Consider the following 48,950-nt stretch of genomic DNA (forward strand, 5'->3'; position numbering starts at 1 on the left):
CCATACATCGTCTCATTCGGACAATGTATTACCTCATTACGCATAATAAGCTTTACAACTATAACTCAACCAAAAGTCAATAAAGCTGTCTCTATGCCATATCATTGTATCACCTTATGACAAAAATCGCTAGATAAGGTGTTTCTTTCGTACACACTTTTTCAGATAAAAAGCACTCAACACAAGAGTACCGCTTGATGAAAACGATATTTTTGAAAATAAAAACTTCAAAAAGGCTTGATATACTTGACAAATGGTAGAAAAAACACAGTTTTGATTTGGTCTTGTTATAGAACTTTGTTATAATAAATGTCTAGATTTATGAAAAATAGATTGTGAGACAAGTATGACATCCATTTTTCGATTGCTAATAGCGATTCCTATGGCGCTTTGCCGCTTTATCTGGCAAGTGTTTTGGGGATTATTTAAGATAGTGTTGGTGATTGCGATTTTAGCTTTTGGTTTAAATTACTATGCTGAGCATAGCCAATCAGCTTTTGCGCAGTCCATTTTCCAAGTGAAAGAAAGACTGATCAATGTTTTTGATCAAACCTCAGCTCAGTCTCTCAAAGAGACCTTATCACATCTCTCCACAGATGATTTTGTAGCTTATGAGGGAGCCAGATGGACCTATCCTAAAGCAACTGTTTACATGGACTCTAGTGATGCGACTATTGTAGCAGCTTACCAAGAGGCGCTAGCTAATTGGAATGCGACTGGCGTCTTTACCTTTACGCTAGTCGCAGATAAAGCTCAAGCTCAGATTGTGCTGACAGACCATGCAGATAGTAGCACACAAGCGGCTGGTTTAGCAGAGTTAAAAACCAATAGTCTAACAAACCATATTAGCCATGTCGATGTGACGCTTAATACCTATTATCTACTTAACGGACGGTTTGGTTATAGTTATGAGCGTATTGTAAATACCGCAGAGCATGAGTTAGGGCATGCTATTGGTTTAGCTCATGATGACAGCGAGGATTCTGTGATGCAATCCTCAGGTTCTTACTACGGTATTCAAGCGGTTGATATAGAGGCGGTGAGACGTCTATATGCGTAAGTTGAGATACTTGATAAGACGCTATCCTAGAGAAGCTGCCCTTTTGCTCTTTAACACAGGCATTTTCACCTATTTGCGAGCTATTATCTGGTCTGTTTTAGATAGACTAGGTATAGATAGTACTGCCTATACCTTACCCTCTTGGCTCAGTGGTATAGAGGGTGACTTTTGGCTAAGGTTGCCGTGGCTATGGGCAATAGCCTCTGTTATCCTTAGCGTATGGAGTCGCTTTTGGCGTCGCCGTTTACGACTGATAATGACGTGTTTGATGATTGCTCTTGGCATTTATATGCTCATCAGCTATTCTTATATGTTCATACAGTGATTTTTTAAAGAGAAACGATTAGCTTGTCTAATCGTTTTTTTCTGGCCTAAAAATAGCAAATGACGCAGCGCATAAGCCTAAAACATGGTATAATAATAGTATAGTTATCTTTGGGTGAGCTCAGATAGAGCTTACAGACAATCTCACAAGCATCACAAGATAGGAGAAAGTATGGAAGAACTCAAAAAAATAGCAGGTGTAACAGCAGCCCAATACGTCACTGATGGCATGACGGTCGGTCTTGGAACTGGTTCGACAGCTTACTATTTTGTCGAAGAAATCGGACGCCGTATCAAAGAAGAGGGCTTAGATATTGTCGGTGTGACGACTTCGCATCGTACTAGTGAGCAAGCCAAACGTTTAGGTATTCCATTGAAATCAGTCGATGATGTGGATGTTATTGATGTGACGGTGGATGGTGCTGATGAGGTTGACCCTGCCTTTAATGGTATTAAGGGTGGTGGCGGTGCACTGTTGATGGAAAAAATTGTCGCAGCACCAACTAAAGAGTATATCTGGGTTGTTGATGAGAGCAAGTGTGTGGACACTTTGGGTGCTTTTAAGCTACCTGTTGAGGTGGTTACCTATGGTGCACAGCGCTTGTTGCGTGTTTTTGAGCTAGCGGGCTATCGTCCGAGTTTCCGTCAGCTTGATGGCAAGCCTTATGTCACTGATATGGGCAATTACATCATTGACCTAGATTTAAAAGCTATCTCTGATCCTGTGGTTTTTGGGCATATGCTAGATACTACCGTTGGTGTAGTAGAGCATGGCTTGTTTAATGGCATGGTTGACAGAGTCATTGTCGCAGGGAAAGAGGGCGTTACTATTTTAGAAGCAAATAAGGAGAAAAACTAATGTCAACATTTGACCGTATTCATTTGGTGGTTCTAGATTCTGTGGGGATTGGAGCGGCACCAGATGCCAATAACTTTTCAAATGCAGGGGTCCCAGATGGTGCTTCAGATACCTTAGGGCATATCTCAAAAACTGTCGGCTTAAGCTTGCCTCATATGGCAAAGATTGGTCTTGGTAATATTCCTCGAGATGAGGCGCTTAAGACAGTCCCTAGTGAAGCTAATCCGACTGGCTATGTCACAAAATTAGAAGAAGTGTCTTTGGGAAAAGATACCATGACAGGTCATTGGGAGATTATGGGGCTTAATATCACAGAGCCATTTGATACCTTTTGGGATGGTTTTCCAGAGGACATTATCACGAAAATTGAAGACTTTTCTGGTCGTAAAGTCATCCGTGAAGCCAACAAACCTTACTCAGGAACAGCTGTTATCGATGATTTTGGACCACGTCAGATGGAGACAGGGGAGCTGATTATCTACACGTCTGCGGATCCTGTCCTTCAGATCGCAGCGCATGAGGAGGTTATTCCTCTAGATGAGCTTTATCGTATTTGTGAGTACGCGAGATCAATCACTCTTGAGCGTCCTGCCTTGTTAGGACGTATCATTGCGCGTCCTTATGTTGGAGAGCCAGGGAACTTCACACGTACTGCCAACCGCCGTGATTTAGCGGTGTCACCATTTGCGCCTACGGTTTTGAACAAACTTGATGACGCAGGTATTGACACCTATGCTATCGGAAAAATCAGTGATATTTTTAATGCGTCTGGTATCAATCATGATATGGGGCACAACAAATCAAATATGCACGGTGTTGATACACTTTTGACGACGTTGAAGTTAGAAGAATTTACAAAAGGGTTTTCATTTACGAATTTAGTGGATTTTGACGCGCTTTATGGTCATCGTCGTGATGTTTATGGCTATCGTGATTGCCTACATGATTTTGATGAACGTCTGCCTGAAATTATGGCTCATATGCGTGATAGAGACTTGCTCTTAATCACAGCAGACCACGGTAATGACCCGACTTATGCGGGTACTGACCATACACGTGAATACGTGCCACTCCTAGCTTATAGCCCTTCATTTGAAGGTTCTGGTGTGATTCCTGTTGGGCATTTTGCTGATATTTCAGCCACTATCGCAGAGAATTTTGGTGTGGATAAAGCCATGATTGGCGAGAGCTTCCTATCAGCACTAAAATAAGCAGCAAATGTAAATCTTAGCACTTGAAAAAGAAAGATGAGACAAATGACATTACTTGATAACATTTATGAAACGCGTGATTTTTTACGTGAGAAAGGCATGACAGCTCCAGAATTTGGTTTGATTTTGGGGTCAGGATTGGGCGAGCTAGCTGAAGAAGTAGAGAATGCTGTCGTTGTTGACTATGCAGATATTCCAAACTGGGGACGCTCAACAGTGGCAGGGCATGCTGGAAAATTGGTTTATGGTGACTTAGCGGGGCGTAAAGTCTTGGCACTTCAAGGACGCTTTCATTTTTATGAGGGAAATAAAATGGAAGTGACGACATTTCCAGTGCGTGTGATGAAAGCTTTAGGGTGTGAAGGAGTCCTTGTGACCAATGCTGCTGGTGGTATTGGATATGGACCAGGTACTTTGATGGCAATTAGTGACCATATCAATATGACTGGTCAAAACCCATTAATTGGGGAAAACTTAGATGATTTTGGACCACGTTTTCCTGATATGTCAGACGCTTATACCAAAGATTATCGAACAGTGGCGCATCAAGTCGCCAAGCAAAAAGGAATCACCCTTCAAGAAGGGGTGTATATCGGCGTGACAGGTCCTTGCTATGAAACCCCAGCTGAGATACGTGCGTTTAAGACTCTTGGAGCAGATGCGGTTGGGATGTCCACGGTACCAGAAGTTATTGTTGCGGCGCACTCAGGTCTAAAAGTATTGGGGATTTCAGCTATTACCAATCACGCAGCAGGTTTTCAAGAGACGCTTAACCATGAAGAAGTAGTGGCAGTAACGAATCAAATCAAACAGGATTTCAAAACCTTAATCACCTCTATTCTTAGGGAATTATAAGGCGCTAGCTGATGGGCTTCCATCGCATGAGTACCTTAAATTAGAAAGAAGATGATAGCAGATGCTTAAACTTCCCTATAAGGTGAGGTTAGGGTTTGGGATTGCTTTGACAAGTCTTGCGGCAGGGCTTGGTGGTATATTGATGCATGAGTTGATTAAAGGCATAGAATGGCTGGCTTATGGTAGGGCTAGTGAGGATTTTCTAAGCCTAATCACACAGACGCCTGCCAAGCGCTATGTGCCAACTTTGGTTGTCATGTCGGTATTGGTCGCTCTGATTTGGTATCTCCTTCAGCAAAAACATGCTATTGTCTCAGTCAATCTGCAAGCTAAAAGTGATAAAGAAGAGCATTTGTTGCCACATTTTTGGCAACATCTCTTTCACACGTTTGTCCAGATTGCTTTTGTTGGTTCAGGAGGTCCCGTAGGAAAAGAAGGGGCACCACGTGAGTTTGGTGCCTTGTGTGCGGGTCGGATTGGTCATGTTTTGCACTTGTCTGTTAAAGACAGGCATTTATTGATTATCTGTGGTGCCTCAGCAGGACTTGCAGCTATTTATCATATTCCGTTATCGGCTTTCTTTTTCGCTTTTGAGACCTTTTCGCTAGCTTATTCGCTAAAGGCTATCAGCATTGTCCTTATAACGACTTATGGAGCGGCTTGGTTAGCGACTCCTATCGTAGGAAATGGCCCTATCTATGAAATGCAAGTGCCTAGTTTATCATTAGTTCATTTAGGGTTACTACTTATCTTACCCTTTATGGTAGCGCCTTTGGCAGCTTGCTTTCGCTTTTTGACGCAAAAAGCAAGTCAGTACCGTCGAGTCGATAGGTCTATTTTGCTATGTTTACCTCTTGCAGGACTTTTGACGGCTTTATTGGCTGTGGCACATCCTATTATCTTAGGAAATGGGAGTGCTTTGGTGCAAGCAACTTTAGATGGCTTATCCTTTACGGAGGGCTTATATTTACTCTTAGTTAAGGGAGGGGTAGTCCTTTTGTGCCTTTGGGCAGGTGCTTATGGTGGTACGCTGACGCCGTCATTTGCCATGGGTGGTCTTATAGGTCTATTGCTCTTTTGGCTGGCTAGTGCTTTTGTGTCCGTGTCAAATCCAGGTCTGTTGATTTTAGCAGGAGCTGCGAGCTTTTTAGCTATTACGATGAAAGCCCCCATGACGTCTGCAGGAATGGCTGTGGCTTTTACTGGGCAATCGCCTATCGTTGTATTGCCCATTTTGATGTGCGTTTTTATAAGCACTCGATTTTATCATTACGTTATCAAATAGAAAAAGGAGATTTTATGTCTATTCATATCGAAGCCCCTAAGGGTGCTATTGCTGAGAAAATCTTGTTGCCAGGAGATCCTTTGCGTGCTAAATTTATCGCAGAGAACTTTTTGGACAACCCTGTTTTATTTAACAATGTTCGTGGTATGCTAGGTTATACAGGTACCTATAAGGGAGAGCGTGTTAGTGTTATGGGGACAGGTATGGGGATGCCTTCTATGTCGATTTATGCGACAGAGCTGATTAGAGACTATGGGGTTAAGACCTTGATTCGTGTGGGGACAGCAGGCTCTCTCAATAAAGATGTCCATGTGCGTGAGCTTGTTTTAGCGCAAGCAGCTGCGACAACGTCAAGCATGATTAAGCAGGAATGGCCCAAATATGATTTTCCTCAGATTGCAACCTTTGAGTTGTTGGATAAAGCTTATCACATCGCTCATGATTTAGGTATCAAAACCCACACAGGTAGTGTCTTATCAGTAGATGCTTTTTACTCTGATTTTGCTGATAGCAATATCAAGTTAGGAACGATGGGGGTTAAAGCTGTTGAGATGGAAGCGGCAGCTCTTTACTATCTAGCAGCTAAGCATGGTGTTGATGCATTGGCTATTATGACGATTTCAGATAGTTTGGTTAATCCTGATGAGGATACTAGTGCTAGTGAGCGTGAGCGTACTTTTACAGATATGATGACAGTTGGTTTAGAGACCTTGATAGCTTAATAAAGGAGATGGAGATTTATGGCAAAGTCATTGCTTAAGACAGTGTTATCACTCATTGGTCTTCTCATTGTGTCATCTTTTTTGTGGATTATAATCTTTTCGATTACAACCCCTGAAGAGTCTGATACTATGGTTGAGCCTTTTCGTGGGGCAGTGCTAGTAGGGGCGGTTGTGACTACTAGCTTAGTGTATTTGATTGTTAATACGAGACAAGCTGTTCGTTTAAATGAAGCCACAGAGGCAGCCTTTAGTAATATCAGTATTACAAAAGAGAGAAACGCTAAGTTGCTTGACAAGGCCAATCGTTTTTTGGATAAACATTTATCTCTGGAAAAAGAGCGCCTAGAAAGCTTTAAAGACGGTGTTCTGGTCAGTGAAAAAGAGACGATAATTGAAAATAGCGACTCACATGACCATCATCTCTTAGAAAAATACGCTAAAAAGAAAGAGAAACGCAAACAAGCTGACCAAGCTTCTAAGCTTAATAAGCGTGTTGAGACCTCAAAAGACTTTGCACAGTTGCTAAAAGATGTTCCCAAATCAGCTATGAATCAGCATGTTAACCGCTTGTTTGAGGAAATACTGAAGACGGAAAAAGAATTGTCAGACTATCAGCAGTATTATAATACCCTCGTTGAGCACTATAATGCTAAATTGAAGGAATTTCCAGTCAATATTTTAAAAAAATCACTGAAGTTACAGGTGAAGTCGTATTACATCTTAGCAGATGAGGATGACTTTTCTGACGAGTTATTAGGGATTTAAAAAAATGATAAGCTTTGGCTTATCATTTTTTTATGAGGTGTGAGGGACTTCTTGTAGAAGATAATCAATAAATTTTTCCCCCATATTGGAGAGATTGGCTTTTTCGTGGCGGATATAGATGATGTCAATCATATCTTCTACATCCAGAGGAATAGAGACGATATTATCGCCATTGAGATTGCTATTTAAGATCCCTGTGGCAACAGTGTAGCCATCAAGCCCGATAAGGAGATTAAAGAGGGTGGCACGGTCACTGACGACGATGGATTTTTTATGAGGGACTTGAGACATGATTTCTTCTGAAAAGTAGAAAGAATTATGAATACCTTGGTCATAGCTGAGATAAGGAAAGTCCTCTAGCTCGTCCAGCCGGACTTGCTCTTTTTTAGCGAGAGGATTGTCCTTACTCACAAAAATGTGAGGGCGTGTCTTAAAAAGGCTGGTGTAGGTGAGGTGATTATCATCAAACATCTTGGTGAGGACATCACGATTATAATTATTGAGAAAGAGGACGCCGATTTCTGAGCGGAAGTTTTTGACGTCATCAATGATTTCCCAAGTGCGTGTCTCACGTAAAAAGAGCTCATACTGGGTCATATCAGCTTGACCAAGCAGTGAGACAAACGCATTGACAACAAAGGCATAGTGCTGAGAAGAGACACTGAATAATTCACGGTGTGTTGTTTTAGATTTGTAGCGCTCTTCTAAGAGGGCAGTCTGCTCGACGACTTGTCTCGCGTAAGATAAAAATTCGACACCGTCTTTGGTCAGCGTGATGCCTTTTGGATTGCGATTAAAGATATCAATCCCCATCTCCCGCTCTAAATCACGGACAGCATTTGAGAGACTAGGCTGTGTGATAAAGAGCTGTTTGGCAGCCTCATTCATACTACCTGTCTCGACAATCTTGATAATGTAGTGTAATTGTTGAATTCGCATGCTTTTAGTTTAGCTTAAAATGAGGGCAATTTCAAGCCTTTAGACTGTTTAGCCCTTTTTTGTGCTTATTAGTTGCTCGCTGTGGCTATATGTTAGACTTTTAAGCGCTAAAAAGATGATATTTCAAGAGCAATCTCAGCTATTTTATGGTATAATCATCTTGGAAAAGCCGATTTAGTCTTAGGGTTCTTAACGAAAGGTATGTTGTCTTTTCTTGTTTTATATGATAGATCACCCCTTATTTATGTCGAGAATAGGCTTGACGTTTCTACAAGACACCGTAATGTCTAACAATGAGGCTATTAACCAATCACCAATGGTCGAAAAATGAGGGTAGAGTGTCGTCTCTATCCTCATTTTCATGTGTACAACGGAGGAAATATGAAATTACTAGAAGACCGTATCCTATCAGACGGTAGTGTTTTGAGTGACAATGTCTTAAAAGTGGATAGTTTTTTGACACATCAGGTCGATGTTGGTTTGATGAAAGAAATCGGTCAAGCATTTGCCAAAGCTTACCACGATGAAGGTATCACAAAGATTGTAACCATCGAAGCTTCAGGAATCGCTCCAGCGCTTTATACATCTGAAGCGATGGGAGTTCCTATGATTTTTGCCAAAAAAGCGAAAAATATCACCATGACGGAAGGTATTTTGAGTGCCGACGTGTTTTCATTTACCAAGCAGACGACCTCACAAGTCTCTATTGCTAGTAAGTTTTTGTCAGCTGATGATAAGGTGCTTATCATTGATGATATCCTCGCTAATGGTCAAGCTGCTAAAGGTTTGATCAATATCATCACACAAGCTGAGGCTGAGGTAGCTGGCTTAGGCATCGTTATTGAAAAATCGTTTCAAGATGGGCGCAAGCTACTAGAAGATGAAGGGGTACGTGTGACCTCGCTAGCACGTCTCAAGACGCTAGCAAATGGTCAGGTGACCTTTATGGAGGCAGATATCTAATATGGAATTTAATGAGCAAAAACATCCGCAAGCTGCCGTTTTGGGGCTTCAGCACTTGCTAGCCATGTATTCAGGGTCTATTTTAGTTCCTATTATGATTGCAGCGGCACTTAATTATTCCTCAGAGCAGCTGACTTACTTGATTTCGACGGATATTTTCATGTGTGGGATTGCGACTTTTTTGCAGTTGCAATTAAACAAGCATTTTGGAGTTGGCTTGCCTGTGGTGCTTGGGGTCGCCTTTCAGTCTGTCGCTCCCTTATCTATCATAGGGGCTAAGCATGGAAGTGAGACCATGTTTGGGGCGCTGATTGCCTCAGGTATCTTTGTTATCTTGATTGCAGGCGTTTTTTCCAAAATCGCACGCTTTTTCCCACCGATTGTGACAGGCTCTGTCATCACAACCATCGGTTTGACCTTGATTTCAGTTGCCATTGGCAATATGGGAGATAATGTAGAGAGTCCAACTGCGACAAGTCTTATCTTATCGCTACTTACCATTGTCATTATTTTACTGGTCAATCGCTTGACGACTGGTTTTATCAAGTCTATATCTATTTTGATTGGCTTGATTGCAGGGACTATTGTTGCCGCTTTTTTAGGCTTAGTTGACTTTTCCGTGGTGGCCAAAGCGCCGCTCATTCATGTGCCGACACCTTTTTACTTTGGCATGCCTCAGTTTGAGCTATCGTCTATCGTGATGATGTGTATCATCGCTGTGGTCTCTTTGGTAGAGTCAACAGGTGTCTATCTGGCTTTAGCCGATATCACTGGTGAGCGATTGGATAGCAGACGTCTGCGTAATGGCTATCGCGCTGAAGGTTTTGCTGTTTTACTAGGTGGTGTTTTCAACACGTTTCCTTATACAGGCTTTTCACAAAATGTGGGGCTGGTGCAACTATCAGGCATTCGCACACGCCGCCCTATCTACTATACTGCTGTATTCTTAGTGATTTTGGGGCTTCTGCCTAAGTTTGGTTCTTTGGCACAGATGATTCCAAGCCCTGTCCTAGGAGGTGGGATGTTGGTGATGTTTGGAATGGTATCACTACAAGGCATGCAGATTTTAAATACGGTTGACTTTAAGCATAATGAACACAACTTTATTATCGCAGCAGTGTCCATTGCAGCGGGAGTAGGCTTTAATGGGACTAATTTATTTGCCAGTCTGCCAACCAATGCACAGATGTTTTTAACCAATGGTATCGTGATTGCCACGGTGACGTCCATTATCTTGAATCTCTTATTTAATGGCTATCAAAAAGAGGACTAATCAAAAAGCTCATCTGTATAGATGAGCTTTTTTAGCTAGGCTTCTAATAGCCTTGATATAGAAAGTTTTAAGTTTTTTATGGTATACTAGAATGACGGCAATAGGTGCCTTGATGTGAGTGGTACCTAAGTTAAAAAGCGTGTTAAGGAAGGCAACATGAGAGTATATCTGACAAATATCAATGGCATGGCAGGTGCAGCGCAAATCGGTCAAAATATGGTGACAGACTTAGCAGTGTCTATGGGTTATCGTGAATTGGGCATTTACGCGTATAACATGCACGCAGATAGTGAAGGTGAGCTAAACAAGCGCTTAGATGGTATTTTAGCCAGTCTAAGGCAAGGTGATGTCGTGATATTACAGTTACCGACGTGGAATAGCACCGCCTTTGATGAACGCCTCCTTCATCGTATCAAGCTCTTTGGTGTCAAGGTGGTGATTTTCATTCACGATGTGGTGCCTTTGATGTTTGCTTCCAATTTTTATCTGATGGATAGGGTGATAGCCATGTATAATCAAGCAGACGTCTTGATTGCACCTAGTCAAGCCATGATTGATAGATTAAAAGAGCTGGGGTTAGAGACGTCTAAAGTCGTCTTACAACGTCTGTGGGACAATCCGACTCCCCTTCCTATGCAGGAGGCACGATTTAAAGCTTGCTTGCACTTTCCTGGAAACCCTGATCGCTTTCCCTTTATGCGTGATTGGCAGTATGATGTGCCTTTGTATAGCTATGGTCACTATGCCGATCTGCCTGATACAGTCGTTCAAAACCCTTGGCAATCCAATGACGAGTTGATTAGAAGCTTATCAGCAGGTGGTTTTGGCTTAGTGTGGATGGCTGAGCATGACAAGGCGTATATGAAGCTATATTGCCCTTATAAGTTGGGTACTTTTTTGGCGGCAGGCATTCCTGTCATTGTCGAGCGAGGTATTGCCAATCAAGACCTCATCGAACAAAATGGTCTTGGTCTGGTCGTAGATAGCCTAGAGGAGGCGGTTGGTCGTATCAAGGCTATGTCCGAGGAGACTTATCAGACGCTAGTAGCCAATGTGCGTGCCTTCAATCCTTTAGTACGTGAAGGGTATTTTACGCGCCGTTTGCTGACGGAGGCGATTTTTAAAGTATATGACAATAGTTGATGTGAGAGGATAGGATGACATTATCACAGATTAAGGTAAAATCAATCGAAGACTCACTTGCCTACATCAAAGCGCATCAAGCCTCAGTGGCACGTTTTGGTGACGGTGAGATTGATATTATCATGGGAAGAAGTATTCCTTATCAGCGTTATGACAGTGATTTAGCTAGAGAGTTACTAGCTATTTTAGAGACACCAAGCACAAAAGAGCTGATGGTTTGCTTGCCAGATGTCTTTGATAAGCTGGAGCGCTATAATAGCAATGCTCAGCAATTTTGGCGAAGTCATTTTGAACAGTTTTCAGAATTTTATGAGAGGCATTGTCACTCAGATTGGTATGGCTCGACCTTTTTATCACGTCCTTATATAGACTGGGTGGACAAAAGAAAGGCAGCGACCTATATTGAGCAGTTACGTGCACTATGGAGTGCTAAAGACCTCTTGATTGTTGAGGGTAAGACGTCTCGCTCAGGCGTTGGCAATGATTTGTTTGCCAATAGCCGTTCGATAAAGCGCATTATCTGCCCTTCTAAAAATGCTTATGACAAGCTAGATGATATTTATGAGCTAGTCAAAAAAGAGGCTCAAGGTCGTCTAGTCCTAGTCATGTTGGGGCCGACAGCCAAAGTCTTGGTCAAGCGTTTGAGCTTAGATGGCATACAGGCTTTAGACATTGGGCATATCGACTCAGAGTACGAATGGTACCAGATGGGTGCGACACACAAGGTCAAGCTCGCCCATAAGCATACGGCTGAATTTAACTATGACGAGCATATTGACCTAGCAGAAGATGAGACTTATCAATCCGAGATTATCGCAGAGATTGGTGAGGATACAACTGGTAAAAAGGAGGCAGAGCCTTTAGTGGAAGGTAAAATTTCAATCATTGTTCCCGTTTATAATGCACAAGCTTATTTGCAACGGTGTATCGATTCTATTTTAAAGCAAACTTATACTCATTTTGAGCTTTTGTTAATCAATGATGGCTCAACAGACGCTAGCGCTAAGATTTTAGAGGACAATAGAGCTCGAGATGAGCGGATACGTATCGTCCACAAAGCCAATGAAGGCGTATCAGCCACTCGTAACCTCGGCTTAGCTATGGCGACTGGCGATTATATTACTTTCATTGACTCGGACGATTTTGTCTATGAGGAGTACCTAGATATTTTATACACTAGCTTAGTGAGCAATGACGCTGACATCTCATCTGGTAATTTTGCCTCTTTTAATGAAGAGCGTCAGTCCTTCTTATTTTTCACCTCAGAAGAGACGTATTTTGAGAAAGTTTATAGCCCACAAGAATGGCTAGATAATGAAAATAATCCTCGTCACAATCTCTTTTTAACCGTGATTTTCACGCCATTCAAACTCTATAAGCGCTCGCTCTGGCAGGATGTTTTGTTTCCTGTTGGGAAAGTCAGAGAAGATGATGCGACTATCCACAAGGTCTATCTACGTGCTCAGAAGATTAGCTTTGTCAATAGTGCTATCTACTACTATTCACAGCATGAGGATAGCCTCTCTAAGACAGTCATGCAAGAGGATATTTCCAGTATGATTGCCAATGCTGAAGAGCGCATTGCGCTTTTGGCTAGTCTTGGCTATGATATTAGCGAGCATATCACCTCTTATACTAAGCGTCTTGAAAAGTGCTTTTCTGATGCGCTTTCGCTTGGTCAAGTAGGGCTTGCTAAGGACATCAAGGTCAAGCTTGATTTGATTTTAAATCATCAAAAAGGAGGGCAAGATGGAGACAGTTAGTGTCATCGTCCCTGTGTATAATGCTGAGGATTACCTAGAGCAGTGTCTTGAGAGTATCATTCATCAAACGTATGCCAATCTTGAGATTATCCTGATAAATGACGGCTCAACTGACACGTCAGGGGCGATATGTGAGGCTTATCGTGAAAAAGACAGTCGTATCCGTCTGTATCATAAAAAACTCGGTGGCAGTGGCGTTGGTGCTACGCGAAATACCGCCTTATCCTTTGTGACAGGAGATTATGTGCTCTTTGTGGACAATGATGATTGGCTGGAGCCTAATCACATCGAACTCTTGTATCAGTCGCTAAAAGCAAATGATGCCGATATTGCTATTGCCAACTTTACCTCGTTTTTTGACGAACGGCAGACGTTTGGTTTTCATGTGACAGAAAAAGACTTTTACGAGGCAGTCTATACGCCACAAGAATGGTTTTCTTATCAATACGATGGGCATTTTTGCCTTAGCCAGTGCTTTACAGTGCCTTGGTCAAAGCTCTATAAAAGACATCTGTTTGACAGTGTTGTCTATCCTGAGGATGAAAAGGTCGAAGATGACTACACGACTTGGAAACTGTACTTGGCAGCTCACAAGATTGTTTTTAGCAATCGTGCTATTTATTATCACCGAAAGCGTGAGACAAGTGTGACAAAGACAGTGGATCGTGTCGCAGTATTTCCTATTAAAAGTATCGAAGAGCGTATCAGTGTACTGGCAAGTCTGGGTATGGATATCTCACAAGAGCTGAGAGCTTATCGTTATCGTCTTGAGATGCATCGCGACAGCTACTTGGAGTTGGGGGATATGTATCACTATCACCAGTGCCTGCTAAAGCTGCGTTTGCTCTCTTAGAAAGGACGATTGATGTTAGCATTTCTTAGAAGAACAATAGGGCATTCGCTCTTAGTGCAAAAGCTAGCTTGGACCTTGCTTATCGTCTTTGTCTATATGCTTGGTCAGCGTATAGTTGTCCCAACGGTCCCTATGGATACGAGCATTTTCCAAGATAAAAATGTCCAATCTTTGATGGAGAGTCTATCAGCCTTATCTGGGGCGCAACTCTCTAGCATGACCTTGTTTTCACTGGGGTTGAGTCCTTGGATGACCTCACAGATTTTACTGAGGACCTTGACAGTCTTTGATGTTTCTTTTGTCAAGCATCTGACAAAGACAGGCAGGGAGCGCTTTTTGATGACCTTGATGTTGGTTATTGCCCTTATTCAAGCCTTTGGATTGACCGTATCGACTCCATATATTGGCATTTCTGCCACTGGTTTTTATAGTGAGGGGCTAGCTAGAGGAGCGACCATCTTATTATTAGTGACAGGGTCTATGGTTTTGACTTGGCTTGCCAATATGAATACCGTTAAGGGCTTAGGCGGCGCTATTGTCATCATTTTGACCAATATGACGATGAATCTAATCGCCAATACCCTAACCTACTTTTCACAACAAACGTGGACGACAGCGCAGCTCTTTTGGCAACTGGGGATTTTTGCTTTAGCCGTTTTTGTCCTTGTGATGATTGCGATTATCACTTACCGTGCCGAATATCGTATTGCGATTAAGCGTGTCAATGCACCGCTTAGAAGTCGCTTGGCATCAGCTTATATCCCCATTCGCATCAACCCAGCAGGAGCCATGCCCTTTATGTATGGGATGACCTTGATGACGCTACCGCCTCTTATTTTTTCGGGGCTGTCTAATCTCTTTCCAAACGTCTCTGTGTTTGAGACCTTGATAGTAGCCACCTCGATACAGACTGTGACAGGTGTTTTGTGCTATGTGCTTATCCTTTATGTCCTTGCTGTTGGTTTTGCTTATTACAACTATGAAGCAGACGATATCGCTGACAATATGCGCAACAACGGCGATTATATTGAGCACATTCGTCCAGGAGAGATGACACGTCGTTATCTGCAAAGTCGCATTTCCTTTTTTGCTCAAGTGGGGGCAGTTATTGTCTGTGTCATGGGAGGAGGCCCCATGTTGATTAGTGTCTTATCTGCTGGGCAGATCAGTCTAGCTTTGTTGATTACCAATGTCTATATCATCGCAAGCTTTATGCTAGGCTTGATTGAGCAAGTCTCGAATTTACGCCTCTGGAAAAAATATAAACCACTACTATAAGGAGCTTTTATGTTTTACTTTATTCCCTCTTGGTATAATCAAGAACGTCAATGGTATGACACAACAACCATTTGGTCTCGTGTTTATGACAAGATGGAGTTTGATGATACCATCAACCAGCTAAAGATGTTTCAAGAAGCTAAGGAGAAAAATGCGCTTTTGGTGCTGGCTTATCGTCCTCAATTGCGTTATTTTTTGCATAAGCAAGACTTACAGGCGACACCTTACTGGTCTTTCTTTGATGATATTCAAAATATCACGCGCAAGAACACCCAAAAGTTAGATTTTAAAGCTCTTAATTGGCCAGAGCAGACGACTTTTCTGTATTCTCCTTTTATCGTTTTAGCACGCCGTAAAGAGCAGACATTGGCTAGAATTTATTTTGCGGAAAATGGGAACCTCTTATCGATTGATACTGAGGAAAATGGTCAAATCACACAGACCTTTGTCTTTGATGATCGTGGTTTTCTCTCTAGCTCTTTATTTTACAAATCAGGAAAACCTCACCATCAAGATTATTATAATGAGCAGGGTGTGTGGCAGGTACGTGAATCTCTAGTTGGTGATGGTGCTATTCAGATCAATGAAGAGGCGGATAAGAGCTTTGCTAAGCAGCGCTATACCTCGTGGGAGGAACTCTTACGTGAGCGTTTGGCGGTCTTTTCACAAAAAATCCTTACTAAAGAAGACACTTTTGTCATAGCCAGTGATGAGAGACACAACGCGTTGTTAGTAGAGACTTTCAAGCCTTACGCCAAAATCTTTTCTTTTTTTGGTGGGCGCTTTGATATGTCCCATAAAAAGGAGTTGGCTAGTGTGTTAAGTCATACACAGCTAGTGATTACAGAAAAAGAAGAGACAAAGAGCTTGATTGAAGCAAGCATTAGAGAGTTGTCTAAAAAGAAGGGGCGTGGCAAAAAAGCACAAAAGAAAAAACAGGTCTTTCAGGCTCCATCGGTCTTGGTGTCAACGCCTTTTGACTCACGACTGCGCCTAGGGCATAGCCAATCGCAAAAAGAGTTAGAGATTTATCTCTTTATCGATACGATTAGCCCCAAAGAGCGTCAAGAGTTATTGGAGAAGATTATCAGCCTGATGGAGACCAATCAAGATATCCACTTGACCCTAGGAACTTATGATCGCTCTATTGATGCTAAAGCCTATAAGGCTGATATTGATAATCTTATCTATGACCGTTATGACCCTAGTCTTTTTTTCACAAGTCTCTCTGATAGCGGTGAAAATCAAATTGATGATTCTGAGGAGGAAGATAATAAGCGTATCAAGGTACAAGTCATCACAAGTGAGACACAGATTATTAGTCTTTTAGACCACACTCGTCTTGTGATTGATTTAGGTGTTGAGCCTGACCTCTATACTCAAATTGCTAGTATCAGCGCAGGCATTCCTCAAATCAATAGTGTCAAAACAGAGTATGTCACTCATCTTAAAAATGGCTGGATATTGACAGAGCCTAAAGACGTCACAAAAGCGATTCATTATTACTTTGATGGCTTGCGCAATTGGAATGATGCCTTGGTCTATGCGGTTGAGAAGATGGGTGACTACACTAGTGGAAAATTATTAGCCAGATGGAAGGAAGAATTAAAAACAATAGCGCATGAGTAAAACGATAACAGTGCTCCAGATTGGAGTGGATAATTGGGCAGATACAAAAGATGTCGTCATGCCAGATAATCTCAAGTGGCTTTTTTGTCAGCCAACTGGCATTGATGAGATGTTAGAAAAGCTAAAAAAAGAGCAAGTCGAGGAGATGCTAGCGGATGACCCAGATTTAGATAGGTCAACGCTCAATTTAGATAAGGTAACAGTGACTTTTTCAGCTATTTTGCTGACCAGCTATGTGTCTGAGGACGACTTAAATCCGTTAATGGACAGTATTGAGGCTTACGCCTTATTTTCAGATGAAAAAACGGAGCTAGATGAGCCTCAAAAACGTGGTTTTTTCAGACGGAAATGCTTGCGTGAGCTACGTGTTGCAGATGATTATCAAGCCTTATGTGATTATCTAGCCATGAATCTCTTTTCAGGGCAGTATGGCGCTAAATTAAAGGTGTCAAGTATTGACGTCGTGCCTGATTATCAAGGTAAAGTGATGTATTTTGGCAATAAAGAAGTTGTTTTTGAAGGCGAGTATGGAGAGGAATTTCAGCCGCTCTATACTTTTCGTTACGGCTTTCCTAGCTTTGAGATGGGCGTTGAGATTTGGCCTGAATATACCAAAGATGAGACAACGGAGATTTATTGGCTGATTGAAGGCTTAAGGGCAGGTGCTTTGGGTGAGGTTGATGAGATTTACCATGTCACTGAAGAGCAGCTGCAAAAGCCCTTTGTCATCGCTCCTAATAAGTCTATCGGTGCTTATAATGTGACCGTTTATGCTAAAGGAGCTGGGAAAATGGCTTTTGGCTCACTTCACTGGCGTTACTCACGCATGGGCTTAGGGCAGTTTGTTCTAGGAGGTAAGCGTTTCTCAGACCATAAACGCCAAGAGTTGGCTTATTATTTCAATCCAGGTGATATGAAGCCACCTTTAAATGTCTATTTCTCAGGATTTCGTGGGGCAGAAGGGTTTGAAGGATTTTTCATGATGAAACGTCTCGGAGCGCCTTTTTTGCTAGTGGCTGACCCTAGACTTGAGGGTGGTTGCTTTTATATGGGGACAAAAGAGCTTGAAAATCAAGTCGTAGAGGCTATTTCTGGGGCACTTGATTATCTTGACTTTGATCATTCAGAGTTGATTTTATCAGGCTTATCTATGGGGGCTTATGGTGGTGTTTATTATGCGCCTGAATTGCAGCCAGCCGCAGTGATTGTCGGAAAACCCTTTACTAACCTTGGTGATACGGTCAACCGCCTTAAAACCCTACGTCCTGAGGAGTTTGAGACAAGCGCAGACATGCTCTCTAACATTATGGGAGATAATAATTATGAGGATGCTGAAGCGCTCAATGAGCGATTTTGGCATAAGTTTAAGGCGGCGAGCTATCCTAATACAACCTTTGCTATTGCTTACATGCAAGAAGATGATTATGACGGTCACGCTTTTGCTAAGCTGGTGGATTACATGGCTGATAAGACGGTACATATCTATGGGAAAGGCTATACAGGACGACATAACGATGATAGTCGCTCTGTCAATCAATGGTTTATCAGCCAGTATCACCGTCTTTTAAAAGATAAATTTGGAAGGAATTTCTAATGACCTATCAAGAAATGGCTTGTATCACCTTTGATGAGGTGCATGCAGATAATATCTATACTTATGGTTCAAAGATTGAGTTAACAGGTGATAGTGTCAGGCTTAGAAATGCCCCTATGCCACCTAGTCGTCCGTTGTTTAAATGGTTCTCTAGTTATAATTACCAAGCCAGTCGTCGGAGTCCTGAGTTGCCTTTGTTGATTCCTGAGAGGCAGTATCGTTTGGATGTGGAGGCGACCTCCTCTCCTAAAGAGCGTTTTTACCTTAAGCTGAGTTTCTCTAATAGACAAGGCGAGGTGATTAAGAGTCTTATCCAGCGTAGCCTTAGTGAAGTCTTTACCTGCCCTAAAGATGCTTTTACTTATGAGATTATCTTATACGGAGCGGGCTGTAAGGAAGTGACATTTAAGTGTTTACGCTTGTATGAGGCTGAGCCTATCGCAGAGCTTGTGCTAGATGAATGTCCCCAAACGGCTTATAGAAGCGAAGATGTCCCCAAAGAGCTTAGTCTAGTGGCTCCCTTGTTAGAAAAAGAGATGAAGAAAGGATAAGTATGGCAACTGTTCAAAAGCAATCCCTGTTGAACCGCTATCGTCTCTATAAGCTTGGTCGTATCCTATCAAAGATAAACCGTTTAGAAGAGCATTATAAGCGTATGCCAGATGATACCCTTCAGGCAGAGACAGCGCGCTTTAGAGAGCGTTTAGCACAGGGAGAGAGTCTGGATACTATTTTACCTGAGGCTTTTGCTACCGTTCGTGAGGCAAGTCGTCGTGTGCTAGGGATGTTTCCATTTGACGTCCAAGTTATTGGGGCTATTGTACTACACCAAGGTAAGATTGCTGAGATGAAGACTGGTGAAGGAAAGACCTTGACAGCTACCATGCCCCTTTATCTCAACGCTCTGACACAAAAAGGAGCTATCTTGGTGACGGTCAATGACTACTTGGCAAAGCGTGATGCTTTAGAGATGAAACCTCTCTATGATTACTTAGGACTTAGCGTAGGCATTGGGGTTTTTGATGAGAGTGAAGAGCCAGATACTGATATGAAAAAGGCTGTCTATAATGCAGATATCATCTACTCGACAAGTACAGCTCTAGGGTTTGATTACTTATCGGATAATCTCGTGGCAGATAAAGAAGACAAATTTATGCGTCCTTTTCACTATGTCATCGTGGATGAGGCTGATGCTGTCTTATTAGATATGGCTCAGACGCCCTTGATTATTTCAGGTTCACCTCGTGTGCCGTCTAATTTTTATCAGGTGGCAGATATGTTTGTCCAAACCTTAAAAGAAGGTGAGGAGTACGTTTATCAAAAAGATGATCGTGTGGTTTATTTGACAGACCAAGGGGCAGATTATGCCCAGGATTTTTTTGAGATAGAAGACCTTTATGCCGAAAGCTCACGAGAGCTATACCGTCAGATTATCTTGGCGCTTCGTGCTCATAAATTATATAAAAAAGATTATGATTATGTGGTTATGGATGATGAGGTCAAGTTGCTGGATGCAAGGACTGGGCGTGTCTTAGAAGGGACGCGTATGCAGTCTGGGATTCATCAAGCCATTGAGACTAAAGAAGGTGTCAAAAATACCAAAGAAACACGAGCGACGGCGTCTGTAACCTATCAATCTTTGTTTAATATGTTTCCCAAAATTGCTGGCATGACAGGGACAGGAAAGACTGCAGAAGATGAGTTGATCGATACCTATCAGCTAGAAGTGGTGGCTATTCCGACGAATCGCCCCATTCAGCGCATTGATTATCCAGATAAGATTTATACGACCTTGCCTGAAAAACTATATGCCACTCTTTCTTATCTCAAAGCGATTCATGCTACAGGTCAGCCTATTCTAGTGATTTCAGGAACGGTGGAGATTGCAGAGATTTACTCTAATATGCTACTTCAAGAAGGCATTTCGCATAATCTCTTGACCGCTAAAAATGCTGCTAAAGAAGTTCAGATTATCAAAGAAGCAGGGCAAGTGGGGAGCGTCACGGTAGCGACTCCTATGGCAGCGCGTGGTACTGATATTAAGCTTGGCGAAAATGTCGATGAATTAGGTGGCTTGGCTGTGATTGGTACAGAGCGTCTGCAAAATCGTAGGCAGGATTTACAGGTTATGGGACGCTCAGGGCGTCAAGGTGCTAAAGGCCTCTCTCAGTTCTTTGTATCACTTGAAGACGACCTGATGTTGCAACATGGTTCTGCTTGGATTAAGGCTTATTTTGACAAATATAACCAGACGAGCAGACCAGATTATGGCAACTCACTTGATAAATGGCGTTTTAGACAGGCTGTCAAACACGCGCAGCTCATTAGTGAGGACAAAGAAGTCAGCGCTAGAAATAGCACAGTGCAGCTAGGAGAGAGCCTCAATGTCCAGCGCTCACTTATCTACAAGCTAAGAGATAAGCTGATGTATAATGATATTCCTATCAGAACACAGGTAGATACTATCTTTCAAGAGGAAATTGAGCGTGTTGCTAAAAGTTACCAAGGCAAAGACGTCAGTGACTTGCGTCGCTATATTTTAGAACATTATAGCTATCAGTCTATTGATCATCTAGAAGAGGTAGAGATGAGTGATGCTGAGAGTATTGGGCGATTGTTGTGGCAGCTCTATCAGCGCGAAAAAGCAAGTAAAGAAGCTTTTTTAGGTGCTGTTAAGCAGGTCTATGAGTTTTATTGTGTGGCTGTCTTAAAAGCGATTGATGAAGCTTGGGTCGATGAGGTGGATCATCTCCAACAACTCAAAGCTATCGTCAATACACGTCCTATCGGCCAGCGTAATAATGTCATTGAGTACAATATGGAATCTTATGCCATTTACCAATACATGAGTAGCGAAGTCAAAGAAAAGATAGTGAGAAATATCATGTTAAGTACCCTAAACCGCAACAAAAAAGGGGAATTGTCGATTTATTTCGTTTAGAAGAGGAGACCTAATGACAGTATATAATATCAATCTTGGCATTGGTTGGGCAAGTAGTGGGGTCGAATATGCTCAAGCTTATCGGGCTAATGTCTTGAGGGAATTGGGAATTGAGGCAAAGTTTATCTTTACCGATATGATCGTGACTGAAAATATCGAGCATTTCACTGCCAATCTAGGCTTTAGAGATGATGAGATTATATGGCTTTATTCTTTTTTCACTGATGTTAACATAGCTAAAACCAGCTATCGTCTAGCTGATTTTGAGGCGACGTTTGAGATGCCGCCTAGCCAAGTCGAGCGTCATGGAAAGGCTGTTGTCTATCGTTTTGCTGAGAAAGACGTCATGATGACAGCTTATACAAATGGCGATGATAGTGATATTGTGCAGCGCGTGGAGTATGTGTCTAAAGGGCTATTGATACGTAAGGATTACTTTACCTATACACGTCTCTTTAGTGAGTATTATGCGCCTAAGGACAATCGTGCCGAAGTCTATCAGCGTACGTTTTTCAATGAAGATGGCTCGATAGCTTATGTGGAAAATCGTGATGGTAAGGACAGTGTCTTTATCTTTGAAGATCGTATTTTACCATCTAAGGAAGCTTTAGTTGCTTATATGTTGGAGTGTCTTGAGTTGACAAGTCAGGATGTCATTCTTTTAGATCGGGCGACTGGTATTGGACAGAGTGTTTTTCAGCATCATGGCAAAGCAAAGCTTGCAGTAGTCATTCACGCAGAGCATTTTAATAGCAATAGCGTGACAGATGATACCATTTTGTGGAACAACTATTACGAATACCAATTTACAAATAGTGACAAAGTCGATGCTTTTATTGCCTCCACAGAGGTTCAAAAAGACCTATTAAGTCAGCAGTTTGCACATTATACGAAGAGACAGCCAACTATTTATGCTATTCCTGTCGGTAGCCTACAAACACTAAGAGGTCAGGATAAGGCTAGCTCACGTCAACCTTTTTCTCTAGTGACGGCCTCACGCTTAGCCGCTGAAAAGCATATTGATTGGTTGGTCAATGCTGTGATTTTAGCGCATCAAGACTTGCCACAGCTGACATTTGACATTTACGGATCTGGCGGTCAAGAAAAGCTGTTGAGAGAGATTATTGATAAGAATGGTGCGGCTGATTATATTCGCTTAAGAGGGCATCACGATTTGACACATGTTTATGAGCAGTATGAGGTTTACATTGCTGCCTCAACGAGTGAAGGATTTGGCTTGACCTTGATGGAAGCCGTAGGCTCTGGGTTGCCTATTATTGGTTTGGATGTGCGCTATGGCAATCAGACCTTTGTTGATGACGGAAAAAATGGTTACTTAATTAGTCGTACAGAGCCTGATGATGCTAGCCATATGGCAGATGCTTTTGCTAAAAAGATTATCAAACTCTATCAAGAAGCCGATTTAAAAGCCTTTCACAATCATAGTTACAACAAGGCCAAAGCCTTCTTAGATGACGAGATTAAAAGAAAGTGGCAAGCTTTTATTGAGGAGGTTTTACATGATTAGATTATATGACTATTTTACCAAGGAAAGTCAGGATTTAGAATTTTCCTTGGAGGCGGCAGGCTATAAGGGTGAGTGCATCGTCATCAATGAAGATGGCTTCTTACCTAAGCAGTTGACCTCACCGTATGCTTATTTTTGTGGGTTTGCTGACTCTCAAGAGGGGCGTCCTCTTTATTTCAATGAGTTAGTCGTACCTGATTTTTGGCAAATCGCAGGAAACAATAATCAAGCAGAAGTGTTTGATTACAATCAGCAAAAAGCTAGAATTTTTTACGCTGAACCTAAGCACCTTCGTCTCATTAAGACAGTGGATTGGCTAGAAGCAAACGGTAAGACACGCTTTAGTGACCACTACAATCAATATGGCTGGCGCTTTGCAAGGACACACTTTACAGCCCATCAAGAGCCGACTGTTAGGACTTATACAAACCAAGCAGGACAAGAGATTATTGTGGAGAATTTCAAGACTGGCGATATTATCCTCAACTGGCAAGGAAAGGTTCATTTTTTTAAGAATCGTGTCGCTTTTTTAGCCTTTTATTGTCAGTATCGTGGGCTGGATACGTCTGAGATTTGGTTTAATTCCTTATCGACTCCGTTCTTTTTCTCACGCTATCTCGGTGAGAAAGGTTCTGATATTCTCTTTTGGCAAGAAGATATCCGACAAGAGATTCCAGGTAATATGATGTCCATTTTTAATCACCCTAATGATCGTGTGAAGCGTATTATTGTCCAGAAAAAAGAGGCTTATCAGCGCTTACTGACCTTACTACCTGAGACCCTTCATAGTCGTGTTAGCTACTTAGGGTATCACTATGCTGATAAAGGTTTGCCTCAAAAGAGTCATGATATCCTCATCATGACCAATTCAGACCAGATTGAAGGGTTAGAGGAGCTTGTTTGTGGACTTAGGGGCTATCGTTTTCATATCGGTGCTTTGACTGAGATGTCAGAGCGCTTGACGAGCTTTGATGCTTATGACAATGTCACCCTGTACCCTAACATCTCTCAAAAAACAGCAGACAGACTGTTTGAGGAGTGTGCTATTTATCTAGACATCAATCATGGCAATACCATTTTAGATAGCATCAGACAAGCTTTTGAGCACAATCAACTTATATTGGCTTATGATACGACGGTTCATCAGCCTGAGTTTTTATTGGGTGAGCATGTCTTTAGACGTGACAGGACGGCTGATTTGATACAGACTATTAAAGCTAGTGTTGATAGAAAAGCCCTTATTCAAAAGCAACGTAGTGGTACCATAGATGAGTCTATCGAAGATTACCATCGTTTGTTGGGATAGGAGTCAGTATGGTCAAAAATGAATTACTAGAAAAAGAAATCAACAAAACCATCAATGAAGCACGGGCAGATATACCAAAACCAGAAAAAAAGAAAAAGCCCATTTTCTACAAGTTGATTATTATCTTAATCACGATTGCTGTTTTATTTTCACTCTTTAGATTCTTATTCTAATGCAGTGTGACATTTATGGCTATTTTTTTCAAAAATAGTATTGACAGACAGACTATTTTCATGTAAAATAGTATTTGTCTTTTGGGGTATAGCCAAGCGGTAAGGCAAGGGACTTTGACTCCCTCATGCGTTGGTTCGAATCCAGCTACCCCAGTAGCCGATTTGGTTAATTTATGGTCCGTTGGTCAAGGGGTTAAGACACCGCCTTTTCACGGCGGTAACACGGGTTCGAATCCCGTACGGACTGTAGAAAAGAAAAAGCCAGCTACTAAAAGTAGCTGGCTTTTTCGTGCATGATTTATACCCAATGTTCAAATTGGGAGATATTGAGGATAATGTCAGTCACCTCTTGCGTGCTTTCTTTGCCACCTTGGTTAATCCAAAGTGAGATAACGCCCTCTAGGCTGGCAGTGAGAGCTTCAACAGCATAAGGAGCAGGGACTTGATAGCGTGTGATGACATATTGGTGACCTTTTGGAGTGAGTGCAATCACCATCTCTAAGAAGTGCTTAATGGTCTCTGAAAAGTTGGTATAGTGGCAGTTAGAAATGGCATAGAAAAAGGTAAAATCCTGATAAATATAGTCAAGGATAGCTTTTATCATCTGGTGTGGCGTGCGTTTAGTATCTGTGATGATAGCTGTCATATCAGCTATCGTTTCTTCTTTGAGTTGCTCCATAAGGTCATATTTATCAAGATAATGGAGGTAGAACGTTCCACGGTTAATGCCAGATGTTTGAGTGATTTTGCTGACGGAAATATCTTCAAAGTGTTCTGTTAGCAAGAGTTGCGTTAGGGCCTCTTTGATGTAAGTTTTGGTATGTGTTTGTCTTTGCTGTTTAGTACTCATCTGTTAAATCAACACTTTCTAAAATTTTGATCATTGTCTTTGACGCCATCTTAGTATATACTAAAAAGCATATTAAATCAACATTGTGTTTATTTAATATGATATAATACTATTATAGATTATCTAGGGTTAAGGAGAGGGTTGTTATGGCTTATATTGAGCTGAAACATAGCAGTAAAAGTTATCGCGTTGGGGATACTGAGATTGTGGCTAATAAGGATGTTAGCTTTGAGATTGAAAAGGGAGAGTTAGTCATTATCCTAGGAGCATCAGGTGCTGGTAAATCAACTGTCTTAAATATCCTTGGTGGGATGGATACAGCTGATCAAGGGCAAGTGATCATTGATGGGGTTGATATTGCTAGCTACAATGCTCACCAACTAACGACTTATCGTCGTCAGGATGTCGGCTTTGTCTTTCAATTTTATAATTTAGTGCCTAATCTGACGGCTAAGGAAAATGTCGAGTTGGCGTCAGAAATTGTCAAAGAAGCACTCGATCCTGTTCAAGTCTTGGGAGATGTCGGTCTTAGTCATCGTATTCATAATTTTCCAGCACAACTATCTGGAGGGGAGCAACAACGTGTAGCTATTGCTCGTGCGGTCGCTAAAAATCCTAAGTTATTACTTTGTGATGAGCCGACAGGAGCTCTTGATTATAAGACAGGCAAGCAAGTGCTCCAAATTTTACAAGATATGGCGCGCCAAAAAGGCGCTACGGTGGTCATTGTAACACACAACGCCGCTCTTGCTCCCATAGCAGATCGTGTGATTCGCATGCATGATGCTCAAGTGAAGGCTATCGAGCTAAATAACTCACCGAAGTCTATTATGGACTTGTCTTACTAGGAGGCGCTTATGCTAGGAAAAACTTATTGGAAGGATATTTGGCACTCCTTTACGCAGTCTAAGGGGCGTGTTATCTCTATCGTGTCGCTCATGGCACTAGGCTCCTTTGCTTTGATTGGACTTAAGGTGACTGGTCCTGATATGAAGGTGACTGGAGAGCATTTTTTTAGACAACATCAGGTCGCAGACTTATTTGTCATGAGTGATTATGGCTTGTCAGCATCTGACCAAGAGCTCCTCAACCAAGTCGATGATCAAGCTACTATTGAGTATGGTTACTTTAAAGATGTGACGCTTAGTCAGTCTAGTAAAGCCATTCGCCTTTTTTCAACACCTGAAGAAGTATCAACTTATGATCTTGTAGCAGGGAAACTGCCGACAAAGACAGACGAAATAGCCTTATCAGCAGCTTATGAAAAAAAGTATCAGATTGGTGATACGATTTCTGTTGTAGAAAAAGCTGATGGAAATAAGCCAGTCCTAACAAACCATGATTTTGTGATTACAGGTTTTGTGAATTCGTCAGAATTGCTCTCAAGAGTCAATCTAGGGCAGAGTTCGGCTGGAAGTGGAGAGCTAAGTGGTTATGCACTAGTTTCAGATAAGACCTTTAATTCTGATGTTTATATGATTGCGCGTCTGGCTTATGATGAGCTCAAACCGCTAAGCCCTTATGAACAGACTTATACCGATAAGGTATATGAAAAAAAGAGAGACCTTGAAAAACGACTTAAAAATCAGCCTGAAAAACGTCTCGCAGAGCTAACAGCAGAGCTTAAAAAGCAACTTGATGAAGGCTATCAAGAGCTTAGTAAAGGTAAAGATCAGCTTGAAAAAGCTAAGGAAGACTTAGCCAAAGCAAAAGCGCAGCTAGGAGATGCCTATCCACAAGAAGCTGCAAGTGACGCTCAAGCAAAGATTGACCAAGCGACAGCTCAGCTAGCGACAAAGGAAGCAGAGCTTAATAAAGCTAAAGAAAGCTTAGAGCAACTGGCGCTTCCTAATTATGCCGTCTATACGAGACGTGAAGTGCCAGGGGCAGAAGGTTACTTGTCTTATGCTAATAACGCTTCTATTATCGAAGCGGTTAGCAATATCTTCCCAGTAGCGCTTTATGTGATAGCCGCGCTAGTGACGTTTACGACCATGGTACGCTTTGTAGATGAAGAAAGGTTGAAAGCAGGCACGCTAAGGGCGCTTGGCTATGATAATAGAGCCATTAGTCGTAAATTTGTGATTTATGGAGCTGTCACAGGTCTTATAGGTACGGTTATTGGGACACTTATGGGACATTTGCTATTACCAAGTATTATTGATAAGACTTATAGTGACAAAATTATCTTAGCTCCTATTGAGCTTCATTTTTACCCGCTAGAGACAGTGCTAGCCTTATTTTTAGGGTTACTTAGTACGGTACTGCCAGCCCTCTTGGTGGTTCGTAGAGAGTTAGCTGAACAACCAGCCCAATTATTACTACCGAAAGCACCTGTGGCTGGCTCAACCATTTTAATGGAAAAAATCACCCCTTTATGGTCACGTATGAGCTTTACCCAAAAGGTCACCGCTAGAAATATCTTTCGTTATAAGCAGCGTATGTTGATGACGATTTTTGGGGTCTGTGGCTCAGTAGCCTTGCTGTTTTCAGGTCTTGGCATACGCTCTTCTATTGCGGATTTAAATAACCGTCAGTTTAGCGACCTGATTAAGTATGATATGATTGTGGCTAAAAAGGATCATGTAGATGATGTAGCTACTAAAGCTCTCAATCAAGAACTAAAAAGCGATGCTATCGCTAAGAATATGTCAGTCCACTATGAGACACTCTCAGCACTAGCAGGTGATCAGAAAGATGAGCAACAAATCACTCTCTTAACGGTCAATGCTGGTCAAGAAAAAGCCTTTCACGACTATATCAAGCTGGTCAATCGCCAAAAGAAAGCACAGCTGTCTTTGACAGATGATGGGGCAATTATTTCTGAAAAATTAGCGACCTTATTAGATATTGGTGTGGGAGACACCATTGATGTGACATCAAGTAATGACCAGAAGGTAGCGCTAAAAGTGGTAGGTGTTAGTGAGATGTACATGAGTCACTTTATCTTTATGAGTGACGCTTATTATGAGAAAGTCTTTAAGACTAGCCCTCACTCAAATGCTGACTTGATTATGTTAAAGGATGATTCTATAAAAAATACGAATAAAGTTGCCAGTCGTTTTATGGCACTTAGTGCTGTCAAAGGTGTCGTGCAAAATACCATTTTAAAGGAGCAAGTGAATACTATCGTCACCTCGCTCAACAGGGTCATGTATATCTTGATCATCACCTCCATCCTTTTGGCTATCGTTATTTTATACAATCTAACCAATATCAATGTGGCAGAGCGTATCCGTGAGTTATCTACCATTAAGGTGCTTGGTTTTTACAATCAAGAAGTGACCATGTATATTTATCGTGAGTCTATCTATTTATCACTGCTTGGTATTTTGTTAGGCTTTGTGATGGGAAATGCGCTTCACCGTTATATGCTAAGCGTGATTGCGCCAGATAATATTATGTTTAACCCTGCACTCCCTTATAGTGTTTACCTACTACCTGCCATACTTATCGTGCTTATTTTAGCGGTGCTTGGTCTTGTGGTCAATCAGTGGCTGAAAAAAGTGGACATGCTAGAGGCGCTTAAGTCAGTAGAGTAAGCTTTTCAGCAGATGAGATAGGAAAAGGCAAGCTTGGCTTGTCTTTTTTAGTACCAGAGGTTTTTAGACAAGTTGCTAATAAATGGCTATTTTATTAAAATAGTCTTGCTATTTCATTGTTGTTGCTCTATAATGTTAAGAAAGAGGTTAGTCTTTAAATGAAAACTATCATTAAATTATCCTTAATGACTTTAGTAAGTAGCTTATTTCTAATAAGTTACAAGGTTGAAGCTGTTAGTAAAACGTATAGAGTAGGGACAGCTATTTGCACTGACGCGTGATGTCATTGTTAATGGATGTCTTCCATAGCTGGAGACTATAATGATGCTCATAGTTGGGGACATAGATAACTTAGGGAGTTTTTGTGGTGACAAATAAGAAAGCTATTTTTTTGAATAATGTTGAGACACTCTATCGAAATCAAAGTCTTCATTTGAGTGCCAGTTTTAGAGAAGAACTCTTAAAGACGATACATGGTTTCAACAAAGGGGATAAGATTAGTTATCTAGCTTACCGTTTGTACCCTTATGTTTTAGAAGAATTGTTGTTGAACGATTCTAAAGAGTTGACTGTTTTTAAGACTTATTTAGAAAGAACAAGATGGAAATATTATCTCGGTGAAGTATTTTCTATGGCATTTGTGAGATTGTAAGATGAACAGGTATCGCCTAGTAATGTATTCACAATCAGACCAGCGAGATCATTTTACTAGGTAGATTAGGTATGGAGTTGGCTTAGGAGGCGTAATGATAATGAAAGACAAAAATGAAGCTATACTAGAAACGATGGATAAGATACTGGATTCTGGAGTGCTTGTTGATGATAAAGCATTAGAAACGATTTTTTTAGACGCTAGGAAGGCTATCTTGAGTGATCACTATGGTGCTTTAGCAAGCTTTAGTCATAAGTTGTCTTTATATCTGATGGAGCATGATTATAAAGCTCCTAAAGCTGTCATCAATTTGGCCAAACAAATCGTTAAAGAGCCTTTCAAAGAAAGAGGAAAGATATCGTTTTAGTGGATGTTGGCACTCTCTTTACGCTTTAAACAATAGCTAGCACTCTCTTTGGGGGTGCTTTTTGAGACTGTTAAACGGTGTTTAGCAGTTTTTTGTAGCAAAACGAGAAAGCGATTCCAAAAAAAGTCTTGCACTGCGATAAGTTATGCGCTATACTTAGGGTGAGAATTTTACTGATTTAGGAAGGTAAATAAAACGGAAACAATAATAATCAGGAAAATTGTAGGTATTGGTGCTTTGTTTTAGGGTTTTAGTGTAGGAGAGTTGATATGAGTAAAAAGTTTAAATGCCTTATAAGTTTTTGGTTTTAATGACAATGTTATCTGCAAATACGCCTTTTTTTATTTTTGCAGAACAACTTGGGAATGTAGCTACAGTTAGTGTTATGAATGAACAGGAAGAAGAGTTGACAGAAGTGGTTTAGTTTATGTTTGATAATGCTATTGTTTATGATGAATTAGGTAATGTCCATGATATAGATTTTGATATTATTTATCAAAAATATGGTTATACAAGTGAATTAGCTAATGTTGAAGAAATTGTAAAAAATGATAGAGAAAATAATGGTTTTGAAAATCAAGTCTTATTTCGTTCAGCTAATCCGGGAAGATGTGCAGTTGTAGCTATTCAAGATACTTTAGGAGTAGGAGCTATATCTGCTTTAATTGGTGGTGGAATTGTTGGTCTATTTATAACGTAAGGCTGCTAGTGAAGTTGCAAAGTTGGTTTTTAAAGCAGGAGCTGAGAGTATTGCGCCTGCAGCTGCTGCTTCATTGATTTGGAGTTTTGGTCGTTGTATGTGGTTTTAGTGATGAAACAAGTATTTTATAGTTTAATATTGGCTATTATTTTTATATCATCTAGATTTGTGTGGTTTCAAATAAAGTATTCACAATTTTATTATGACTTGTTGGGTACATTTATTTTGGCGCATTGATTATGATAATTGGTTCTTTTCTAAATAATAAATAGTAATGACGGATAGTATTAGTCTTAGCAATATAATATTAGGATTAACTATAATGACGTTTCTAAAATATCTAGGACTGTTTTGTTCTATTTTTGTACCTATTTTCTTAATAGATGTTTTATTTTGGTATTTTTTCAATGGAGAATTAATATCCTTTCGGATATGGCTGTTGCTTTAGGTTTTCTTTTAGTATGGCATTTTTCCAATCGGAAAAACTAAAAAATAATATGGCAAGCTAGTACAATTTTGATAGATATCCCATAATGGTAGGAATGAGGTTGACATGACGTTTATAAAGTATCTAGGATTGTTTTGTATTGGTTTTGTTATTTCTTTTTTGATAGATGTTGTATTATCGTTTTTATTTAAAGGTACAGTTAATGTATTTTCTGACATAGGGATTGCTTTGGGAGCGCTTTTGGCCGCTCGGTTTACAAAACCGTTTCACAAATAAAAGCTGATGTGAGGTCAGCTTTTTTGTTTAGTCTGGTCTATGTTGACGTCTATTGGCTTTTTGAGTTTGCTACTACTCATTGAGAAAAAGGATGAAAAATGGTACAATAAAACAGATAATTTATAAGTGGGAGAGACTATGCAATACTTTAATGTTGGAACAATTGTAAATACCCAAGGTTTACAAGGTGAGATGCGCGTGCTTAGTGTGACAGATTTTGCACAAGAACGCTTTAAAAAAGGGCAGGAGCTAGCACTTTTTGATGACAAAGACCACTTTGTGACTACTGTGACGATTGCTAGTCATCGCAAACATAAAAACTTTGATATTATTAAATTCAAAGATATGTATCATATCAATGCGATTGAGAAATATAAGGGGCATCGTCTCAAGATAGCCAAGGAAAATCTCCAAAAGCTTGATGATGGCGAATTTTATTACCATGAAATCATTGGATTAGAGGTCTATGAGGACGACACCTTTATCGGTCGTGTCAAGGAAATTTTACAACCTGGGGCAAATGATGTCTGGGTGGTGGCTAGAGAAGGCAAGCGTGATTTGTTGCTTCCTTATATTCCTCCTGTGGTTTTAGAGGTGGATAGGGATCATGGGCGAATTCAAGTGGCTATTATGGAAGGCTTAGACGATGAAGATTGATATTTTAACGCTTTTTCCAGAGATGTTTGCCCCTCTTGAGCATTCTATTGTTGGTAAAGCGACTGACAAGGGGATTTTGGATATTAACTATCATAATTTTCGAGAGAAAGCGCTCAAAGCTAGGCATGTTGATGACGAGCCTTATGGCGGTGGACAAGGGATGTTACTACGTGCACAGCCGATTTTTGATACCTTTGATAGTCTTAATGCTCAAAAGGCACGTGTCATTTTATTGGATCCAGCAGGGCGTCAGTTTGATCAACATTATGCAGAAGAGCTTGCTAAAGAAGAAGAGCTAGTTTTTATTTGTGGGCATTATGAGGGCTATGATGAGCGTATCAAGACTTTAGTGACTGATGAGATTTCCTTGGGTGATTTTGTATTGACTGGTGGAGAGTTGGCTGCGATGACTATTATTGACGCTACGGTGCGTCTATTGCCAGATGTCATCGGTAAGGAAGTCAGTCATCAAGATGATAGTTTTTCATCAGGTTTATTAGAATACCCACAGTACACGAGACCATACGAGTATAGAGGCATGACGGTTCCAGAAGTGTTGATGAGTGGACACCATGAAAATATTCGTAAATGGCGTTTAAAGCAGAGCTTGAAAAAGACCTTGGAGCGTCGTCCAGATCTTTTAAAACACTACACGTTTACTGAGGAAGAAGAGGCTATTTTTCAAAATATTTTGGAAGAACAACATATCTCAAAAGAAGATGTGCTATAATAAAAGGCATACAAAGCGTGTGTCTTTTGTTTTTGAAAAAAGCTCATCAAAGATAGCGATGAGATGAGTAATTGATAGCTATAGCTGAGATGCTATTAGACTATGACGGATAAGGAGTGTATATTATGTCAGAACAAGAAGTATTATACGATATTACCATTATCGGAGGAGGTCCAGTGGGGCTTTTTGCCGCTTTTTATGCAGGTCTTCGTGGAATGAAGGTCAAGATTATTGAGAGCTTGTCAGAATTAGGTGGGCAACCTGCTATTCTTTATCCTGAAAAAATGATGTATGATGTACCAGGCTTTCCAGCTGTTACGGCTCAAGAGCTTGTTGAGCGCTTGATTGAGCAGTTAGAGCGTTTTAAAGACCGTACGGAGATTTGCCTAAAAGAAGAGGTGTTAACATTTGGAAAAAATGACGACAGTTTTACCATTACGACGACTAAAGGCACTCACCTCTCAAGGGCGATTATTATCGCTTGCGGTAATGGTGCTTTTTTACCTCGTAAGCTAGGCTTGGTTGATGAGGAGCTTTATGCGGATAATAACCTGTTTTACAATGTGCATCAGCTAGAGCCTTTTAGAGACAAGCGTGTGGTTATCTGTGGAGGCGGAGATTCTGCCATTGATTGGGCAAATCATCTTGATGGTATTGCCAAGTCAGTCACTTTAGTCCATCGCAGAGAAGCCTTTAGGGCTCATGAGCATAGCGTGGAGATGTTAAAAGCGTCGCAAGTCGAGATATTAACGCCATATATTCCTTTAGAGTTGAGAGGTGATGGTGAGTTTGTCAGCCAATTAGTGGTGCAAAAAGTCAAATCCGACGACACTATTGTGCTAGATGTTGATGCGCTTATCGTTAGTTTTGGTTTTTCGACATCCAATAAAAACCTCAAGCAATGGCATCTTGATCACAAGCGGACAAGCATACATGTCAATGCTTTGATGCAAACTAGCCAAGAAGGTGTGTATGCTATTGGTGATGCGGCCAGTTACGAGGGTAAGGTAGAGTTGATTGCGACAGGATTTGGAGAGGCGCCTATAGCTGTCAATCAAGCTATCAGCCATATTTATCCTGAGAGGGACAACCGTTTGGTTCACTCGACATCCTTATTTAAAGATTAAGATAAAGTAGTGTCGTACTACTTTTCTTTTTGAGGTATTTGAAAGTTTTTGGGAGATTTTGCTTGACAATAGTAAAATTTAGGGTATAATAGTTTGTGTAATCGTTTGCAAGGGAGGTGTCGTCTATCTTAAAATCAAAGCGTAAGCAGTTGATTATGGCGTCTTTAGAGCGTGATGATTATGTCACTTTAGACTTTTTAACAACTCAAACAGAGACCTCTGAATCGACTATTAGACGTGATTTAGATGAGTTGGAAGCACAAGGTTTGTTGACGCGCGTCCACGGTGGTGCTGAGCGTAGGCATTATTTGAGAGAGGAATTAAGCAATCAGCAAAAATCTGTCAAAAATGCGCACGACAAAGCCTTGATTGCTAAAAGAGCTGCTCAGTTGATAGAAGAGCATGATGTTGTCTTTATAGATTCAGGGACGACGACGGAATTTCTGATTGATCAGATTATGCCTAAGGATATCACAGTGGTGACCAACTCGATTCACCATGCTGCAAGATTGGTTGATAAGGGGGTAAAAACCATTATCATAGGAGGTATGGTCAAAATTGCCACAGATGCTAGTATCGGTCAGATGGCAATAGAGCAGATAAGTCGTCTCAATCTGGACAAAGCTTTTATCGGTATGAACGGTGTGGATGATGCCTTTTTAACGACACCAGATTTGGATGAGGCTGCGATTAAGCGAACCATTATGGCTAATAGTCAGCAGACTTTTATTTTGGCTGATGCATCTAAATTGGGTCAAAAAGCCTTTATCAAGGTAGATACTATTGATAAAGCAAGCCTTATTACAAGTAAGTGCGACCTTTCCTTGTTGCAAACAATAAAGAAAAAAATGAAGGTGATTGAAGTATGATTTATACGGTAACGCTAAATCCCTCAATTGACTTTATCGTTCGTCTGGACGCCCTAGAGTTAGGGAGTGTCAATCGAATGACCAGCGATGACAAGTACGCTGGTGGTAAAGGGATAAATGTTAGTCGTGTCTTAAAGCGTTTAGACATTGATAATAGCGCCACAGGCTTTATCGGTGGTTTTACAGGCCGTTTTGTAAGAGACGGCTTGGTGTCTGAAGGTATTACAACAGAGTTTGTGGAAGTGGACCAAGACACACGCATCAATGTAAAAATTAAAGCTGATACAGAGACTGAAATCAACGGTGCAGGTCCTGTGATTAGTGAGGAGCAACTCGATGCGTTAAAAGACGTGCTGAAAAGACTCTCTAGTCAGGATGTGGTTGTGTTTGCAGGGTCTGCGCCAGCAAGTCTAGGCAATCAAGTCTATAAGAGTTTGATTTCGCTTGTTAAAGAGACAGGAGCACAAGTCGTTTGTGATTTTGAAGGGCAGACACTACTTGATGCGCTTGATTATCAGCCTTTGTTAGTTAAGCCTAATAATCATGAGTTATCAGCTATTTTTGGTGTTACGCTCTCTAGCATAGCTGATATTGAGCGCTATGCCAGAGAGTTGCTCAATAAAGGAGCACAGCATGTGATTATTTCCATGGCTGGTGATGGTGCACTTCTAGTGACTAAAGAGGGTGCTTATTTTGCTAAGCCTGTCAAAGGGCAAGTGAAAAATTCTGTTGGGGCTGGTGATTCGATGGTGGCTGGCTTTACTGGTAAATATGTTACAACAGGAGACATCCTTGAGGCATTTAAATGGGGAGTGGCTTGCGGAACTGCGACTACTTTCTCAGATGATTTAGCTACTAGAGCGTTTATTGAAACTATTTATGAAAAAGTGGAGGTTGAAAAACTATGAAAATTCAAGACTTACTTCGTAAAGAAGTCATGATTATGGACTTGAGTGCCAGAACCAAAGAAGCTGTTATTGATGAGATGATTACAAAGCTTGTCGATAAAGGTATCGTTAATGATTTTGATACCTTTAAAACAGGTATCATGAATCGTGAGGCGCAGACATCAACAGGTCTAGGTGACGGCATTGCGATGCCCCACAGCAAAAATAAGGCGGTGACAAAACCGACTGTCTTATTTGCCAAATCTAGTCAAGGCGTTGATTATGAGGCTCTTGATGGGCAACCTGTCTATCTCTTCTTTATGATTGCGGCACCAGATGGTGCTAATGACACACACTTAGCTGCTTTGGCAGAATTATCCAAATACCTATTGAAACCAGGTTTTGCTGATAAGTTGAAAACAGCTACAACTCCAGATCAAGTGATTGCGACATTTGACCAAGCTGAAGATGATACCAAGGCAGCTGCTGAAAAAGAAGAAGCTAACAGCAAACCAGCACAAGGTCAAGACTTTATCGTAGCTGTTACCGCTTGTACAACAGGAATTGCCCACACCTACATGGCTGAAGAAGCGTTGAAAAAACAAGCTGAAGAGATGGGTGTAGCTATCAAAGTCGAAACTAATGGTGCTTCTGGTGTTGGCAATAAATTGACAGCAGATGATATCAAACGTGCTAAAGGGGTTATTATTGCAGCTGATAAGGCTGTCGATATGCCACGTTTTGATGGTAAACCATTGATTTCACGCCCAGTAGCTGACGGTATCAAAAAATCAGAAGAATTGATTACGACTGTCTTAGATGGCAAGGCCAGTGTCTATCATGCTGCAAACGCTAGTCAAGCCAGCACAGACTCTGCTGAGAAGCTAAGTCTTGGCGGTGCCTTTTATAAGCACTTGATGAGTGGTGTCTCTCAAATGTTACCATTTGTCATTGGTGGTGGGATTATGATTGCCCTAGCATTCTTGCTGGATAATCTGTTAGGTGTGCCACGTGACCAACTTGCTAATCTAGGTAGTTACCATGAAATTTCAGCTCTTTTCAAGAGCATTGGTGGTTTAGCCTTTAACTTTATGTTGCCAGTACTAGCAGGCTACATTGCTTATTCTATTGCTGAAAAGCCAGGTCTTGTAGCTGGTTTTGTAGCAGGTGCTATCGCCTCTAACGGTTTAGCTTGGGGCAAGGTACCTTACGCTTTAGGTGGTGAAGAAACACTTGCCTTAGCAGGTGTTCCATCAGGTTTCCTTGGCGCTTTAGTAGGTGGTTTTCTTGCTGGTGGTGTGATTTTAGCACTTAAGAAAGTCTTAGCAGGTCTTCCTCGCTCTCTTGAAGGAATCAAATCTATCCTACTTTACCCACTTCTTGGTGTCCTTGTGACAGGCTTCTTGATGCTGTTTGTCAATATCCCAATGGCAGCTATCAATACAGGTCTTAACAATTTCCTTGAGAGTCTCTCTGGTAGCTCAGCTATTTTAATGGGACTTATTCTTGGTGGTATGATGGCTATTGATATGGGTGGTCCATTTAACAAGGCAGCTTATGTCTTTGGTACAGGAACACTGGCTGCTAGTGTGACAGACGGTGGTTCTGTGGTCATGGCAGCAGTCATGGCTGGTGGTATGGTACCTCCACTTGCTATCTTTGTAGCAACACTTTTATTTAAAGATAAATTCACTGAAGAAGAACGCAATTCAGGCTTGACCAATATTATCATGGGACTATCCTTTATTACAGAAGGTGCGATTCCATTTGCAGCAGCTGACCCAGCACGTGCTATTCCAAGTTTTGTAGCAGGTTCTGCCTTGACAGGTGCTTTAGTTGGCTGGGCTGGTATCAAATTGATGGCACCACACGGTGGTATCTTTGTTATCGCTTTGACAAGTAATGCTCTCTTATATCTTCTCTTTGTCTTGATTGGAGCAGTGGTTTCAGGTATCCTATTTGGTGCCCTTCGTAAACCAGCTAAAGATTACTAATAAGAACAGAAACTGAGCTTGGCTCAGTTTCTTTTTTTGAGTGTTAATATAGTTTAAAACTATACCTAGTTCTTTATCTATAGCTTGAAACTATACCAAAGCATAAAAAGATACAATGCGTAAACCTATTGATTTCATCACGTTCTATGTGTAAAATATAAACCATAACAAAAAAGTAATGTTATAGTTTTAAGCAATGTCAGATATGGGAGGTAGTTATGGTAGCAGTTTCAAGTTTAGGGTATCCACGTTTGGGAGAAAATCGTGAATGGAAACAATTGATTGAACAGTATTGGGCAGGAAAGATTAGCCAAGAGGAGCTAGAGGACGGAGCACGTGCTCTTCGATTAGCGTTTTTGAAAAAACAAGCAGAGGCTGGTTTGGATTTGATTCCTGTGGGTGATTTTTCACTGTATGATCATATTTTAGACTTATCTGTACAGTTTGGGATTATTCCAAAGCGCTTTGACAAGGAAGAAGATGATTTAGACCGTTATTTTGCTTTGGCTCGTGGGACAAAGGACAGTGTTGCCTCTAGCATGAAAAAATGGTTTAACACAAACTATCACTATATTGTTCCCGAGTGGAGCAAGCAACGTCCTCAATTGACCAATCACCGCTTGTTGGATTTGTATCTTGAAGCTAGAGAGGTTGTAGGTGATAAGGCAAAACCAGTCATTACAGGTCCTATCACTTATGTTGCTCTCTCCTCAGGCGTGACGGACTTTACAGCAGCCGTTAAAAGCCTTCTACCACTTTATAAGCAGATTTTTACAGAATTATTAGAAGCAGGGGCGACTTATATTCAAGTAGATGAGCCAATCTTTGTGACTGATGAAGGGGCGGCTTATCTTGAGGCAGCTAAGGCAGTTTATGCGTATTTTGCCAAGCAAGTCCCAAAAGCTAAATTGATTTTCCAGACTTATTTTGAAGCCTTGATTGATGCTAGAGCCTTAGCGGAATTGCCAGTAGCCGCTTTTGGATTGGATTTTGTGCATGGTTTAGATGAAAATCTAGCAGCGGTAGAAGAAGGTTTGTTTAGCGACAAGGAGCTCTTTGCAGGGGTTATTGATGGACGTAATGTCTGGTCAGCTGATTTTACAGCAGTATCTGAACTTGTAGCTAGTTTAGCGACTCACACTAAAAAGCTTGTTCTTCAACCATCTTGCTCACTCTTACATGTACCTGTAACAACTAAATACGAGGATAAGTTGGAATCAGTGTTGAAAAATGGTCTTGCATTTGCTGATGAAAAATTGAAGGAAATCAAACTGCTAGCGGAACACTTAGAAGGTATTCATACCCCTCAATATACTGAGCATATTGCGCATTTTGAGGCTTTGCAAGCAGCAGATTTTCGTCATGTTGATTTAGAAGATTTAGCTACGGTTAAAAGGGAGCGTCAATCAGACTATGCGACTCGTCAAAAACTGCAAGCAGAACGCCTACAATTACCGTTGCTGCCGACGACAACCATCGGTTCTTTCCCACAATCACCAGAAGTGCGTCGGACACGTTTGGCTTGGAAACGAGGGGATATTACTGATAAAGAATACCGTGAGTTTATCCGTGCGGAAATTGCTCGCTGGGTAAGGATTCAAGAAGACCTAGATATTGATGTCTTGGTACATGGTGAATTTGAGCGTGTTGATATGGTTGAGTTCTTTGGGCAACAACTAGCAGGCTTTACGACAACACAATTTGGTTGGGTGCAATCTTATGGCTCTCGCGCGGTAAAACCTCCGATTATCTACGGTGATGTCAAGCATATAGCACCATTGACAGTTGAGGAGACAGTCTATACTCAAAGTTTGACAGATCGACCTGTCAAAGGGATGCTTACAGGTCCTATCACAATTACCAATTGGTCGTTTGAGCGTACGGATATTGCGCGTAGCGAGCTATTCAATCAAATTGGTCTAGCTATCAAGGATGAAATCAAGTTGTTAGAAGATGCGGGTATTGCCATTATTCAGGTGGATGAGGCAGCGCTTCGTGAGGGACTTCCACTTCGTAAAGCTAAACAAAAAGCTTACCTAGAAGATGCGGTGGAGGCTTTCCATATTGCGACGTCTTCGGTCAAAGATGAGACACAAATTCATACCCATATGTGTTATTCTAAGTTTGATGAAATCATTGAGGCGATTCGTGACTTGGATGCCGATGTTATCTCTATTGAGACAAGTCGTAGTCATGGTGATATTATTGAGTCCTTTGAGACGACGGTCTATCCGCTAGGTATTGGTCTTGGTGTTTATGATATCCATTCCCCACGGGTCCCTACAAAAGAGGAGATTGTCGCTAATATCGAGCGTTCTTTACAACAGTTATCGCCTAAACAATTTTGGGTCAATCCTGACTGTGGTCTTAAAACCCGCCGTGAGCCTGAGACCAAAGCAGCGCTTGAAACTCTAGTGGAAGCAACCAAGGCGGTCCGCCAAAGACTCGGTTATCAGTAAATGAAATCATATGGAAGAAAATGCTTGTGACGTGCAAGCATTTTTCCACACAAAAGGAGATAGATTATGTCAAGACCTCCCTTATTAGAAGCATTATCCTCGTCTATTTTGGTGGCTGACGGAGCGATGGGGACGCTACTTTATGCTAATGGATTAGATACTTGCCACGAATACTATAATCTCAGTCACCCTGAAGAGATAAGAGCCATTCATGATAGCTATATCAAGGCAGGAGCTGATATTATTCAGACAAATACGTATGGTGCTCAGCGTCATCGTCTAAAGTCTTATGACTATGATGACAAGGTGAAAGAGATTAACCAAGCTGCAGCTTATCTAGCAAGACAAGCTGCAGGTGAGGATATCTATGTATTGGGGACGATAGGTGCCTCAAGAGGTTTAAAACAGTGTGATTTACCGCTTGATGAGATTATCAAAGAAACAGTAGAGCAAGCTCGTTATTTGCTTGAGACAGAGCAGCTAGATGGCTTACTTTTAGAGACCTATTATGACATGGAGGAGTTGACCACAGTCCTAGAGGTGCTTCGTCCAATGACTGACTTGCCTATCATCACAAATGTTACCTTGCACGAAGCAGGTATCACTGAAAATGGGCGCCCCTTGCTAGAGGCTTTTAGCCAGCTGGTGATGTTGGGAGCTGATGTTGTCGGCTTAAATTGTCATCTTGGTCCTTATCATATGATCCAATCGCTCAAGCAGATTCCCTTATTTGCCCAGTCTTATTTAGCCGCTTACCCTAATGCGAGTCTGCTATCTTATGAAGCAGATGGCAGTAGTGGGCGTTATCAATTTAGTCAAAATGCAGCCTACTTTGGCGAGAGTGCACAATACCTTGTGGCAGAAGGTGTGCGTTTAATAGGAGGCTGCTGTGGGACAACGCCAGAGCATATTAAGCGTATTAAGCGAGCCGTATCTCATTTACAGCCTGTTACCAAAAAAACAGTCACCCCACTTGTAGATGAGGAGATCCTGATAAAGGCGTCTCAAAAGACGGAAACCTTGGTAGATAAAGTGGCAAAAGAGGTGACTATTATTGCAGAGCTTGATCCTCCAAAGACTCTTGATATTGAAAGCTTTAAAGAAGGTATTCAAGCGCTAGATAAAAAAGGGATTGCAGCGATTACTTTGGCGGATAATTCTTTAGCACGTACTAGGATTTGCAATTTAAGCTTGGCAGCTCTTTTAAAAGAGACAACGCAGACACCTTTTTTACTCCACATGGCCTGTCGTGACCACAATATGATTGGTTTACAATCACGTCTCATGGGTATGGATGTCCTTGGTTTTGATCATCTACTAGCGATTACAGGAGATCCTTCTAAGATGGGTGATTTCCCTGGGGCGACTAGTGTCTATGACGTAACTAGCTTTAAGTTATTGAAGTTGATTAAAGATTTGAATCAAGGGAGAGGCTATAGTGGAGCTAGCCTTAAGAAAGCCACCCATTTTACAGTGGCAGCTGCTTTTAACCCTAATGTTCCCAATCTTGCGAGAACAGGACGCTTGATTGCTAAAAAAAGGGAAGCTGGAGCAGATTATTTCATCACACAACCTATTTTTGAAACCAGTGTTATTGATGATTTAGCAGCCTTAACTAAAGACTGTCCGACACCATTTTTTATCGGTATCATGCCGATTACAAGTTATAACAATGCTGTCTTTTTACACAATGAAGTTCCAGGTATTTCCTTGTCGAATGATTTTTTAGACAGATTAGCCGCTGTCAAAGAGGATAAAAAAGCTTGTCAAGAGTTGGCGTTGTCAGAGAGTAAGGCACTTATTGATAAGGCTTTGGAGCATTTTAAGGGCATTTATCTGGTGACGCCGTTTATGCGCTATGATTTAACGCTTGAGTTGATTGATTATATTCAAGAAAAAACAGCTTAAAGAAAAAACGACTGACGCATGCGTCAGTCGTTTTATGGGTTATTTGTGATTGTTAGAGCTGGTGAACTTTGTTATAATAGACGTAATAAAAATGAGGTAGTCATCAATGGAATTAGTGTACACAGATATGAGTCATGATATGACCGAGATTTTAGTTAAGAAAGCAAGTAAAGCTGCTGATATGGGGAAGCGGGTTTTTTATATTGCCCCCAACTCTCTGTCTTTTGAAAAAGAGAGAGCCGTGCTTGAATTGTTGGAAAAGAAAGCTTCCTTTACCATTACCATTACTCGCTTTGAGCAGATGGCAAGATACTTTTTACTTAACAAGCCTAGCCAAGAAAAAAGCCTCAATGATGCTGGTTTGGCAATGCTTTTTTATCGTGCCCTTAGCCAATTGGATGATAATAGTTTACCCTTATTGGCTCGCTTAAAAAAAGATCCTAACTTTATCAAACAGTTGGTTGATCTCTATAAAGAATTGCAGGCTGCTAATCTAACGATTTTGGATTTAGACAAGATACCTTCGACTGAAAAATATCAGGCTTTGAAGACCATTTTTTTAGCCTTCAATGACTTATTGAGACAAGGCCATTATGACAACCAAACAAAGCTTTCTTTTTTCCGTGACGAGCTAGCCTCTAGTACTTTGGATAAGACGCTCAGTGATACGGTGGTAGTGATTGATGGTTTTACTCGCTTTTCAGCCGAAGAAGAAGAGCTAGTTGGTTTATTAGAAAGCAAATGCCATCAAGTTGTCATAGGGACGTATATCAGCCCAAAAGCGCAGCGTGCAACCTTTTTGACAGGTAATGTCTATCAAGCTAGTCTTGATTTTATGAGAGATTTAGCGCAGCGATTTGAGGTAAAACCTGTCTATGAGACGTCAAGTTGGCAAGGCTTAGAAGCGTTTAGGGAACTATCCCAATTATTTGAGGCAAACCATGACTTTACAGCTTCTGGTGAGCAACTAAGCCAAGAGAGTAAGGCTCACGTAGCTATTTGGCAGGCTAGCAATCAAAAAGAGGAGATTGAGTGGGTCGCTAGAGCTATTCGACAGCAACTTTTTGAAGGTAAGCGTTATAAGGATATACTGGTACTCCTTGGTGATGTCGATGCTTATAGTCTGCAAATAAAGCAGATTTTTGAACAATATGATATCCCCCACTATATCGCTAAAGCTGAGAGTATGAGTACTCATCCCTTGGTCAATCTGATTTCGAGTTTAGAGCGCTTAAAACGTTATCATTTTCGTGGTGAAGATGTGATTAACCTTGTCACATCGGGTCTCTATACAAGGGTTAGCCAAGCAGATTTGGATTACTTTACCCATTATATCAGCTATGCGGACCTTAAAGGGCGTAAGGCTTTTTTTAGTGACTTTACCTTATCTGATCAAGGAAAATATCACCTAGAGCGTCTAAATGCGATTCGTAAATGCTTGATGGAACCACTTGAGCAGCTGATGAAAGCTCGTAAGCAATCAGGTGCAGGATTGCTTAAAAAACTGATTCATTTTTGTGAGGCTATTGATCTACCTTACAATATGTCCCGTCTTGTCAAAGATGCCTCCTCTAGCGAACAAGAAAAAGAAGAGCAGGTTTGGAAGACCTTTATGGACTTGTTGACACAATTTCAAACGATTTTTGACAAGGAGAAGTTAGCCTTAGAAGAGTGTTTATCGTTGTTGAGTGCAGCGTTATTACAGGCTGATTATCGAACGGTTCCTGCGACTGTTGATGTGGTAACGATTCGCTCTTATGACTTAGTAGAGCCACACACCAAGCCCTATGTCTTTGCTTTAGGAATGATACAATCCAATTTTCCTAAGCTAGCTAAAAATAGGTCGCTCATCTCAGATGAGGAGCGTCAGCTAATCAATGACAGTGTAGCAGCTGGTCGGTTAGATATTGTCTATAAAGAAGCAAGTAAGAAAAGTCATTTCACTGCTTTGTCTCTTTTTAATGCAGCTACAGAGAGTCTCGTCTTGACACTACCTAGCTTACTTAATGAAACTGCGGATATGATGTCTCCTTATCTTAGTGAGCTAAAAGCTATGGGAGTGCCTTTTGAGCATAAGCAGTTGCAAAAAGAGCGTATAGATGCGACTAATATTGCTAGCTACAAAGCTTTGTTATCACGTTTAGTGGATTTTGCTAACGACAGTTTAGCGCTTAGACAAGAAATGACGAAAAGTCAAAAGCAATTTTGGTCTGTCTTAGTGCGCTACCTTCGTCGTAAAATGGCTAAAGAAGGTATTGAAATGCCTTTATTATACGAGAGCGTGGAGACCACACCTGTATCAAAAGAAGCTATTGAGGCACGCTTTGCGCTAGATGAAGCCCTACGGTTATCCTCAAGTGCACTTACTACTTTTTATAATAATCAATACAAGTATTTTTTACAATATGTGCTAAATCTTCAAGAAGAGTCTAGTGTTCATCCTGATGCGAGACATCACGGTACTTACTTGCACCGTGTTTTTGAGTTGGTGATGAGAGATGATGCGGATAGTCATATAGATACTAAGATAGAAAAAGCGATTAAGACGGTTAATCAAGAAGCTAATTTCAAAGCACAGTATGCTATGGATGAAGAAGGACGCTATTCACTTAGTGTTTTAGAAGATATTGCGCGTGCGACGGCTAGTTTGTTTAAACGCCATACCAATCAGGTCACCCAAGATGAGGAGGAGCGCTTTAGCTGGCAGGTCAATGAGGACATCATCGTCAATGGGATTATTGACCGTGTGGATAGACTTGCTGATGGTAGTTTGGGGGTTATTGATTATAAATCAAGTGAGCAGAAGTTTGATATTGGTCTTTTTTACAATGGGCTTAACTCGCAACTAGTGACCTATCTAGCTGCTTTAAAAGAGAGCTATGACCTTGATATTGAGCAGATGTTTGGGGCTATGTACCTTCATATGCAGGAGCCTAAACTAAAACTGAAAGATGTCATCTCGTTAGAGGAATTACAGGCCAAAGTACATCGTCAGCTTCGTTATACAGGGCTGTTTCTTGAAGATGAGAAAGCTTACCTGGCTGATGGCAACTTTGCTATCAGTCGCTCGACTAAGCTATATAGCAAGGATGAGATTGCTGTATTACTGGCATATAATAAACAACTTTATCAATATGCTAACAAGGCGATTAGAAGTGGTTATTTTGATATCAATCCCTACACCATAGATGATAGGAGTGTCAAAGGTGACCAGCTGAAAGCTATTACAGGTTTTGAAGCAGATCGTCATATGCGATACGCTAGATCCTTTATGCGTTTTCCAAAAGGAAAAGTAGAGGATTATCTTGACACTATGAAAGTAGAACTAGAGGAGGAAGATGATGCGCTTTGAGCCTTTTTTAAGCCCAGAAACTATCGTGCAATTACAAGAAAGAGAAGCCAAATCTGATAAAGAGCAAAAACGAACACCAGAGCAGATTGAGGCTATCTATACCAATGGTAATAATGTCCTAGTATCAGCTTCGGCAGGGTCTGGTAAGACCTTTGTAATGGTCGAGCGTATCATGGACCAATTAACACGTGGCGTCGGTATTGATGAGCTGTTCATCTCCACCTTTACCGTCAAAGCAGCAAGTGAGTTAAAAGAGCGTTTAGAAACTAAGCTAAGAGAAAAAATCAATACAGAAACAAACACTGAATTGAAGGCATTTCTCACTCAACAACTCGCAAATGTCCAATTGGCAGATATCGGGACTATGGATGCCTTTACCCAAAAATTGCTGAGCCAATACGGTTATACGCTAGGCATTTCACCACAATTTCGCATTTTACAAGATGATAATGAGCAACTACTGATTAAAAATGACGTCTTTGCAGATTTATTTGCAGACTATATGCAAGGTAAAGACGCTGATTTATTTATGCGTTTGGTCAAAAATGTTTCAGGCAATGCCAAAAGTAGTCAGGTTTTTCGTCAAGAGGTTTATAAGATTTATACCTTCAGCCAAGCCACAGATAATCCCCAATATTGGCTAGACGAGATTTTTTTAAAGGGGGCAAAGACCTACACAGACCTTGCAAGTTTAGGTCATCAGGTAGTTGATGAGATTATCAAGGAGATGCAAGATACTGCAGATAAACTAGAAGATATCACCAATCTAGAAGGCTATCGTCAACAAACAGCGAAAGGTAAGATTTCAGCAACTTATCAAAAACACCTTAATATAATAGCATCTTTGAGAGAGTGGGCGCTTCATTTTGATAGCTTATATGGACTGTCAGGTCTGGGACGATTGGCAAAAGATAGTCTAGCGCTTCTTCCTAAGTCACTGTCAGTTGCTGGGAAAAAATACGATATCTTTACGCCACTTCGACAACTCATGTCTCAGTATGTACATATCGATATCATTATCGCCTCTCAACAAGAAGCGCTCCCTATGCTTGAACTTCTACAAGCCTTTGTACGTGATTTTTCTGAGCAGTATCTACAAGCTAAAATGCAGGAATCAGCCTTTGAATTCTCAGACATCAGTCATTTGGCGATTCGTATTTTAGAAGAAAACGAGGCGATTCGTAAGCACTATCAAGAGCGCTATCACGAGGTGATGGTCGATGAGTACCAAGATAACAACCATACGCAAGAACGTTTGCTAGAGTTATTGTCTAATGGTCACAATCGCTTTATGGTGGGTGATATCAAGCAGTCGATTTACCGTTTTCGTCAGGCTGACCCTCAGATTTTTAATCATAAATTTAAAGATTTTCAAAAGCATCCAGAGCATGGTTCACTGATTATTTTAAAAGAAAATTTCCGTAGCCAATCAGAAGTTGTTGATAGCACCAATGACGTTTTTAAGCATTTAATGGACGAGGAAGTAGGCGAAATTCTCTACGATGATAGCCATGCCTTGAAGGTAGGAAGTGAAGGCCAAGCGATAGCTAAGCCTCACAATCAAACGCAGATACTCTTGTTTGATGAAGAGAGTATTGAAGAGGATTTTGATTTTGCCGACATACGTTTGGTGGCTAAGGAGATTATTCGTCTTCATCAGAAAGAGCAGGTGGCTTTTGAGGATATGGCTCTCCTCGTTTCGACACGAACACATAATAACGCTATCATAAAGACCTTAGAGTCTTATGGTATTCCTGTTCTTAGTGATAGTGGTGAGAAGCATTATCTTGAGTCTCTTGAGGTTATGGTCATGCTAGATACCCTACGAGCTATTCAAAATCCGTTAAATGACTACGCATTGGTAGCTCTCTTGCGTTCCCCCATGTTTGCCTTTAACGAAGATGATTTGACACGTCTATCTTTACAAAGCCCTGCTCATTTTAAAAAGCAGTTTTTTGAAAAGATACAGTTGGCTCATTCAGCTCAAGGAGACAAACAAGAGCTGATCACAGACGCTCTAGCTCAAAAAGTAGCCTTATTTTTAGAGATATTTACAGCGTGGCGGACTTTTTCAAAGACACATTTATTGTATGACTTGATTTGGAAGATTTATCAAGATCGCTTTTACTATGATTATGTGGGTAATCTCCCCAACAGTCAGCAACGTCAAGCCAATCTGTATGCCCTAGCCTTACGGGCAAATCAGTATGAGCGCTCAGGATTTAAAGGTCTATCCCGCTTTATCACGATGATTGACAAGGTTATCAGCAATGACAAGGACTTGATGGAAGTCGAGATGAATGTGTCTAAAGATGCTGTCAATCTGATGACTATCCATAATAGTAAAGGTTTGGAATTCAAATATGTCTTTATCTTGAGTATTCATAAAGAGTTCAATACAGATGATGTGAAAAGCCCTATGTTGCTAAGTCGAGATCTAGGGATTGGTATCAAGTATTTGGTAGATTTAAAAGAAGAAGTGGGCGATCCTTTCCTGCCTAAAGTTATGGCTAGCGTTGAGACCTTTGCTTATCAGATGATTGAAAAAGAGATACGCCTAGCCTTATTATCAGAGCGTATGAGACTTCTTTATGTTGCAATGACACGAGCTAAGGAGCGCCTGTATTTGGTCGGACAAGCTAACTCTAGAACTTGGTCAGATAAGTATAGCGGTGTATCCGAAGCCAACCATCTACCTGTTTCTGATAGAAAACGATACCGTCGCATTCAGGATTGGTTACTAGCTATCTATACTACCTATCAAAAATCTAATCTCGCTTTTAGTCTTGATTTTGTCAGTGAGCGTGATTTGACAGATGAGTGTATCGGAAGTATCACACAAGAGCTTCCTTTTGATGTCGATGATCAAGCAGAAAACCGTCAGACCGACGAAATTCGTCAAGCGATAGCATCCCTAGAAGCTGTTGAGACGCTCAATCAAAGCTATCAGGCAGCCATTGACCTCCCTAGCGTCCGCACGCCAAGTCAGGTCAAAAAATTGTACGAACCTATAAGTGATATTGAAGGTGTCGATATTTTAGAGAAGCGAGAGAGTCTTGCGAGTTTTGACTTTAAAGCATTAGACCAGCAGAAAAAGGTTGACGCTGCTTTGGTCGGAAGTACTGTGCATCAGCTAATGCAGGCTCTTGATATGACACGACCGCTTACTCAGTCTACTCTTAGGCTAACGCTTAATCAACTGGATATTGATGACAAGCTAAAGAAGCAGATTCATCTTGATAAGATAGAAGCTTTCTTTAAAGACACGGCGCTTGGTCAGTTGATTCAAACAGAGCATAAGCATCTTTATCGTGAAGCTCCATTTGCTATGTTAAAGAAAGATAAAAATAGTGGGGAATCCTTTGTTGTACGTGGGATTGTTGATGGTTATTTGTTATTTGACGATAGGATTGTTCTCTTTGACTATAAGACTGATAAATTCACCGATGCAGGCAAGATTAAAGAGCGATATGCCTCTCAAATGCAACTTTATGCGGAGGCGTTAAGCCAATCTTATGGCATCTCTCATGTTGAAAAGTATTTGGTGTTACTAGGCGGACAAGAACTACACGTGGTTACTTTGGACTAATGATTAAAAAGACCGTTGAGAAAACTGAACTGCACCCCAAAAGTTAGACATAAAATCTAACAATTGGGGTGCTTTTCTT

39 protein-coding genes, 2 tRNA genes and 1 riboswitch are annotated in these 48,950 nt (G+C 41.1%); of the genes, 39 read left to right on the top strand and 2 right to left on the bottom strand.

Features of this window, described 5'->3' with window-relative positions:
• Positions 1-346 precede the first annotated feature (346 nt).
• The 8 genes from ACLN19_RS06455 to ACLN19_RS06490 all read left to right on the top strand — a co-directional run bounded on the left by ACLN19_RS06455 (position 347) and on the right by ACLN19_RS06490 (position 7,081).
• Complete coding sequence (locus ACLN19_RS06455; protein ID WP_413384513.1) at positions 347-1,060, top strand: M57 family metalloprotease; 714 nt, start codon at positions 347-349, stop codon at positions 1,058-1,060.
• Positions 1,053-1,385, top strand: coding sequence for a hypothetical protein (locus tag ACLN19_RS06460; RefSeq protein WP_413384515.1), 333 nt, complete (start codon positions 1,053-1,055; stop codon positions 1,383-1,385). Before ACLN19_RS06455 ends, ACLN19_RS06460 begins: the two co-directional genes overlap by 8 nt.
• Before the next feature lie 171 nt (positions 1,386-1,556).
• A complete protein-coding gene (gene rpiA, locus ACLN19_RS06465; protein WP_413384517.1) occupies positions 1,557-2,243 on the top strand; it encodes a ribose-5-phosphate isomerase RpiA in 687 nt (228 codons plus the stop codon).
• Positions 2,243-3,454, top strand: a complete 1,212-nt coding sequence (locus tag ACLN19_RS06470) for a phosphopentomutase (RefSeq protein ID WP_413384519.1) — start codon at positions 2,243-2,245, stop codon at positions 3,452-3,454. The genes rpiA and ACLN19_RS06470 overlap by 1 nt, the downstream gene beginning before the upstream one ends.
• Before the next feature lie 45 nt (positions 3,455-3,499).
• Complete coding sequence (locus ACLN19_RS06475; protein ID WP_413384521.1) at positions 3,500-4,309, top strand: purine-nucleoside phosphorylase; 810 nt, start codon at positions 3,500-3,502, stop codon at positions 4,307-4,309.
• Positions 4,310-4,370: 61 nt separating this feature from the next.
• Positions 4,371-5,594: a chloride channel protein gene (locus ACLN19_RS06480; protein WP_413384523.1), complete on the top strand. Its 1,224-nt coding sequence runs from the start codon at positions 4,371-4,373 to the stop codon at positions 5,592-5,594.
• A gap of 14 nt (positions 5,595-5,608) precedes the next feature.
• The gene (gene deoD / locus ACLN19_RS06485; protein WP_413384525.1) at positions 5,609-6,316 is read left to right on the top strand and encodes a purine-nucleoside phosphorylase; all 708 of its coding nucleotides are present in this window, start codon (positions 5,609-5,611) and stop codon (positions 6,314-6,316) included.
• Positions 6,317-6,334: 18 nt separating this feature from the next.
• Complete coding sequence (locus tag ACLN19_RS06490) at positions 6,335-7,081, top strand: LemA family protein (protein ID WP_413384528.1); 747 nt, start codon at positions 6,335-6,337, stop codon at positions 7,079-7,081.
• A gap of 30 nt (positions 7,082-7,111) precedes the next feature.
• On the opposite strand, the gene ACLN19_RS06495 is transcribed toward ACLN19_RS06490, so the two are convergent.
• On the bottom strand, positions 7,112-8,020 hold the full coding sequence (locus ACLN19_RS06495; RefSeq protein WP_413384530.1) for a LysR family transcriptional regulator: 909 nt from the start codon (positions 8,018-8,020) through the stop codon (positions 7,112-7,114).
• A gap of 218 nt (positions 8,021-8,238) precedes the next feature.
• A riboswitch (purine riboswitch) is annotated at positions 8,239-8,334 on the top strand.
• Between the two features lie 67 nt (positions 8,335-8,401).
• Here ACLN19_RS06495 and ACLN19_RS06500 point away from each other — a divergent pair.
• From ACLN19_RS06500 to ACLN19_RS06570, 15 genes are all read left to right on the top strand, one after another.
• Positions 8,402-8,983 carry a xanthine phosphoribosyltransferase gene (locus ACLN19_RS06500; protein WP_413384532.1) on the top strand — a complete coding sequence of 194 codons (582 nt, stop codon included), beginning with the start codon at positions 8,402-8,404 and terminating at the stop codon, positions 8,981-8,983.
• 1 nt (position 8,984) lies between these two features.
• Positions 8,985-10,256 carry a nucleobase:cation symporter-2 family protein gene (locus ACLN19_RS06505; RefSeq protein WP_413384534.1) on the top strand — a complete coding sequence of 424 codons (1,272 nt, stop codon included), beginning with the start codon at positions 8,985-8,987 and terminating at the stop codon, positions 10,254-10,256.
• Between the two features lie 156 nt (positions 10,257-10,412).
• Complete coding sequence (locus ACLN19_RS06510) at positions 10,413-11,399, top strand: sugar transferase (RefSeq protein WP_413384536.1); 987 nt, start codon at positions 10,413-10,415, stop codon at positions 11,397-11,399.
• Between the two features lie 14 nt (positions 11,400-11,413).
• Complete coding sequence (locus ACLN19_RS06515) at positions 11,414-13,162, top strand: SP_1767 family glycosyltransferase (protein WP_413384538.1); 1,749 nt, start codon at positions 11,414-11,416, stop codon at positions 13,160-13,162.
• Entirely contained in the window at positions 13,149-14,015 is an 867-nt protein-coding gene (locus ACLN19_RS06520; protein ID WP_413384540.1) for a glycosyltransferase family 2 protein, read from the top strand. The genes ACLN19_RS06515 and ACLN19_RS06520 overlap by 14 nt, the downstream gene beginning before the upstream one ends.
• A 12-nt stretch (positions 14,016-14,027) precedes the next feature.
• Complete coding sequence (secY2, locus tag ACLN19_RS06525; RefSeq protein ID WP_413384542.1) at positions 14,028-15,293, top strand: accessory Sec system protein translocase subunit SecY2; 1,266 nt, start codon at positions 14,028-14,030, stop codon at positions 15,291-15,293.
• A gap of 9 nt (positions 15,294-15,302) precedes the next feature.
• A complete protein-coding gene (gene asp1, locus ACLN19_RS06530) occupies positions 15,303-16,922 on the top strand; it encodes an accessory Sec system protein Asp1 (protein ID WP_413384544.1) in 1,620 nt (539 codons plus the stop codon).
• Positions 16,915-18,516 (top strand): accessory Sec system protein Asp2, encoded by a 1,602-nt coding sequence (gene asp2, locus ACLN19_RS06535; RefSeq protein WP_413384546.1) that lies wholly within the window; start codon positions 16,915-16,917, stop codon positions 18,514-18,516. The genes asp1 and asp2 overlap by 8 nt, the downstream gene beginning before the upstream one ends.
• Positions 18,516-19,067, top strand: coding sequence for an accessory Sec system protein Asp3 (asp3, locus tag ACLN19_RS06540; RefSeq protein WP_413384548.1), 552 nt, complete (start codon positions 18,516-18,518; stop codon positions 19,065-19,067). Before asp2 ends, asp3 begins: the two co-directional genes overlap by 1 nt.
• 2 nt (positions 19,068-19,069) lie before the next feature.
• A complete protein-coding gene (gene secA2 / locus ACLN19_RS06545) occupies positions 19,070-21,457 on the top strand; it encodes an accessory Sec system translocase SecA2 (protein WP_413384550.1) in 2,388 nt (795 codons plus the stop codon).
• A gap of 13 nt (positions 21,458-21,470) precedes the next feature.
• Positions 21,471-22,985: an accessory Sec system glycosyltransferase GtfA gene (gene gtfA, locus ACLN19_RS06550; protein WP_413384552.1), complete on the top strand. Its 1,515-nt coding sequence runs from the start codon at positions 21,471-21,473 to the stop codon at positions 22,983-22,985.
• On the top strand, positions 22,978-24,291 hold the full coding sequence (gene gtfB, locus ACLN19_RS06555; protein WP_413384554.1) for an accessory Sec system glycosylation chaperone GtfB: 1,314 nt from the start codon (positions 22,978-22,980) through the stop codon (positions 24,289-24,291). The genes gtfA and gtfB overlap by 8 nt, the downstream gene beginning before the upstream one ends.
• Before the next feature lie 8 nt (positions 24,292-24,299).
• Positions 24,300-24,464 (top strand): hypothetical protein, encoded by a 165-nt coding sequence (locus ACLN19_RS06560; RefSeq protein ID WP_413384556.1) that lies wholly within the window; start codon positions 24,300-24,302, stop codon positions 24,462-24,464.
• Positions 24,465-24,546: 82 nt separating this feature from the next.
• Positions 24,547-24,618: transfer RNA gene (locus ACLN19_RS06565), tRNA-Gln, on the top strand.
• 21 nt (positions 24,619-24,639) lie between these two features.
• A tRNA-Glu gene (locus ACLN19_RS06570) sits at positions 24,640-24,711 on the top strand.
• A 51-nt stretch (positions 24,712-24,762) separates the two neighbouring features.
• Here the strand turns inward: ACLN19_RS06570 and ACLN19_RS06575 are convergent.
• Complete coding sequence (locus tag ACLN19_RS06575) at positions 24,763-25,314, bottom strand: TetR/AcrR family transcriptional regulator (protein WP_413384558.1); 552 nt, start codon at positions 25,312-25,314, stop codon at positions 24,763-24,765.
• Between the two features lie 146 nt (positions 25,315-25,460).
• On the opposite strand from ACLN19_RS06575, the gene ACLN19_RS06580 reads away from it, so the two are divergent.
• From ACLN19_RS06580 to addA, 16 genes are all read left to right on the top strand, one after another.
• The gene (locus ACLN19_RS06580; RefSeq protein WP_413384560.1) at positions 25,461-26,162 is read left to right on the top strand and encodes an ABC transporter ATP-binding protein; all 702 of its coding nucleotides are present in this window, start codon (positions 25,461-25,463) and stop codon (positions 26,160-26,162) included.
• 9 nt (positions 26,163-26,171) lie between these two features.
• On the top strand, positions 26,172-28,856 hold the full coding sequence (locus tag ACLN19_RS06585; protein ID WP_413384562.1) for an FtsX-like permease family protein: 2,685 nt from the start codon (positions 26,172-26,174) through the stop codon (positions 28,854-28,856).
• A gap of 367 nt (positions 28,857-29,223) precedes the next feature.
• The gene (locus tag ACLN19_RS06590) at positions 29,224-29,508 is read left to right on the top strand and encodes a bacteriocin immunity protein (RefSeq protein WP_413384564.1); all 285 of its coding nucleotides are present in this window, start codon (positions 29,224-29,226) and stop codon (positions 29,506-29,508) included.
• A gap of 100 nt (positions 29,509-29,608) precedes the next feature.
• On the top strand, positions 29,609-29,875 hold the full coding sequence (locus ACLN19_RS06595) for a bacteriocin immunity family protein (protein WP_413384566.1): 267 nt from the start codon (positions 29,609-29,611) through the stop codon (positions 29,873-29,875).
• 286 nt (positions 29,876-30,161) lie between these two features.
• Positions 30,162-30,299 (top strand): hypothetical protein, encoded by a 138-nt coding sequence (locus tag ACLN19_RS06600; RefSeq protein ID WP_413384568.1) that lies wholly within the window; start codon positions 30,162-30,164, stop codon positions 30,297-30,299.
• A gap of 3 nt (positions 30,300-30,302) precedes the next feature.
• Entirely contained in the window at positions 30,303-30,575 is a 273-nt protein-coding gene (locus ACLN19_RS06605) for a hypothetical protein (protein WP_413384569.1), read from the top strand.
• Between the two features lie 862 nt (positions 30,576-31,437).
• The gene (gene rimM / locus ACLN19_RS06610) at positions 31,438-31,956 is read left to right on the top strand and encodes a ribosome maturation factor RimM (protein ID WP_413384571.1); all 519 of its coding nucleotides are present in this window, start codon (positions 31,438-31,440) and stop codon (positions 31,954-31,956) included.
• Positions 31,946-32,686 carry a tRNA (guanosine(37)-N1)-methyltransferase TrmD gene (trmD, locus tag ACLN19_RS06615; RefSeq protein ID WP_413384573.1) on the top strand — a complete coding sequence of 247 codons (741 nt, stop codon included), beginning with the start codon at positions 31,946-31,948 and terminating at the stop codon, positions 32,684-32,686. Before rimM ends, trmD begins: the two co-directional genes overlap by 11 nt.
• A gap of 125 nt (positions 32,687-32,811) precedes the next feature.
• Entirely contained in the window at positions 32,812-33,813 is a 1,002-nt protein-coding gene (locus tag ACLN19_RS06620; RefSeq protein ID WP_413384575.1) for an NAD(P)/FAD-dependent oxidoreductase, read from the top strand.
• Positions 33,814-33,938: 125 nt separating this feature from the next.
• Entirely contained in the window at positions 33,939-34,682 is a 744-nt protein-coding gene (locus tag ACLN19_RS06625) for a DeoR/GlpR family DNA-binding transcription regulator (RefSeq protein WP_413384589.1), read from the top strand.
• Positions 34,679-35,590 carry a 1-phosphofructokinase gene (gene pfkB / locus ACLN19_RS06630; protein WP_413384577.1) on the top strand — a complete coding sequence of 304 codons (912 nt, stop codon included), beginning with the start codon at positions 34,679-34,681 and terminating at the stop codon, positions 35,588-35,590. Before ACLN19_RS06625 ends, pfkB begins: the two co-directional genes overlap by 4 nt.
• The gene (locus tag ACLN19_RS06635) at positions 35,587-37,563 is read left to right on the top strand and encodes a PTS fructose transporter subunit IIABC (protein ID WP_413384579.1); all 1,977 of its coding nucleotides are present in this window, start codon (positions 35,587-35,589) and stop codon (positions 37,561-37,563) included. Before pfkB ends, ACLN19_RS06635 begins: the two co-directional genes overlap by 4 nt.
• Before the next feature lie 218 nt (positions 37,564-37,781).
• Positions 37,782-40,022 (top strand): 5-methyltetrahydropteroyltriglutamate--homocysteine S-methyltransferase, encoded by a 2,241-nt coding sequence (gene metE / locus ACLN19_RS06640; protein WP_413384581.1) that lies wholly within the window; start codon positions 37,782-37,784, stop codon positions 40,020-40,022.
• A 66-nt stretch (positions 40,023-40,088) separates the two neighbouring features.
• Positions 40,089-41,930, top strand: coding sequence for a bifunctional homocysteine S-methyltransferase/methylenetetrahydrofolate reductase (locus ACLN19_RS06645; protein ID WP_413384583.1), 1,842 nt, complete (start codon positions 40,089-40,091; stop codon positions 41,928-41,930).
• 106 nt (positions 41,931-42,036) lie between these two features.
• Positions 42,037-45,282 (top strand): ATP-dependent nuclease subunit B, encoded by a 3,246-nt coding sequence (gene rexB / locus ACLN19_RS06650; RefSeq protein WP_413384586.1) that lies wholly within the window; start codon positions 42,037-42,039, stop codon positions 45,280-45,282.
• Positions 45,272-48,871: a helicase-exonuclease AddAB subunit AddA gene (gene addA, locus ACLN19_RS06655; RefSeq protein WP_413384591.1), complete on the top strand. Its 3,600-nt coding sequence runs from the start codon at positions 45,272-45,274 to the stop codon at positions 48,869-48,871. The genes rexB and addA overlap by 11 nt, the downstream gene beginning before the upstream one ends.
• Positions 48,872-48,950 lie beyond the last annotated feature (79 nt).

Source organism: Streptococcus lishijunsis, assembly GCF_047290665.1.
Classification (GTDB): Bacteria; Bacillota; Bacilli; order Lactobacillales; family Streptococcaceae; genus Streptococcus.

Excerpts from the sequence above, each read along its gene's own strand:
- ACLN19_RS06520 (WP_413384540.1), top strand. The coding sequence starts at position 13,149 with ATGGAGACAGTTAGTGTCATCGTCCCTGTGTATAATGCTGAGGATTAC.
- asp3 (WP_413384548.1), top strand. The coding sequence starts at position 18,516 with ATGACCTATCAAGAAATGGCTTGTATCACCTTTGATGAGGTGCATGCA.
- pfkB (WP_413384577.1), top strand. The coding sequence starts at position 34,679 with ATGATTTATACGGTAACGCTAAATCCCTCAATTGACTTTATCGTTCGT.
- gtfA (WP_413384552.1), top strand. The coding sequence starts at position 21,471 with ATGACAGTATATAATATCAATCTTGGCATTGGTTGGGCAAGTAGTGGG.
- ACLN19_RS06500 (WP_413384532.1), top strand. The coding sequence starts at position 8,402 with ATGAAATTACTAGAAGACCGTATCCTATCAGACGGTAGTGTTTTGAGT.
- asp2 (WP_413384546.1), top strand. The coding sequence starts at position 16,915 with ATGAGTAAAACGATAACAGTGCTCCAGATTGGAGTGGATAATTGGGCA.
- secY2 (WP_413384542.1), top strand. The coding sequence starts at position 14,028 with ATGTTAGCATTTCTTAGAAGAACAATAGGGCATTCGCTCTTAGTGCAA.
- ACLN19_RS06605 (WP_413384569.1), top strand. The coding sequence starts at position 30,303 with ATGTTTGATAATGCTATTGTTTATGATGAATTAGGTAATGTCCATGAT.
- ACLN19_RS06475 (WP_413384521.1), top strand. The coding sequence starts at position 3,500 with ATGACATTACTTGATAACATTTATGAAACGCGTGATTTTTTACGTGAG.
- rexB (WP_413384586.1), top strand. The coding sequence starts at position 42,037 with ATGGAATTAGTGTACACAGATATGAGTCATGATATGACCGAGATTTTA.
- asp1 (WP_413384544.1), top strand. The coding sequence starts at position 15,303 with ATGTTTTACTTTATTCCCTCTTGGTATAATCAAGAACGTCAATGGTAT.
- ACLN19_RS06495 (WP_413384530.1), bottom strand. The coding sequence starts at position 8,020 with ATGCGAATTCAACAATTACACTACATTATCAAGATTGTCGAGACAGGT.
- ACLN19_RS06575 (WP_413384558.1), bottom strand. The coding sequence starts at position 25,314 with ATGAGTACTAAACAGCAAAGACAAACACATACCAAAACTTACATCAAA.
- metE (WP_413384581.1), top strand. The coding sequence starts at position 37,782 with ATGGTAGCAGTTTCAAGTTTAGGGTATCCACGTTTGGGAGAAAATCGT.
- ACLN19_RS06480 (WP_413384523.1), top strand. The coding sequence starts at position 4,371 with ATGCTTAAACTTCCCTATAAGGTGAGGTTAGGGTTTGGGATTGCTTTG.
- ACLN19_RS06585 (WP_413384562.1), top strand. The coding sequence starts at position 26,172 with ATGCTAGGAAAAACTTATTGGAAGGATATTTGGCACTCCTTTACGCAG.
- ACLN19_RS06620 (WP_413384575.1), top strand. The coding sequence starts at position 32,812 with ATGTCAGAACAAGAAGTATTATACGATATTACCATTATCGGAGGAGGT.
- ACLN19_RS06515 (WP_413384538.1), top strand. The coding sequence starts at position 11,414 with ATGACATTATCACAGATTAAGGTAAAATCAATCGAAGACTCACTTGCC.
- rimM (WP_413384571.1), top strand. The coding sequence starts at position 31,438 with ATGCAATACTTTAATGTTGGAACAATTGTAAATACCCAAGGTTTACAA.
- ACLN19_RS06645 (WP_413384583.1), top strand. The coding sequence starts at position 40,089 with ATGTCAAGACCTCCCTTATTAGAAGCATTATCCTCGTCTATTTTGGTG.
- deoD (WP_413384525.1), top strand. The coding sequence starts at position 5,609 with ATGTCTATTCATATCGAAGCCCCTAAGGGTGCTATTGCTGAGAAAATC.
- ACLN19_RS06505 (WP_413384534.1), top strand. The coding sequence starts at position 8,985 with ATGGAATTTAATGAGCAAAAACATCCGCAAGCTGCCGTTTTGGGGCTT.
- ACLN19_RS06460 (WP_413384515.1), top strand. The coding sequence starts at position 1,053 with ATGCGTAAGTTGAGATACTTGATAAGACGCTATCCTAGAGAAGCTGCC.
- ACLN19_RS06635 (WP_413384579.1), top strand. The coding sequence starts at position 35,587 with ATGAAAATTCAAGACTTACTTCGTAAAGAAGTCATGATTATGGACTTG.
- ACLN19_RS06510 (WP_413384536.1), top strand. The coding sequence starts at position 10,413 with ATGAGAGTATATCTGACAAATATCAATGGCATGGCAGGTGCAGCGCAA.
- ACLN19_RS06470 (WP_413384519.1), top strand. The coding sequence starts at position 2,243 with ATGTCAACATTTGACCGTATTCATTTGGTGGTTCTAGATTCTGTGGGG.
- trmD (WP_413384573.1), top strand. The coding sequence starts at position 31,946 with ATGAAGATTGATATTTTAACGCTTTTTCCAGAGATGTTTGCCCCTCTT.
- ACLN19_RS06600 (WP_413384568.1), top strand. The coding sequence starts at position 30,162 with ATGCCTTATAAGTTTTTGGTTTTAATGACAATGTTATCTGCAAATACG.
- addA (WP_413384591.1), top strand. The coding sequence starts at position 45,272 with ATGCGCTTTGAGCCTTTTTTAAGCCCAGAAACTATCGTGCAATTACAA.
- secA2 (WP_413384550.1), top strand. The coding sequence starts at position 19,070 with ATGGCAACTGTTCAAAAGCAATCCCTGTTGAACCGCTATCGTCTCTAT.
- gtfB (WP_413384554.1), top strand. The coding sequence starts at position 22,978 with ATGATTAGATTATATGACTATTTTACCAAGGAAAGTCAGGATTTAGAA.
- ACLN19_RS06595 (WP_413384566.1), top strand. The coding sequence starts at position 29,609 with ATGAAAGACAAAAATGAAGCTATACTAGAAACGATGGATAAGATACTG.
- ACLN19_RS06580 (WP_413384560.1), top strand. The coding sequence starts at position 25,461 with ATGGCTTATATTGAGCTGAAACATAGCAGTAAAAGTTATCGCGTTGGG.
- ACLN19_RS06455 (WP_413384513.1), top strand. The coding sequence starts at position 347 with ATGACATCCATTTTTCGATTGCTAATAGCGATTCCTATGGCGCTTTGC.
- ACLN19_RS06490 (WP_413384528.1), top strand. The coding sequence starts at position 6,335 with ATGGCAAAGTCATTGCTTAAGACAGTGTTATCACTCATTGGTCTTCTC.
- rpiA (WP_413384517.1), top strand. The coding sequence starts at position 1,557 with ATGGAAGAACTCAAAAAAATAGCAGGTGTAACAGCAGCCCAATACGTC.
- ACLN19_RS06560 (WP_413384556.1), top strand. The coding sequence starts at position 24,300 with ATGGTCAAAAATGAATTACTAGAAAAAGAAATCAACAAAACCATCAAT.